This is a genomic window from Streptomyces syringium, from assembly GCF_017876625.1.
Lineage (GTDB): Bacteria > Actinomycetota > Actinomycetes > Streptomycetales > Streptomycetaceae > Streptomyces > Streptomyces syringius.
This window is the reverse complement of record NZ_JAGIOH010000001.1, coordinates 7398845-7454561: the sequence shown is the minus strand read 5'-3', so window position 1 is coordinate 7454561 and position 55717 is coordinate 7398845. Positions and strand designations below refer to the sequence as shown.

Annotated in this window: 54 protein-coding genes and 1 pseudogene (2 of these 55 cut by a window edge); 28 read left to right on the top strand and 27 right to left on the bottom strand. The window is 72.5% G+C overall.

What is annotated here, in order from left to right; genetic code table 11:
- The 4 genes from JO379_RS31835 to JO379_RS31820 all read left to right on the top strand — a co-directional run.
- Positions 1–593 carry the 3' portion of an ABC transporter ATP-binding protein gene (locus tag JO379_RS31835; RefSeq protein WP_209518216.1) on the top strand. 478 nt of this gene lie to the left of the window's left edge, so only the last 593 of its 1071 coding nucleotides appear in the window; the start codon falls outside the window, past its left edge; the stop codon is at positions 591–593.
- A gap of 249 nt (positions 594–842) precedes the next feature.
- Positions 843–1475 (top strand): DUF4956 domain-containing protein, encoded by a 633-nt coding sequence (locus JO379_RS31830; RefSeq protein ID WP_130880478.1) that lies wholly within the window; start codon positions 843–845, stop codon positions 1473–1475.
- Positions 1472–2293 (top strand): polyphosphate polymerase domain-containing protein, encoded by an 822-nt coding sequence (locus JO379_RS31825; protein ID WP_130880477.1) that lies wholly within the window; start codon positions 1472–1474, stop codon positions 2291–2293. The genes JO379_RS31830 and JO379_RS31825 overlap by 4 nt, the downstream gene beginning before the upstream one ends.
- Positions 2294–2380: 87 nt before the next feature.
- Positions 2381–3031, top strand: coding sequence for a LysE family translocator (locus JO379_RS31820; RefSeq protein WP_209518214.1), 651 nt, complete (start codon positions 2381–2383; stop codon positions 3029–3031).
- A 42-nt stretch (positions 3032–3073) separates the two neighbouring features.
- Here JO379_RS31820 and JO379_RS31815 read toward each other — a convergent pair whose 3' ends face one another.
- The 11 genes from JO379_RS31815 to JO379_RS31765 all read right to left on the bottom strand — a co-directional run bounded on the left by JO379_RS31815 (position 3074) and on the right by JO379_RS31765 (position 9237).
- Positions 3074–4126, bottom strand: a complete 1053-nt coding sequence (locus tag JO379_RS31815) for a questin oxidase family protein (RefSeq protein WP_209518212.1) — start codon at positions 4124–4126, stop codon at positions 3074–3076.
- A 72-nt stretch (positions 4127–4198) separates the two neighbouring features.
- A complete protein-coding gene (locus JO379_RS31810) occupies positions 4199–4474 on the bottom strand; it encodes a gas vesicle protein K (RefSeq protein ID WP_130880474.1) in 276 nt (91 codons plus the stop codon).
- On the bottom strand, positions 4471–4689 hold the full coding sequence (locus tag JO379_RS31805; RefSeq protein ID WP_130880473.1) for a gas vesicle protein: 219 nt from the start codon (positions 4687–4689) through the stop codon (positions 4471–4473). Before JO379_RS31805 ends, JO379_RS31810 begins: the two co-directional genes overlap by 4 nt.
- Positions 4686–5522: a GvpL/GvpF family gas vesicle protein gene (locus tag JO379_RS31800; protein ID WP_130880472.1), complete on the bottom strand. Its 837-nt coding sequence runs from the start codon at positions 5520–5522 to the stop codon at positions 4686–4688. Before JO379_RS31800 ends, JO379_RS31805 begins: the two co-directional genes overlap by 4 nt.
- Positions 5519–5863, bottom strand: a complete 345-nt coding sequence (locus tag JO379_RS31795) for a gas vesicle protein (protein WP_130880471.1) — start codon at positions 5861–5863, stop codon at positions 5519–5521. Before JO379_RS31795 ends, JO379_RS31800 begins: the two co-directional genes overlap by 4 nt.
- Entirely contained in the window at positions 5860–6897 is a 1038-nt protein-coding gene (locus JO379_RS31790; RefSeq protein WP_209518210.1) for an SRPBCC family protein, read from the bottom strand. The genes JO379_RS31795 and JO379_RS31790 overlap by 4 nt, the downstream gene beginning before the upstream one ends.
- The gene (locus tag JO379_RS31785) at positions 6890–7444 is read right to left on the bottom strand and encodes a DNA primase (protein WP_209518208.1); all 555 of its coding nucleotides are present in this window, start codon (positions 7442–7444) and stop codon (positions 6890–6892) included. The genes JO379_RS31790 and JO379_RS31785 overlap by 8 nt, the downstream gene beginning before the upstream one ends.
- The gene (locus tag JO379_RS31780) at positions 7441–7677 is read right to left on the bottom strand and encodes a gas vesicle protein GvpG (protein WP_130880468.1); all 237 of its coding nucleotides are present in this window, start codon (positions 7675–7677) and stop codon (positions 7441–7443) included. The genes JO379_RS31785 and JO379_RS31780 overlap by 4 nt, the downstream gene beginning before the upstream one ends.
- A gap of 6 nt (positions 7678–7683) precedes the next feature.
- Positions 7684–8400, bottom strand: coding sequence for a GvpL/GvpF family gas vesicle protein (locus tag JO379_RS31775; RefSeq protein ID WP_130880467.1), 717 nt, complete (start codon positions 8398–8400; stop codon positions 7684–7686).
- Positions 8397–8828 (bottom strand): gas vesicle structural protein GvpA, encoded by a 432-nt coding sequence (locus JO379_RS31770; protein ID WP_130880466.1) that lies wholly within the window; start codon positions 8826–8828, stop codon positions 8397–8399. The genes JO379_RS31775 and JO379_RS31770 overlap by 4 nt, the downstream gene beginning before the upstream one ends.
- A 76-nt stretch (positions 8829–8904) precedes the next feature.
- Positions 8905–9237 carry a gas vesicle protein GvpO gene (locus JO379_RS31765; protein WP_130880465.1) on the bottom strand — a complete coding sequence of 111 codons (333 nt, stop codon included), beginning with the start codon at positions 9235–9237 and terminating at the stop codon, positions 8905–8907.
- A 233-nt stretch (positions 9238–9470) separates the two neighbouring features.
- Between JO379_RS31765 and JO379_RS31760 the strand changes: the two genes are divergently transcribed.
- Together JO379_RS31760 and JO379_RS31755 are read left to right on the top strand one after the other, a co-directional pair.
- Positions 9471–10586, top strand: coding sequence for an alpha/beta hydrolase family protein (locus tag JO379_RS31760; protein ID WP_209518206.1), 1116 nt, complete (start codon positions 9471–9473; stop codon positions 10584–10586).
- 163 nt (positions 10587–10749) lie between these two features.
- On the top strand, positions 10750–12006 hold the full coding sequence (locus JO379_RS31755) for a glycosyltransferase (protein ID WP_209518205.1): 1257 nt from the start codon (positions 10750–10752) through the stop codon (positions 12004–12006).
- 50 nt (positions 12007–12056) lie between these two features.
- Here JO379_RS31755 and JO379_RS31750 read toward each other — a convergent pair whose 3' ends face one another.
- The gene (locus JO379_RS31750) at positions 12057–12380 is read right to left on the bottom strand and encodes a DUF6087 family protein (protein ID WP_130880462.1); all 324 of its coding nucleotides are present in this window, start codon (positions 12378–12380) and stop codon (positions 12057–12059) included.
- Between the two features lie 176 nt (positions 12381–12556).
- Between JO379_RS31750 and JO379_RS31745 the strand changes: the two genes are divergently transcribed.
- Positions 12557–12790, top strand: a complete 234-nt coding sequence (locus JO379_RS31745) for a DUF5988 family protein (RefSeq protein ID WP_209518203.1) — start codon at positions 12557–12559, stop codon at positions 12788–12790.
- Positions 12791–12995: 205 nt separating this feature from the next.
- Positions 12996–14657: pseudogene (locus JO379_RS33790) on the top strand (D-alanyl-D-alanine carboxypeptidase family protein); the annotation flags it as partial.
- Between the two features lie 229 nt (positions 14658–14886).
- On the opposite strand, the gene JO379_RS31735 reads toward JO379_RS33790, so the two are convergent.
- Complete coding sequence (locus tag JO379_RS31735) at positions 14887–16461, bottom strand: diacylglycerol/lipid kinase family protein (RefSeq protein ID WP_372449125.1); 1575 nt, start codon at positions 16459–16461, stop codon at positions 14887–14889.
- A gap of 140 nt (positions 16462–16601) precedes the next feature.
- Between JO379_RS31735 and JO379_RS31730 the strand changes: the two genes are divergently transcribed.
- A complete protein-coding gene (locus JO379_RS31730) occupies positions 16602–17618 on the top strand; it encodes a hypothetical protein (RefSeq protein WP_209518201.1) in 1017 nt (338 codons plus the stop codon).
- A 28-nt stretch (positions 17619–17646) separates the two neighbouring features.
- Here JO379_RS31730 and JO379_RS31725 read toward each other — a convergent pair whose 3' ends face one another.
- Positions 17647–18189 (bottom strand): TerD family protein, encoded by a 543-nt coding sequence (locus JO379_RS31725; RefSeq protein ID WP_209518199.1) that lies wholly within the window; start codon positions 18187–18189, stop codon positions 17647–17649.
- A gap of 150 nt (positions 18190–18339) precedes the next feature.
- On the opposite strand from JO379_RS31725, the gene JO379_RS31720 reads away from it, so the two are divergent.
- Both JO379_RS31720 and JO379_RS31715 read left to right on the top strand, forming a co-directional pair.
- Positions 18340–19125, top strand: a complete 786-nt coding sequence (locus JO379_RS31720; protein WP_130880458.1) for a polysaccharide deacetylase family protein — start codon at positions 18340–18342, stop codon at positions 19123–19125.
- Complete coding sequence (locus JO379_RS31715) at positions 19122–20945, top strand: cholesterol oxidase substrate-binding domain-containing protein (protein WP_209518197.1); 1824 nt, start codon at positions 19122–19124, stop codon at positions 20943–20945. The genes JO379_RS31720 and JO379_RS31715 overlap by 4 nt, the downstream gene beginning before the upstream one ends.
- Here JO379_RS31715 and JO379_RS31710 read toward each other — a convergent pair.
- On the bottom strand, positions 20893–21099 hold the full coding sequence (locus JO379_RS31710) for a cold-shock protein (protein WP_130880456.1): 207 nt from the start codon (positions 21097–21099) through the stop codon (positions 20893–20895). The two genes, JO379_RS31715 and JO379_RS31710, sit on opposite strands and share 53 nt — an antisense overlap.
- Before the next feature lie 226 nt (positions 21100–21325).
- Here JO379_RS31710 and JO379_RS31705 point away from each other — a divergent pair, with 226 nt between their 5' ends.
- Both JO379_RS31705 and JO379_RS31700 read left to right on the top strand, forming a co-directional pair.
- Positions 21326–21712 carry a hypothetical protein gene (locus JO379_RS31705; RefSeq protein WP_130880455.1) on the top strand — a complete coding sequence of 129 codons (387 nt, stop codon included), beginning with the start codon at positions 21326–21328 and terminating at the stop codon, positions 21710–21712.
- Between the two features lie 21 nt (positions 21713–21733).
- The gene (locus JO379_RS31700) at positions 21734–22411 is read left to right on the top strand and encodes a histone deacetylase (RefSeq protein WP_307842195.1); all 678 of its coding nucleotides are present in this window, start codon (positions 21734–21736) and stop codon (positions 22409–22411) included.
- A 36-nt stretch (positions 22412–22447) separates the two neighbouring features.
- Here the strand turns inward: JO379_RS31700 and JO379_RS31695 are convergent, their stop codons facing one another.
- Complete coding sequence (locus tag JO379_RS31695; RefSeq protein ID WP_209518195.1) at positions 22448–24226, bottom strand: protein-arginine deiminase family protein; 1779 nt, start codon at positions 24224–24226, stop codon at positions 22448–22450.
- 205 nt (positions 24227–24431) lie between these two features.
- Here JO379_RS31695 and JO379_RS31690 point away from each other — a divergent pair, with 205 nt between their 5' ends.
- From JO379_RS31690 to JO379_RS31660, 7 genes are all read left to right on the top strand, one after another.
- The gene (locus JO379_RS31690; protein ID WP_130880453.1) at positions 24432–25655 is read left to right on the top strand and encodes an aromatic acid exporter family protein; all 1224 of its coding nucleotides are present in this window, start codon (positions 24432–24434) and stop codon (positions 25653–25655) included.
- Between the two features lie 118 nt (positions 25656–25773).
- Positions 25774–26700 (top strand): metal ABC transporter solute-binding protein, Zn/Mn family, encoded by a 927-nt coding sequence (locus tag JO379_RS31685; RefSeq protein ID WP_209518193.1) that lies wholly within the window; start codon positions 25774–25776, stop codon positions 26698–26700.
- Positions 26700–27638 (top strand): metal ABC transporter ATP-binding protein, encoded by a 939-nt coding sequence (locus tag JO379_RS31680; RefSeq protein WP_209518995.1) that lies wholly within the window; start codon positions 26700–26702, stop codon positions 27636–27638. The genes JO379_RS31685 and JO379_RS31680 overlap by 1 nt, the downstream gene beginning before the upstream one ends.
- Positions 27635–28525 carry a metal ABC transporter permease gene (locus JO379_RS31675; RefSeq protein ID WP_209518191.1) on the top strand — a complete coding sequence of 297 codons (891 nt, stop codon included), beginning with the start codon at positions 27635–27637 and terminating at the stop codon, positions 28523–28525. The genes JO379_RS31680 and JO379_RS31675 overlap by 4 nt, the downstream gene beginning before the upstream one ends.
- Before the next feature lie 112 nt (positions 28526–28637).
- Positions 28638–28949, top strand: a complete 312-nt coding sequence (locus JO379_RS31670; RefSeq protein ID WP_130880449.1) for a DUF1490 family protein — start codon at positions 28638–28640, stop codon at positions 28947–28949.
- Positions 28950–28951: 2 nt separating this feature from the next.
- Positions 28952–31135, top strand: coding sequence for a heavy metal translocating P-type ATPase (locus JO379_RS31665; RefSeq protein ID WP_209518190.1), 2184 nt, complete (start codon positions 28952–28954; stop codon positions 31133–31135).
- 105 nt (positions 31136–31240) lie between these two features.
- Positions 31241–31732, top strand: a complete 492-nt coding sequence (locus tag JO379_RS31660) for a hypothetical protein (protein ID WP_130880447.1) — start codon at positions 31241–31243, stop codon at positions 31730–31732.
- On the opposite strand, the gene JO379_RS31655 is transcribed toward JO379_RS31660, so the two are convergent.
- The 4 genes from JO379_RS31655 to JO379_RS31640 form a co-directional block, all read right to left on the bottom strand.
- Positions 31710–33983 carry a DUF5005 domain-containing protein gene (locus tag JO379_RS31655; protein ID WP_209518188.1) on the bottom strand — a complete coding sequence of 758 codons (2274 nt, stop codon included), beginning with the start codon at positions 33981–33983 and terminating at the stop codon, positions 31710–31712. The two genes, JO379_RS31660 and JO379_RS31655, sit on opposite strands and share 23 nt — an antisense overlap.
- Before the next feature lie 296 nt (positions 33984–34279).
- Positions 34280–35521: a serine hydrolase domain-containing protein gene (locus JO379_RS31650; RefSeq protein WP_209518185.1), complete on the bottom strand. Its 1242-nt coding sequence runs from the start codon at positions 35519–35521 to the stop codon at positions 34280–34282.
- 167 nt (positions 35522–35688) lie between these two features.
- A complete protein-coding gene (locus tag JO379_RS31645) occupies positions 35689–37464 on the bottom strand; it encodes an MFS transporter (RefSeq protein WP_245381604.1) in 1776 nt (591 codons plus the stop codon).
- 119 nt (positions 37465–37583) lie between these two features.
- On the bottom strand, positions 37584–39101 hold the full coding sequence (locus JO379_RS31640; RefSeq protein WP_245381603.1) for a hypothetical protein: 1518 nt from the start codon (positions 39099–39101) through the stop codon (positions 37584–37586).
- Between the two features lie 177 nt (positions 39102–39278).
- Here JO379_RS31640 and JO379_RS31635 point away from each other — a divergent pair, with 177 nt between their 5' ends.
- A complete protein-coding gene (locus tag JO379_RS31635; protein ID WP_209518183.1) occupies positions 39279–39944 on the top strand; it encodes a hypothetical protein in 666 nt (221 codons plus the stop codon).
- Positions 39945–39994: 50 nt separating this feature from the next.
- On the opposite strand, the gene JO379_RS31630 is transcribed toward JO379_RS31635, so the two are convergent.
- A complete protein-coding gene (locus tag JO379_RS31630) occupies positions 39995–41191 on the bottom strand; it encodes a diaminopropionate ammonia-lyase (RefSeq protein ID WP_209518181.1) in 1197 nt (398 codons plus the stop codon).
- A 100-nt stretch (positions 41192–41291) separates the two neighbouring features.
- Here JO379_RS31630 and JO379_RS31625 point away from each other — a divergent pair, with 100 nt between their 5' ends.
- Positions 41292–42188 carry a LysR substrate-binding domain-containing protein gene (locus tag JO379_RS31625; RefSeq protein WP_130880442.1) on the top strand — a complete coding sequence of 299 codons (897 nt, stop codon included), beginning with the start codon at positions 41292–41294 and terminating at the stop codon, positions 42186–42188.
- Positions 42189–42197: 9 nt separating this feature from the next.
- Here the strand turns inward: JO379_RS31625 and JO379_RS31620 are convergent, their stop codons facing one another.
- The 3 genes from JO379_RS31620 to JO379_RS31610 all read right to left on the bottom strand — a co-directional run bounded on the left by JO379_RS31620 (position 42198) and on the right by JO379_RS31610 (position 46979).
- The gene (locus JO379_RS31620; RefSeq protein WP_209518179.1) at positions 42198–42944 is read right to left on the bottom strand and encodes a putative GNAT family N-acetyltransferase; all 747 of its coding nucleotides are present in this window, start codon (positions 42942–42944) and stop codon (positions 42198–42200) included.
- A 214-nt stretch (positions 42945–43158) separates the two neighbouring features.
- On the bottom strand, positions 43159–44094 hold the full coding sequence (locus JO379_RS31615) for a serine hydrolase (RefSeq protein ID WP_130880440.1): 936 nt from the start codon (positions 44092–44094) through the stop codon (positions 43159–43161).
- 110 nt (positions 44095–44204) lie between these two features.
- On the bottom strand, positions 44205–46979 hold the full coding sequence (locus JO379_RS31610; RefSeq protein WP_209518177.1) for a helix-turn-helix transcriptional regulator: 2775 nt from the start codon (positions 46977–46979) through the stop codon (positions 44205–44207).
- Positions 46980–47335: 356 nt separating this feature from the next.
- Between JO379_RS31610 and JO379_RS31605 the strand changes: the two genes are divergently transcribed.
- The 3 genes from JO379_RS31605 (at position 47336) to JO379_RS31595 (ending at position 51046) form a co-directional block, all read left to right on the top strand.
- Entirely contained in the window at positions 47336–48544 is a 1209-nt protein-coding gene (locus tag JO379_RS31605) for a Gfo/Idh/MocA family protein (protein ID WP_130880438.1), read from the top strand.
- A gap of 294 nt (positions 48545–48838) precedes the next feature.
- Positions 48839–49918 carry an alpha/beta hydrolase gene (locus JO379_RS31600; RefSeq protein ID WP_209518175.1) on the top strand — a complete coding sequence of 360 codons (1080 nt, stop codon included), beginning with the start codon at positions 48839–48841 and terminating at the stop codon, positions 49916–49918.
- Between the two features lie 282 nt (positions 49919–50200).
- Positions 50201–51046, top strand: a complete 846-nt coding sequence (locus JO379_RS31595; protein ID WP_245381602.1) for an ATP nucleotide 3'-pyrophosphokinase — start codon at positions 50201–50203, stop codon at positions 51044–51046.
- A 37-nt stretch (positions 51047–51083) separates the two neighbouring features.
- On the opposite strand, the gene JO379_RS31590 is transcribed toward JO379_RS31595, so the two are convergent.
- Entirely contained in the window at positions 51084–51575 is a 492-nt protein-coding gene (locus JO379_RS31590; protein ID WP_130880436.1) for a hypothetical protein, read from the bottom strand.
- A 99-nt stretch (positions 51576–51674) separates the two neighbouring features.
- Positions 51675–52439, bottom strand: coding sequence for a DUF72 domain-containing protein (locus JO379_RS31585; protein WP_209518173.1), 765 nt, complete (start codon positions 52437–52439; stop codon positions 51675–51677).
- Positions 52440–52510: 71 nt separating this feature from the next.
- Here JO379_RS31585 and JO379_RS31580 point away from each other — a divergent pair, with 71 nt between their 5' ends.
- The 3 genes from JO379_RS31580 (at position 52511) to JO379_RS31570 (ending at position 54761) form a co-directional block, all read left to right on the top strand.
- A complete protein-coding gene (locus tag JO379_RS31580) occupies positions 52511–52936 on the top strand; it encodes an HIT family protein (RefSeq protein WP_130880434.1) in 426 nt (141 codons plus the stop codon).
- Between the two features lie 133 nt (positions 52937–53069).
- Entirely contained in the window at positions 53070–54440 is a 1371-nt protein-coding gene (locus JO379_RS31575) for a phosphoribosyltransferase (protein WP_130880433.1), read from the top strand.
- A gap of 51 nt (positions 54441–54491) precedes the next feature.
- Positions 54492–54761, top strand: a complete 270-nt coding sequence (locus tag JO379_RS31570; RefSeq protein ID WP_184732241.1) for a dsRBD fold-containing protein — start codon at positions 54492–54494, stop codon at positions 54759–54761.
- Between the two features lie 39 nt (positions 54762–54800).
- Here JO379_RS31570 and JO379_RS31565 read toward each other — a convergent pair whose 3' ends face one another.
- Positions 54801–55717, bottom strand: partial view of a sensor histidine kinase gene (locus JO379_RS31565; RefSeq protein WP_209518171.1) — the 3' portion only. It continues 595 nt past the right edge of the window; 917 of the gene's 1512 nt are visible here — the last part of the coding sequence; its start codon lies beyond the right edge, outside the window; the stop codon is at positions 54801–54803.

The window sequence follows — 55717 nt, the reverse complement described above, 5'->3', positions numbered from 1 at the left end:
TCGACGAGCCGTTCAACGCCCTCGACAGCGCGTTGCGTTCCGGAGTGCGGGCCGATGTGCGCGCGGCTCTTCGGGCCACGGGCGCGACGGCCGTGCTGGTCACCCACGACCAGCAGGAGGCCCTTTCCGTCGCCGACCGCGTGGCGGTCGTGCGCGACGGGACGATCGCCCAGTGCGGCACCCCGCAGGAGGTGTACGGTCGCCCCGCCGACCCCTGGGTGGCCCGCTTCGTCGGCGATGCCGTCCTGCTCCCCGGCACGGCCGAGAACGGCGCGGCGGCCACCCCGCTGGGCCGGGTGCCGCTCGCCGCGTCCGCCGACGGCGGCACGGCCGGCGGTCCTCGCCGGGGCAGGGTGCTGCTGCGGCCCGAACAGCTGCGGCTCACCGACGTCCCGGCGGAGGCGGACGGGACGGCCGGGGCCGTCGGCGGCACGGTGACGTCCGTGTGTTTCTACGGGCACGACGCCATGGTCACCGTCGGCGTCGACGGGCTGGCGGACCCGGTGGAGATCCGGGTCAGCGGTCCGGTCACGGTCCGTCCCGGCGAGCGGACCGGTGTCCGGATCACCGGCGAGGCCACGTTGCACCCGTGACCGGTGTCCGACGGGCACCGTCTGTCCCTCCCCGCCCTGCGGGTCGTACGGGAGGGACAGAGCGGGGCCGGGGTGAGAGGTGGGACACCGCACCGCAAGAACGTCGAATGCGACAGGACGGGTGTCCTTCCGGACAGTCCTCATCCGGTTCCGTCAACGATCCGCAATGTCCACTCACATGTGTGCACTTGTTCACCCAGAGTTCTCTCTACGTCCGCATTCCTTCGAACGTCCAGAGAGAGCGAAGCCATGGACTCCCTACGACACCTCGCCGCGCATCTGGGGCTCGATCTCGCCGCAGTGTGCCTGCTGACCTTCGCCATCTACTATCCGCGACACCGGCGGCGCGACCTCGTACCGGCCTATCTGGCCCTGAACGTCGCCCTGTTCACCGTCGTCGCGGCCCTCGCGGAGGTGGGCGGCAACGGTGGCACCGCACTCGGCTTCGGGCTCTTCGGCGTGCTGTCGATCATCAGGCTCCGCTCCGACTCGGTCCAGCACGAGGAGGTCGCCTACTACTTCACCACGCTCGTCCTCGGCCTCATCTGCGGGCTGCCGCACCTGGCGTTCTCCCTCGCGGCCGCGCTGAGCGCCCTGCTGCTCCTCGTCATCTACGGCGCCGACCACCCCCGGCTGCTCGCCCGCTCGCGCCGCACGGTCGTCACGCTCGACGCCGTCCACAGCGACCCGGCCGCGCTGCGCGCCGATCTCGCCCGCCGCCTCGGCGAGCCCCTCCAGTGGACGGTCATGGAGGTCGACTTCGTCCGCGATCTGACGATCGTCGACGTCCGCTACCGCGAGCCCGAGCCGGGGGCGGACATCCGCCGGGCCGAGCCGTCGGAGACGGTGCGCACCACCGCCCCCGCCTGGGAGGCGGCATGACCACCATCGCGCAGGCACCGCCGGCGGCAGCGGCCGTGCGGGCCATCGGCGAGGCGGTCCACGGCACCGGAGCCATCTCCCTCGCCGAGGTCAACGAGCGGGCCGAACTGCTCGCCCGCTTCGACCGCAGCTATCTCGTACCCGTCGACATCTACCTGCGCATGGCCGAGCGGCTGACCGACCCCCGGCGGCCCGGCGGCCCGTTCCGCGCCCTGACCATCGACGACCGCCGTGCCTTCCGGTACCACTCGGTCTACTACGACACCCCCGGGCTCCGCTCCTTCCACGACCACCGGCAGGGCCGACGGCTCCGCTTCAAGATCCGCGAGCGGGTGTACCAGGACTCGGGAGAGCGGCAGTTCGAAATCAAGCTCAAGGGGCGGCGCGGTGACACCGTCAAACACCGCCGGCCGCTGACCGGCGAGGACACCCCGCTCGACGGCCGCTGCCGGGCCTTTCTCGCCGACACCCTCCACCGCGTCTACGGCATCGATTCCCCCGCCGCACTGCACCCGTCGCTGAGCACCGACTATCTCCGCGCGACCCTGGTGGCCGACGGCGAGCGCATCACCTGCGACGCCGGGCTGGTCTGCGAGGACCTGCGCGCGGGCCGGACGGTGCGCTGCGACCCGGAGCTCGTCCTGGTCGAGACGAAGACGGCGGGGCACCTCACCGAGGCGGACCTCCTGCTGCACTCCCACGGTGTGCGGCCGGCCGTCTTCACCAAGTACTGCGGCGCGTTCGCGGCCCTGCGCCCCGCCCTCCCCGCCAACCGCTGGCGCCGCGCCGCGCGTCGCGCGTTCGACGCCGGGACGTGACGGCCCCCAGGGGAAGCATTTCAATCGATCAAGCGTTTCCTCCCCCGTGTCGGCCTTATTCGACGTTCACACACTGAGGAGACGTGCATGGTCAGCATCAGCGCGATAGTGGGCATCGCGGTCGTGGCGTTCGGGATGGTGATCACCCCCGGGCCCAACATGATCTATCTGGTGTCCCGTTCGGTGTCCCAGGGGTACCGGGCGGGGCTGGTCTCTCTCGCCGGTGTCGGGGTGGGCTTCCTCGTCTATCTGGTGGCGGCGACCGCGGGCATCGCGACGGTGTTCTCGCTCGTCCCGGAGATCTACCTGGCGTTGAAGCTGGCCGGTGCGGCGTATCTGCTCTGGCTCGCCTGGAAGGCCGTACGGCCGGGCGGGTCGTCCGTCTTCTCGCCCCGCGAGCTGGAGGCCGACCGGCCCCGCAAGCTGTTCGGCATGGGGCTGCTGACCTGCCTGCTCAACCCGAAGATCGCCATCCTGTACGTCTCGCTGCTGCCGCAGTTCGTCGAGCCGGAGAAGGGTCATGTGGCCGCACAGAGCCTGGTGCTGGGCCTCACCCAGATCTTCGTGGGCGTCGTCATGAACGGCGTCTTCGTGCTGACGGCGGGTTCTGTCGCCTCGTTCTTCTCCGGGCGCCCGCTGTGGGCCCGGATCCACCGCTACGCGATGGGCACCGCGCTGGCCGCCTTCGCCGTGCGGATCGCCGCCGACCGCTCGCGCGCCGTGGTCGCCGCGCCCTGACGACCGGCTCCCGGGGCGGGCGGCGGCCGCCCCGACGTGGTGTCAGTCGTCCTTCTCGATCAGCCGGACGGCCTTGAGCGCGGCCGACAGGGCGCGGCTGTCACCCTCCTCGCTGGTGGCGGCCACGTCCAGGGCCGTGTCCACGAACTTGATCGCGTGCGCGTCGCCGCTGCGGGCGGCCTCCTCGAAGACCTCCTCGGGGGTCATCGAGGAGGCGTCGGGGGACGCCGGCCGCGGGGTGTCCGCGGCATAGACGGTGGTGATGGCCGCGCTCGCCGCCCACGCCACGGCGAACGAGGGGCCCCACAACTCGTGGGGAAGGACGGGCAGGGTCCGCAGAACGGCGCTCGGCGCCGTCGTCGCGTGGACCAGCATGACCGGGTCGCCGTGGCCGTACGCGCCGTAGTGGAACGTGGTGGCCCGCACGAGGGCGGTGAGTTCCTCGCGAATGGCCTCCGGGTCCGTGGGGACGTGCAGCGATTCGGCGGTCCGCAGCCAGCCCGGGGTACCGGGCAGCAGCTGGAACCGCTCCACCGGGGGGCCACTCGGATCGGTGGCCCGGGGAAGGGCGGCGAGGGCGTCGGCGGGTGCGGAGGTGCCCGAGGGGCGCACGGTCACCGGCAGCAGCGTGTGCCGGGCCGCCCAGTACCCGAGGGCGTGGGCCACTTCCGCGACGCGCGGTGCGTCCTCGCCCTCCACCAGCAGGGTGCGTACGGCATGGCCCACACGGATCACGGGATGGGCCGCGGCTCCGGCGATGCCGGGCAGCAGCCGCGGCCACCACTCGGTCAGTACCTCCCGCCAGGGGCGCACGGCCATCTGGCGGGAGAAGTACGCGATCCAGTCGCTGACCCGGCGCGGATCGCCCAGCGCCTCGTGCCAGTCGTCGTCCGATATCCGGGCCCGCGGGCTCGGGACGTCCTCCAGCCTGGCCTCGTAGGCGTCGAGCCAGCGGTGGACGGTGCCGGCCTGGCCCCGGCGGGCCAGGGCCTCCACGGCCATCGGTCCGTGGTTGCTGAGATACCCCCGGTACTCGGGGCCGCAGGCGTGCAGGCGTTGCAGGGCTTCGTCGAGTGTCCCGTTCGCTGTGTCCATGGCCCGAGGCTAGATCGACGGCCGCCCGGGCCGTAACGGGCTCGGGCCCTACACCGGTGGTCGTACGCCGCGTCAGTCCCGGGGCAGCAGCGGGCCCAGAGGACCGAGGTCGATGTTCAGGTCCTCGGGCCGCAGCCCGAACCGCTCCCGCAGAATCGCCATCCGGTCCTCGAGGAGCATCAGCGTGATACCGATGCGTTCCTCCTGGTCGGCGGCGAGGTCACCGGTTTCCACCCGGCGCAGCGCCTGGCGCTCCATGAGCTGCCGGAGCAGTTCGAGGACGGTGAGGACCAACTGCGCCAGGTCGCGTTCCACCGTGTCGGGGCCGAGTTCCACCCGCCGGCTCATGCCTCCTCCTCATCGTCCGCGTCGTCGTACACCTCGAAAGGGGAGGCGACTTGGGGGCCGATCGAGCTGATCAGCGCGTTCAGGTCGATGCGCACCAGGTCGACGTCCGCGATGCGCAGGGTCAGGTCCCCGGTGAGCACCACCCCACCCGCCAGTAACCGGTCGAGCAGGTCCACGAGGCTCACCTCGCGCTGTCCGTGCGGGGCGAGGCTCATCGTCCCTCGCTTCCTTCGCGGGCCGGGTCGGTCACGTCGGCGAACGAGTACGGCGCCCAAGGGCCCGTCAGCTCCACCCGGATCCCGGGGCTTCGCGCACCGAGCCGCCGCACCTCTTCGACGAACGCCCCGCTCTGCTCACGCGGCAGGAGATAGGCGGCGTTGAGGACGTTGCCGCGGGGCACACCGGGCAGCCGGGCGTCCTGGAGCCGGTGCACCCGGACGTCCTCCGCGAGCCGGGACAGCTCCTGGTGGAGCAGCCGGGACCCGGTGTCCGCCTCCGCCAGGATGCTCGACCGGGCATTGCGCTGCCGCAGCCGCTGCCGCAGATAGTCCCGGCCCGAGGGCGCCCCCGTCGGGCCCGCCGGGCCCGTCGGCCCTGTCGGCCCCTTCGGACCCGTCGACGTGGTGGCGTCGTCGCGTGGTGATTCCGGGGCTTCCCGCGCGTAGGCCTTCACGCCCCATTCGACGCGCCCGTCCAGGCGCTCCAGGCAGCGGGTGAACCGCTCGCGCCCGGAGTCGAGCAGGCGCCGCACTCCCCCGTCGTCGTTGCAGACCGTCGCGAGGCGGAGCGGCAGCGGGGAGGTGACCGCGGCCAGGGCCCCGATCACGGCCTCGTGGGCACGGGCCGTCGAGGTGAGCCAGTCGAGGTCCTCCAGCCGGGCGCGGAGCGGTTCCTCGGAGAAGTCATCGGCCGGTACGTCGCCGAGGACGGCCAGGAGCCCGTCGTGCGCCAGCAGACGAGGGGGTGTGCCGGCGACCCCTGCCAGGCCCTCGGGCAGGGTGCCGTCGAAGGGGCGGGTCACGGCGTACACATAACACAGCTCGGTCATCCCGGTTCCTCGCGTTCGGCCGGCCGGTCGGACGACCCCGCCTCCAGGGCCGCGATCCGCTGCTTCAACTGCTCGTTCTCCTCGGCGAGTTCACGCCGCCGGGCGCCGCTCGACAGGGCGGGGTCGGTCTCCCACCAGTCGATTCCCATCTCCTTCGCCTTGTCGACCGAGGCAACGACCAGGCGGAGCTTGATGGTGAGCAGTTCGATGTCGAGAAGGTTGATCCGGATGTCCCCGGCGATGACGACGCCCTTGTCCAGGACGCGTTCCAGGATGTCGGCGAGATTCGCACTCGTGCCGTCGGGGACGTAGGGGTCGGGGAGTCGGCTCGGCATCGTCATCGACGGCTCTTCCGGCCGCGCCCGCCGCGGTCTTCGTCCTCGGCGTCCTCGGCGTCCTCGGCGACGTCGTCTTCGGCGTCCGGATCGTCCTCGTACTCGTCGTCGTATTCCGCTTCCTCTGCCGCGCCGACTTCGTCGTCGGTGGCGTACGCCTCGTCGTCCTCCGCCTGGGTTTCGTCGTCCGACCGGACGACCTCTCCGTCGCGGATCTCGTCGCGGCGGCCCTCCTCGGCCTCGCCGCGCAGCGCGATATAGCGGGCGAAGTTCTTCAGGTCGAGTCGCGCCCGGCGGCCCTGCGCGCGCCAGATGTTGCCGGTCCGCTCGAAGAGCCCCTTGGGGGAGTACTCGATGACCAGCAGAATCCTGGTGAGGCTGTCGCCGAGCGGGTGGAAGGTGACGACGCCCTTGCCCGTGCCCTTCGCGCTGTGCGCCGTCCAGGCGATCCGCTCGTCGGGGATCTGCTCGGTGGTGTGTGCCGTCCAGTGACGGCTGGACCAGAAGACCTTGAGGTCCCATTCCGAGCCGGTGTCGTCCACCGCCCCGGCGTCCTCGACGCCTTCGGCGAAGGCCGGGAAGTCCTGGTAGCGGGTCCACTGGTCGTAGGCCTCACGCACCGGCACGCCGACGTCGACGGACTCCATGACGACGGTGGGTTTCCGCCCGCGTTCGCCCTTCCGGCCGCGTGCGCCGGCCTTCCCGATCCGCTGGGCCACCTGCTGGGCCAGCCCCTTGGCGCCGTCCTTCAGACGCGCGGCCCCGACTTCCACCCCGGCCCGCAGGGGACCCTTGCCCTCGGCGAGTTTGCGGCCGCCGTCGAGGGCCAGCCGGGCGAAGCCCGGACTGCGGCCCTCCGCGATGTCGTTGAGCTTGACGGTGCTCTCGCCGAGCTTCCGGCCGAGGCCCGCCAGCGCGCGTTCGGTCTGCGCGAGCGCGTAATGCGTCAGTTCCGACTTGAGGCGGTCGGCCTTCTTGGCGTCGACGGTGCCCAGCACGCCCTTCCCGGCGCTCTGCGTGCCGCTCTCGGTGTCAGCCACGGGACCGGCCTCCCTGCGACGGGGCCGCCCTCCGGGCCGCCGGCTTCTTCTTCGGATTCTTCGGGACCTGCTTCTTCGGCGTCTGCTGCTTCGCGGCCTTGCGGGCCGGCTTGCGGGCCGTCTTGCGCACCCGCTGCTCCGCGCCGTCTTCTTCGTCCTCGTCCTCGTCCACCGCGTCTTCCGGAGCGGTGTCCTCTGCCTCCTCCTCGTCGTCGAGGTCGGGGGCGACACCGGAGATCCGGTCCCGCACGTCGAGGGTGCTCTCGTGCAACCGGTCCGCGAGCGCGTCGATCCGGCGGTTGACGAGCGCGCCGGTGGCGGCCTTGCCCACACCGCGCAGGTCCTCGCGCAGCTGATCACCGAGCTCCTTGAACTGCGGGTTGTCCCGCAGCCGGTCGGTGACGAGGCCGGTGAGCGCGCCCGGACCGGCGTTCAGCCGTTTGCCCATCACCAACGTCCCGACGGCGAAAGCGAGCTTCGCCTTCTTGGTCCGTCCCAGCAGATAGCCCGCGCCCACGGCGAGCCCCAGTGCCGTCCTGTTGTTCATGTCGACGGTGTGCCTTTCTCCAGTCTGTCGAGGAGCTCGTCCTCGCGGCGGTCGAACTCGGCCTCGTCGATCTCGCCGGCCTCCAGTCGTTCCTCGAGGAGGGCGAGCTCACGTGTCACGGCCGACGGGTCGTAGTACTGCCGCTCGGCCTCGGCGGCCACCCGCCCGAGCACCCACAGGGTGCCGCGGACCGGTGCCGCCGGGAGCAGGAACAGTTCGCCCAGCAGGCCCATGGGACGTCACTCCACGAAGCTGTAGGGCGGGAGCGGATCGCTGAGCCGGATCTCGAGCTGGGGGTTGTCCTTGATCAGCGCGTCGACGGCGGCGAGGAACCGGGCCGTATCCGCGCGGGCGACCAGGCACGAGACGCTCACCAGCCAGCCGGTGGACGCGGGGCCGCGGCTGACGGCCGCGGCGATGCCCATGAGGGTGTCGTGGACCATTTCGGCGTCGCGTGTCTCGCGCTGCTGGACGGCGGCAACGATGCGCTCGCCGAGCTGGATCTTCTGCTCGTAGGTCCCGCCGCCCGCGGCCCGGTTGGCCTCGGTCAGGGCGCGCAGCTCGGCGTTGTCGGCGAGTACCTGGTGCAGGATGACGTCTTCGTTGTGCGAGGCCTTCACGTTGTACTCGACCTTGTCGTGGAGGGCCGTGAGCCGCTCCTCGAAGTGCTCCGCGCGGTCGGCCAGCACCGACTTCACGGCGGCGTCGTCGGGCGACACCCCGCCGAACCGCATCGGCAGGACCGGGCCCCCGGCGGCGGCGTGGGTGAGGACACGCTGATGGGCCAGCAGGTCCCGGCGCTTGGGCCGGAGGTCCTCGGGCGCGTCGCTGACCAGCGCGATGAGCTCCCCCTCGGCCAGGGTGCGGACCGGCCGTGGCGGGTCGCCGACACCGGCGAGCTCCGTGTCGGGGCGGGGGTGCGAGCGGTGGGCGATGCCGTAGACGTAGGTGCTCACTCCTGTTCCTCCTTCCTGCGGTTCGAAGCGGTGCGCCGGGCTCGCGGTTTGGCTTCCGACCGGCTCTCGCCCTCGTCACGGGCCTGCTGGAAGGCGTCCGAGACGGTCTGGGCGGCGCCGGACAGCGCGCCCTTGGTCTTGCCGCGGGCCCCGGACTCGGTCATCTCGCCCACCATCTCCGGCAGCCCCGGGCTGCGGTTCGGGCCGGCTTCCAGGTCGAGCCGGTTGCACGCCTCGGCGAACCGCAGATAGGTGTCGACGCTCGCGACGACGACCCGTATGTCGATCTTCAATATCTCGATGCCGACGAGCGAGACACGCACGAAGGCGTCGATCACGAGGCCTCGGTCGAGGACGAGTTCCAGGACGTCGTAGAGTCCACTGGTACCGCCGCCACCGCGGCCTTGCTGTGCCGGAACAACCGTCATGTCGTCCGGTCCTCCTTTGGCTGGTCGGTGTGCGCGGGGCGTGCGTGACGTCCCTAGCGGCCGAGGGACCGAGCCGCTAGGTGGGGTCCGCTTTCCCGCGCTCGTAGCGCCGGACGCGCTTGTACGTGGTGAGCTCGCCGTCCGGCCCGAGCATGACCTCATAGGTCGCGAGCAGGCTCATCGTGTCGGGCACCCGGGCGAGTTCGAGGACCTCGACCCGGACGACCCAGCCGTCCTCCGCGCGTTCGAAGGAGGAGACCGACTCCGGCTGGGTGCCGGTGAGTTCGGCGAACTGTGCGCGGGCGAGCCGCAGGATTTCCACGGCGGACGGCGGGCGTCCCTGCTCGGGGCTCCGCTTCTTCCCCGCGCCGTTCCCCGAAACGTCGGAGCCGTGCGCTGTGTTCGTCATATCGGCCTCGCCCACCGCGTTACCCGTCGGGGAGTGCTCAAACCTGACGCCCCGTGGGGCGGGGCGGGTGCGAGGGAAGGCTTTGCTTGCGTGTCCATACGCGCCGCGTACCCGCGCTCGTCGGCGGTACGCCGCTCCTCCCGGCCGCCGCTCCTCCCGCGCCGAAGCGGGGTCCCGCCGCGCCTCCGTGGACCGGTTGCTGCATACACTCAGGTCCGTCGTAACGTGTGATCATGTCACGTCATCCCTTGCGGTCGGCTGCTGCCGCTTGCTTCGCCCTCTTGTTGGCCGTTCTCGGCGGCATACCGTCCGCCGCCGCGGCGTCCCCGCCGACCGCGCCGGAGTTGCCTTCCCCCACCGGGAAACAGCTGATCGGCACCAAGTCCCTGCATCTGGTGGACACCACCCGGACCGACCCGTGGAAGCCGGAAGCGGGCCACCGTCAGCTGATGGCGTCGCTGTGGTACCCGGCGCTGCGACCCTCCGCCCGGCCTGCCCCGTACGCGTCCGCCGCGCTGTCCACGGCCATATTCGGCACGGACGCGCTCGCCGCCGTACGCACCCATGCCACCGTGAACGCCCCCGCAGCGCCCGCTGCCCGCCCGCTGGTGGTCCTGTCCCCGGGGTTCGGGATGAGCCGCCTCACGCTGACCACCCTGGCCGAGGAACTGGCCGGCCGCGGCTACGTGGTGGCCGCGCTGGACCACACCTACGAGGCCCCGGTGGAGTTCCCCGGCGGCCGGATCGAACCGTGCCTGATCTGTGAGCGCCCGGACTTCGGCCGCGTCGTGCCCAACCGGGTCAAGGACATCGGCTTCCTGCTCGACCGGCTGACCCGCCCGGGCACCGGCGTCCGCGTCGACGCCACCCGCATCGCCGTGGCGGGGCACTCCATCGGCGGCGCGAGCGCCGTCGAACTCCTGGGCACCGACTCCCGTGTCGACGCCGCGGCCAATCTGGACGGCGACTTCTTCACCGCCCCGCCGGCGCGTGCCCTCAAGCGTCCGGTGCTGCTGTTCGGTGCCCAGCGGACCAAGGACTCCGTGCCCAACGCCAACTGGAACGAGCGGCGGCGGCACTTCTCCGGCTGGCAGCGCTGGCTCGACGTGCCCACGGGCGGCCACATGACCTTCACCGACGTCCCCTGGATCGGCAGCCGGTTCGACCTCGGCAATCGGATCCCCGCGGACCAGCGGGACATGGCCTTCGGCACCCTCCCCGGGGACCGGGCGACCCCCGTCGTCCGGGCGTACGTGGCCGCCTTCATGGACCGGCATCTGCGCGGCCGGCCGAGCCCCCTCCTGGACCGGCCCTCGGCCGCCTACCCCGAGGTCCGTTTCGTCAAGTAGCCCATCGGGACGGCACGACGGCCGTCCCGTCGGGCGGGGCCGCACCCGGCCCCGCCCGACGCCGGCTCACCGGCCGGTGGGCCCGCGCACGTCCCGCGCGACGCCGGCCACCGACCGTTCGCCGCGGTACCCATCCCACCCCGGCTCCGCGATACTGCCTGCCATGCGTGTTCTGATCGCGACCGTCGGGTCCCGCGGCGACGTGGCCCCTTACACCGGGCTCGGAGTGCGCCTGCGGCAGGCCGGTCACGAGGTGACGATCGCCACGCACGACGGCTTCGCCGGCCTCGTCGGACAGGCCGGTCTCGGCTTCCGCTCCCTGCCCCTCGATCCCCGCGCCCAGCTCGCCTCTGCCGCCGGGCAGCGCATCCTCCGCGCCGGGACCGGTGCGACGGCCGTCATGGAACTGCTGCGGATGGGCCGCACCATCATGCCCGCCCTGGGGCGGGGCCTGCTCGACGCGGCACGGCAGGGCACCGATCTGCTGCTGTTGTCGGCCACCACGGCGCCCCTGGGCCAGGTCGTCGCCGAAGCGCTCGACGTGCCCACGACGGGTCTCTTCCTCCAGCCGCTCGCCCCCACCGGGGAGTTCCCGCCCGTGCTCACCGGGACCCGCTCCCTGGGCCGCCGGGGCAATCTGCTCATGGGCCACGCCCTCCAGTCGGCCGTCGACCGGCTCATCACACCCCCCGTCCGCGAGCTGCGCGAACAGCTCGGGCTGCCCCGCCGCAGCGCCGGGGCCGAACGGCGGCGGGCCATCCGGCAGGGCATGCCCCTCCTGCACGGCTTCTCCCCGTGCGTGGTGCCCCGGCCGTCCGACTGGCCGCCGTGCATGGAGGTGACCGGCTACTGGTGGCCCTCGCCCCCGCCGGACTGGCGGCCACCGCCCCGGCTGGCCGACTTCCTCGCCTCGGGACCGCCGCCGGTGTACGTGGGGTTCGGCAGCCTGGTCGTCGCGGACGCCGAACGGCTCGGCGCCGTCATCGGGTCCGCCCTGCGGACGGCCAGGGTCCGCGCGGTCGTCCAGACCGGCTGGTCGGATCTGTCGGTCACCGGCGACGACGTCCTGGCCGTCGACGAGATCCCGCACCACTGGCTCTTCCCGCGGATGGCGGCGGTCGTCCACCACGCGGGCGCCGGCACCACCGCGGCCGGGCTGCGGGCCGGTGTACCCGCGGTCCCCGTACCGGCCCAGTTGGACGCCTCGTTCTGGGCGCGGCGGCTGACCGCCCTGGGGGTGAGCCCCGGGCCCGTTCCCCTGGCCGAGCTGTCCTCCGGCCGGCTGGCGGCGGCACTGCGGCAGGCCGTGGAGGAGCCCGCCCACCGCCACCGGGCCCAGGCGCTCGCCGCCCGGATCAACGCCGAGGACGGCGCGGCGGGAGTCGTGGCAGCCGTGGAGCGGCTGCCGGTCCGTTCATGACCCACCCGGCCGCCGCGCCGGGCCCGGCCGCCGAACGACCGGCCGCGCCCTCACGTCTCCCGGCGGTCCGTGCGCTCCGGCTTGCGGTGTTTCCCGGGAGGCTTCCCCGGGGCCGGGCGGTCCCACTCCCCCGCCGGGTCTCCGGCGGGATCGGTCGGGTGGAGGAGGTCCTGCGCCGCGGCCAGATCGTCCGCGACGGTCACCGGCGTCCACTCGTAGCCGTCCCACTGCTCGATGACGCGCGGAGCCTGCGGATGCACATGGAATCCGCGGTGCCGCCCCGGCCCGAGCGGCACCGCGCGCAGCCGGCCCTTCTTGCGTTCCCGGTCCGCCTCGCGCCGCTGCGCCCAGTCCTTCAGGGGTTCCTCGTCCATCGCGCCAGCATGGCGTAGCCGCCCTCGCTCCCGCCAGCGTTTGCCCGACGTCGCGGGTGCCGTTCGCGAGGGGCCGCCGGCCGGTGGGCGGGCGTCAGGAACCGTGTCCCGCGCATCTGTTGATCGTTGACATCAGCGCCCGATTCATCCAGTTTTCATCGAGTGGAGGAGACACCGTGCCCACCGACGAGCCTCAGACAGCCGGAACGGAAATCTTCCTGGTCGGAGGGCCGGCGGAGCTGCCCCCGACCTGGCGGCTGCCTCCGGGCCAGGGGGATTCGACCGAGGTGACGGTGCCGCACCTCAACAAGAACGAGCACTTCGCCCGCACGACGCGGACCCAAGCCGTGGGGGGCGGCCGCGAGCTCGCGGTCTTCGCGTGGTCCCACTCGACCGCCATCGCCGAATAGGCCGCCCGCCCCTCGCCGCCTCGCCCCGGGTGCCCCGCGTCCGAGGAATACCCCCTTCATGATCAGATAGGTGTTTTCCACGGGGAACCAGAAGGTATGTCCTCCCGTCTTGTACGCCGACGGGGCGTGCGCGGGACTCCACCAGCACCGCCATGGCCCCGGGACGCGGATCCTCATCAACAACACAGGCAAGGCAGTGCGGCGTATGAAAGAGCTGTCGGTGACGGGCGAGTCCCCCGACGAGTCGAAGCAGGTCCAGTCCTCGACCGGACCCACGCAGGCACCGCCCGAGACCGAGGAAGCGTCCGAGGTGAAGGCGCCGTCGGAGACCGAGGAACCGACCCGGCCGAAGGCACCGCAGGCACCGGAGGCGCCGTCCGCGCCCAAGGCAAAGGCCAAGGCCGGGGCCGGGGCATCACCCGCCTGGGCCGCATCGCCGCGCCCGTCGACGGCCGACGACGCCCGTGCCGACGACGGCATACCCGCCGACCCCAGGCGCTCGCTGTCGGCGGGCACCACGGGGCGGAAGCCCGCGTCGGACGGTGCGAAGGCACCCGCCGAGTCCGAGTCCCGGCAGACGCCCCGCTGGGCGGCGGGCGGGACCGATTCCGCCGCGGAGGCGACAGCGGTACTGCCGGCCCTCGGCGCGGCAGCGGACGCGGGAGCGGACACCGCCCGAACACCGTCGACCGCGGAAAGGCACCCGGCGCCCGCCACCGCCCCGAGCGGGGACGGCCCCCGGCCGGCCGCGAGGAAGCCCGACCGGCAGGCGGCCGTGAAGCCGGCCCAGGCACCGACACCGGCGCGGGAGACCGCGCCGGTCCCGCCGGTCGCCCCGCCCCGGCCTCCGGCGGCCGGCAGCTCCGGCCCGAAGGCAGCCGAGCGGCCGACCGCCGTACCCCGCCCCGCCATCACCGCACGACCGGGCACGGCGCCGGGCACACAGCCCGGTGCCGGGCAGCCGGAGCAGCGGCCCGGACCCCCGATCGACCTGCTGGCGCAGCTGACGAACACCCCGGCCCCGCCGCAGACACCGATGCGCTCGGCCGCACGGCGCTTCAAGATCTGGGGCCCCGTGGCGGGGGTGCTCGCGGTCGGGGTCGTGACCGCGCAGATGGTGCGCCCGCTGCCGCAGCCGACGCTCGCGCTCGAGGGTTCGGCGTCCTACACGTTCCAGGGTGGCTTCTCCGTGCCGTGGCCGGACCACGGGCAGTCCGCGGCGAAGGTCGTGGGCGCGGGCAGCCTGGGCACCTCCGGTGAGCAGAAGCCCGTACCGACCGCGAGCGTCGCCAAGGTGATGACGGCGTACGTGATCCTCAAGGGACACCCCCTCAAGAAGGGCGAGAGCGGGGAGCAGATCACGCTCGACGCCCAGGCGGAGGCGGATTCGGCGAAGAAGGACGAGTCGAGGGTGCCGCTCAAGGCGGGTCAGCGGTTCACACAGGAGCAGATGCTCCAGATGCTGATGATCCCCTCCGGTAACAACGTCGCCCGGCAGTTGGCGCGCTGGGACGCGGGGTCGGAGGACGCCTTCGCCGAGAAGATGAACAAGGTCGCCCGGGAACTGGGCATGAAGGACACGGTCTACACCGACCCCAGCGGCTTCCTGGAGTCGACCAGGAGCACCGCCGCCGACCAGCTCAAGCTGGCCGAGGCAGTGATGCAGAACGATGTCTTCCGGCAGGTCGTCCGGATGCCCAGCGCCACGATCCCCGGCCTGGAGAAGCCGATCTACAACAACAACGCGCTCCTGACGACGCAGCCGGGCACGGCCGGCATCAAGACCGGTTCGACCACGCCGGCCGGTGGTGCGCTGATGTGGGCCGCCTACCGGACGGTCGACGGCAAGGACCAGTTGATCCTCGGCGTGACGATGGATCAGCGCTCACCCGGCGGGGACTCCAACGCCCATCTCAAGCGGGCGCTGGACAACACCCAGAAGGTGATCGCGGGGATCCGGGACGGTCTCGTCTCGGCGACCGTGGTGAAGAAGGGCCAGGTCGTCGGCTATGTCGATGACGGTCTGGACGGCAGGACCCCGCTGGTGGCCACCGCCGACCTCAAGAGCGCCGGCTGGCCGGGGCTGAAGCCCACCTTCACGCTCGCCGACGGCGGCCGGGCCGTTCCGCACGAGGCCAAGGCCGGTACCGAGGTCGGTGTGCTGACGGTGGGCGACGGTCCGGGCGCGGCGAAGGTGCCGGTGGCGCTGCAGAAGGACCTGAGCGAACCGGGCTTCGGCTCGAAGCTCGTCCGGCTCGGGTAGTCCCCCGGTACTCCGGCCGTCCCCGGTGGCTCCGATCGTGATCGGAGCCACCGGAGCGGGCGTTTCGGACCCGCTCGGCGGCCGGCGGACCGTCGGCGCGGCCCGGCGTGAAGGCGAGCGTCCACAGGCGCCGCCAGTCCAGGCGCGGTCGCGCCGGCGGGACGCCCGGGCGGTTCCGGGGAACGCGTACGCGCAGCGCACCGGGCTCCGACACGCAGTGCACGGGAGTCGGCAGAGTCAGCGCCTCACCGTCGACGCCGGCTCGCACCTCCGGCTGATCGGCATCGACGACGACCTCGCCGGCGGTCAGGGAGACCAGGCCGGGCGCGCGCCGGCCACGCAGCAGGTCGGCCGCCTCCACCGCGCTGTCGGCCCGGACGCTCACCATGCCCAGTACCCCGCCGTCGAGCCGGTCGCGCCTGCCCAGCCCCGCACGGTCACCGACCCGGTAGGGGTTGTTGCTGACCAGAACGGCCTGCGGGCCGTCGACAGTGACGGCACCCGCGCCGACCGCCAGCCGGGGACCGTGCCGGTGGGTCAGCACACCGGGAAGCAGCCGCAGGACGGTGCCGACCTTGTCCTCACGGTACGCGGGGCTCTGCACGACCTCCGCGTACGCACCGAAGGACGCGTTGTTGACGAAGACCCGCCCGCCGACCCGTCCGAGGTCCACCCGGAACTCCATCCCGTCGGTGAGCGCCTCGAGGCTCCGTGCCGGGTCGTCCCGGTCGAGCCCGAGATCCAGGGCGAAATGATTGCGCGTGCCGGCCGGTATCACCACGAACGGCACCCCGTGCTCCGCCGCCACGGCCGCCACCAGCGCCTGTGTCCCGTCACCACCTGCCACGCCGAGCAGGTCCGCGCCGCGGGCGAGGGCGTCGCGCGCGAGAGCGGCGATGTCCGCATGCCGGGCGGCGTCGAGCAGCAGCACTTCCGCGCCCAGTGCCTGCGCCTTCTCCTTCAGGCCGAAGCGCACCGCCTTCCCGCCGCCCGAGCGCGGATTCATCAGCAGGAAGGCGCGCTCGGGCGGTGGGACGGGACGCCCGGGCGCCGTGCTGGGCAGGACGTCCGCCCTCAGCGCGGCCCAGCCCGCGGCGGCGGCCAGAGCCCACAGTCCCAGGGAGACCAGGACGAGCCAGAGCAGCCTCGCCGCCACGTACGACGCGAGCACGGCCACCGGCGCCGCCACCGCCACGATCAGCGCGACGCCTCGCACCGCACCCCGGCGCGTCAGCGCCCACCACCCGGCCGCCGCCGAGACGGCCAGGCCCCCGAGCCCCACGGCAACCAGCCCCACGCTCCGGAGCCCCGCCACGGACAGCAGGAGCACCCCCGCGCCGCCGGCCGCCACGACCGCCAGCCGCGCCGTCCAGCGCTGCCCCGCCCCACGCGCGATGACGGATCCCATGGCACCTCCCGGCTTCGCGGCCTGCGCTCTGGTCCCATGTTCACCGTCGGCAGGGGCATCATCCTCACCCGGAACGGGTGAGGCAGGCCCGGGTACGCCGGGCCCACAGTGGAAGGCCACCGGTACGGGCCGGACGACCGGTGCAGGAGGACCGTTCCGAGAAGGGCGACCGGATGAACGGCAGCGGACGTACCACCGGTGGGCCGCCCCCGGGCCGCCCGGAGGAGCGGGCGACGGTGGAGGCCCGGGCGCTGCTGCCGAGGATCTGGGCCGATCCGCAGCACATGCCGGAGCAACTGTCCTTCTTCGCGGTGCAGAGGTTCGGACCACAGGCGGCTGCCTCGGTTTCCCGCCGGAAGGAGCGCGAGCCGTCGGCCGGGGACGACGAACTCCGCAGGGAGGTCATCGCCCACGGGACGCGCATGACGATGGCCGACGGCGCCGTGCTGGGCGGCCCGTTCGTGTTCCTCGTGCCCCTGAGCTTCGTGGCAGCCCTGCTCTCCCAGGCCCGCATGATGCTGGAACTGGCCGTCCTCGCCGGGCGCGACGCCCGGAGCGAAGGACGGGTGGCGGACCTGCTGGTCCTCCAGGACGTGTACCCGACGACCGAGGACGCCGCCCGTGCCCTGCGCGACGTGAGCCGTCATCCCTCCGGAGGACGGGGCCGGATCCCCCGCCGGACACGCTGGTCGCTGATCGTCAGGATGGCGGCGCTCCTCGGCATCGTGGGCGGGGGCGAGAAGCGCGGCCGGCTCCAGCAGGTGATCTCGACGGTCCCGATCGTGGCCCTCTTCCTCGTGGGCATGGTGCTGCCGTTGATCTGGGTGCCCGCACTCGCGGTGATCTACCGGAGGAACACACTGCGGCTCGGAGCGAAAGCCGTGCGGTTCTACACCCCGGGCGCCGCGGACAAGCCGCTCGGACAGCGTGGACGCCGTCCCCGCGTCCCCCGGGCGGCCGGCCTCGCCGCTGTTCTGCGGTTCACCGCCCTCGCCGTCGTGCCCTTCGCCACCGCCGCCGCGCTCGCCGCGGCGGACGTCCGGCTCGCCGGCGGGTTCTGGGGCACCAGCCTGATCGTCCTCGTCACGGTCTCCCTCCTCGCGGCGGGCGTCTGGCACGTGCGCCGCCGGTCGCGAGCACGGCGCCCGCCCCGCTGAGCAGGACGGTCGCTCCCCCGACGGCCGCTCAGAAATCCGGCAGGCTCGGGTTCCGGCCCATCAGCGCGGCGAAGGACGCCGGGTCGGTGTCGAATCCGCGGACGGCCTTGCGGAACACCCACTCTCCCGAGGCGCCCCGGGTGAATTCCGCGACGGTCGCCGCCGTGGCGTCGAAGACACCGACGAAGTCGTCGTTCACCAGCTCCGTACGGTCCTCACGGACCCGGACAGCGGTGTTCGGCACCTCGCCGAAGGTCTTCCGTCCGTCGCCCTGCTGAATGACGACGCCCACCACGACCCGGGTGTACCGGGAGGACAATCGGTCCAGCTCCAGCGTCATGGCCTCGTCGGTACCGAAGCCCTGGCCGGTACGGCTGTCCCTGTTGAGGGTGATGGTGCCGTCGGGTGACCGGCTGTCGAAGTGCACGACGTACTCGGGCTTGCCGTGCGGATCGTCCGCGGAGTAGGTCGCGGCGACGATGTCGAGGTCGTTGGCCGGTGTGCCCGAGGGACTCGGGTCCCACTTGAGCGTCACCTCGACCTTCTTGAGCCCCTTGTTCAGACCACTCACGGACTTGCCTTCCTCGTACCGGAACTGACGGGAGATGTGTCCGGGCTCAATTGTATCGCCCAGGGTAGGAGTTGAGGTCGGCCTCGCGTGGACGCATCACGGCCCGCGGTCGGCCCGTGTCGTGTCCGGGGGCCGACGCGTTGGGTGGGTATGAACCGATTGACCACCGCCGCGGCGCGGATCCTGACCGCCCTGTCGGCCACCGTGGCCCTGGTCGTGGGGCCGGTGGGGGCGCCGAGGGGCGATGTGCCCCCACCGCACGCGGACCGTGCCGATCCCCGGCCGGTGCGGAGTCTGTTCGGCAAGGAGATCCGGCGGATTCCCACCACACGGCCGGTGGTCGCACTGACGTTCAACGCCGCGTGGGACGGGGCCGGGGTGGACACCGTGCTGGAGGTGCTCCGCCGTCGGCACGCCCCGGCCACGTTCTTCCTGACGGGGCAGTTCGCCGAGCGCCACCCCACGGCGGCGCGGGCGATGGCGGCCGAGCACGGAATCGGCAACCACTCCTACAGCCACCCGCAGTTCGGCGGACTCACCCACCGCGAGGTGGTGGAGGAGGTGTCAGGGGCCGACCGGGCCATTCGTCAGGCGACCGGCGCGGTGCCGCTGCCGTTCTTCCGCTTCCCCTACAGTGCCACCTCGGTGAGGGGGATCACGGAGGTCAACGCCCTGGGGTTCGCGGACATCGAATTTACCGCCGACACCAACGGCTACCTCGGTACGGCCGGCGGTATGACGGTCCGAAAGGCCGTCGACCGGGCCCTGGCGGCCCTGACGCCCGGGGAGATCGTGCAGCTGCACGTCGGCAGCGCGGACGGTCACGAGCCCGTCCTCGACGCCCGGGCCCTGCCCCGGATCATCGACGCCGTCCGCGCCCGCGGCTTCGAGATCGTCGATCTGCGGACCCTCCTCGTCGGGCGAGGAGCCCGGTGACGCGGGAGCGGCACCCGGCCGGGGGGCTGTCGCGCCGTAGCGTGCTCGGCGCCCCCGTCGCGCTGGCCGGCGGATGGACGGTGATCGGCCGGGAGCCCCGGGCCGCCGCCGCGTCCGCCGCCCCGCCCGGCTTCCCCGCGTCCGTCGAGCTGTACCGCGAGATCTACGAGAACTGGGACGGCGAGGTCCGTACGGACGCGCTGTGGACGTGCGCCCCGCGGGACTCCGCCGAGGTGGTCGCGGTGGCCGACTGGGCCCGCTCCCGGGGCTTCGCCGTGCGGGCCCGCGGCGCCCGGCACGGCTGGGCGCCGCTGACCGTGGCCGACGGAACCCCGGCGTCGGCGAAGGTCGTCCTGGTCGACACCACCCGGTATCTGACGGCCATGCGCATGGAGTCCGCCTCGCCCGCCGCCGTACGGGTACAGCCCGGGGCGACCATGGACGCCCTGCTCGCCTTCCTGGAGCGGCACGGCTTCGGGCTCACCGCGGTGCCCGTCGTCGGTGCCCTGACGGTGGGGGGCGTGCTGGCGGTGGACGGGCACGGCAGCGCGGTACCGGCGCGCGGCGAGCAGCGGAGGCCGGGGCACGGTTACGGCTCGCTGAGCAATCTGGTCGTCTCGCTCAAGGCCGTGGTGTGGGACGGCGCCAGGCGTTCCTACGTCGAGCGCCTCTTCGAGCGCTCGCACCCCGACTGCAAGGCGTTCCTCACCCACCTCGGCCGGTCCTTCGTCACCGAAGTCACCCTGCGGGTGGGGGAGAACTACCGGCTGCGCTGCGTCAACCACCTCGACGTGCCGGCCACCGAACTGTTCGCACCGCCGGGCCGGGGCACCGGGGCCCGTAGTCTGGCCGGCTATCTGGACCGCGCCGGGCGGGTGGTCGTCTCCTGGTTCCCCTTCACCACGCACCCGTGGGTGCAGGTCTGGAGTGTCACCCCGCAGCGGCCCCCGCTGTCCCGCCCGGTGACGTCTCCGTACAACTACCCTTTTCTGAACGCCGTCCCCCGTGCGGTCTCCGACCTGGCCGAGCGGGTCGTCAAGGGCGCGCCCGCGCTGACCCCGGCTCTGGGACAGCTCCAGTACACCGTCACCGCGGCGGGTCTGACGGCGGGCCTGGCCTGGGACATGTGGGGCTGGTCGAAGAACGTCCTGCTGTTCGTGAAACCGACCGCCGTGCGCGGCACCTTGGGCAGCCACGCGATCCTGACCGGCCGCGGATCGGTGCAGCGTGTGGTGTCCGAGTTCGCCGCGTTCTACCGGCGGCTGCTGGAGGACTACCGCGCGCGGGGCCTGTTCCCGGTCAACATCGGCGTCGAGATGAGGATCAGCGGCCTCGACGACCCGGCGGAGGCAGGTGTGCCGCACGCGGAGCCTCCCGCGCTCTCCGCGGTCCGCCCTCGCGAAGAGCACCCCGACTGGGACACGGCGGTCTGGTTCGACGTCGCGACCTTCGCGGGGACTCCCGGCTCGCACTCCTTCTACCGGGATCTCGAGGACTTCTACCACCGCACGTACGACGGCTCCTACGCGGCACCCCGGGTGGAGTGGTCCAAGCGATGGGCACACACCGACGAGGGCGCCTGGCGCGATCCGGCGGTGCTGGGCGGGCGGATCCCCGAGTCCTTCCTCCAGGGGCCGCACCCCACGTGGAACTGGGCGGTCGGCACCCTCGACGGCTACGACCCGCACCGTGTCTTCACCACCCCCCTGCTGGACACCCTGCTGAGGGCGGGCCCGCCGGGCGGCTCCCGGCGGACCCGCCCCGGGCTCAGGACTGCGGCACGACATTCTCCGCCTGCGGGCCCTTCGGGCCCTGGGTGACGTCGTACTCCACCTTGGTGCCTTCCAGCAGCTCCTTGTACCCGGTGGTCTGGATGGCTGAGAAGTGGACGAAAACGTCGGGACCGCCGTCGTCTTGAGTGATGAACCCGAATCCCTTGTCGGCGTTGAACCACTTCACCGTGCCTGTTGCCATGCCTCTTGCCTCTCATCCGAATCCGCGCGTGAACGACGCGCGCCGGGGCGGCCTGTCGCTGCCGGCCCCGGTCGTTCCCGACCTTTCCCCGCATAACGGCGAAATACGCCCCGGCATCACGGCAGGGCCACGGATGGCCCTGCCGTGGTGCCGAGGCGCCTCCCGCCCCGTACCGTGGGAGTGGATTTCCGGCCCGGCAGTCCCCGACGGCTAAGGAGCACGGGTGATGAGCGCCCCCGAGAGTGCGGATCACGTCAGTGTTCATCTGACCGACTGCGGGCACGAGGACGCGAATGTGGTGTTCGGCGCCCTGGAGACCGCGTTCCCCGAAGGCACCGGTCCGGCGCGCAGCGAGACCCGCGCGTCGCGGTCCACGGCGGACAACCCCGTGATCTGGTGCACCATCGTCGACGCCCGGACCCGCAGCGACGCGGTGTCCGCCCCCGCGCCCCTGTCCGGCGCGGTCACCGTGGACCTCTTCGGCCCCGCCCACCCCGTGCGCCAGGTCCAGCAGAAGCTGGCCGCGGTCTTCGACGTCGAGGAGCACGGCACGGTGTCGGGTGAGCACGAAGTGGAGATCCGGCTCAAGCTGACGCCCCTGTCCACGCCCTAGGCCGGGACCGGTCGACCGGCCGTGAACGCTGTCGTCCCCCGACGGCTCGACCCCTTGGGCGTGCCCGCCGGGCCCATCGACCGCGTCTGGTACGCCGCCTACGGTTCCAACATGGATCCGCGGCGTCTGACGTACTACCTCGCCGGGGGCCGGCATCCCGGCGGGACACGTACGTACCCGGGTTGCGCGGACCGCCGGCAGCCCGAGCGCTCCTGCGCCGTGCTGCTGCCGGGGCTCGTGTACTTCGCCACCGAGTCGCCCGTCTGGGGCGGGGGCCGGGCCTTCTACGAACCCGACGCCGAGGGCGAGGCACCGGCGCGCGCCTATCTCCTCTCGGTGGCGCAGTTCTCCGGCATCGCGGCTCAGGAGATGTACGAGAGCCCCGGACGGGAGGTGGATCTGCGGGAGGTGATCGCGCACGGCCGGGCGCGCCTCGGGCCGGGACGGTACGAGACCCTGGTGTGCCCGGGGTTTCTGGACGGTCTTCCCGTCGTCACCTTCACCGCCCCCTGGGCCGTCGGCGAGGTGGCCGGCCGTCCCCCGTCCCCCGGTTATCTGCGGCATCTCGCCTCGGGTCTCATGGAGGCGCACGGCTGGACCGCCGGGCAGGCGGCCGGTTATCTGGCCGGGTGTCCCGGAGCCGAGGGGCATTGGACGCCCGCGGAGGTCGCGGCCGTACTCCGACGGCCCGTCCTCTGAGCCGCCGAGGGGCCCGTCCCCCTGCGTCCGTCGACGTCACCGGTGGATCTCGCGCAGGGCGTTGGTGGCGCAGTGCACCTCGCCGCCGTTGAGGTGGGCCCAGGAGATGTTCTCGACCCAGTGCACCCGCACACCGTTCGCGGTCAGCCGCCTCTCGGCCTCGTCGCGGAAGAGGTCCCGTCCGGCGACGCGCGGCCCGTGCGGCACGGGCGCGGCGAAGTCCCGTGCGGTGAGGGACAGTCCGTTGGCGAGGGCGGGGGTGACGGCCACGGAGCGGCGCGGCAGTCCGCCGCCGGGGTCGATACCGACGTACAGCACCGGCAGCCGCACGAGTTCCTCCGCCTTCAGGCCGGTGGCCCTCAGCAGGACGTCGAGTTGTCGGTCGATGTGCCGCGCGGCCTCCTCGTTGCCGCCGCTCACGCGTTCGTGGTGCAGGAACTCGTCGATGGTCGGCCGGTCCGTGGCGACGGTATCGGCGAGCAGTCGCTGCCCTCCCTCGCCGGCGCGCTGTGCCTGCTTCAGCAGGCTCATCGCCGTGCGCGGGTCGGAGACGGCGAGGGTCCAGCCGCGCGCGTTGTCGGCGCGTACGACGTGGACGGTCTCGTCCACGTGCCCGACGAGCAGCCATGAGGTGTCGATGACGACGGGTGGCTGCTGTCCCTGGGCGCGCAGCATCCGGATGAACGAGGGGTCGGGGCGGCGGTGCTCGGAGCTGCCGTAGAGGATCCGGCCCCGTGGATAGCCGGCGTAGGGCGGCAGCGATTCGAGGTTGCCGGTGAAGTTCAGCAGTTCGTCGACGTTCTTGTCGCGGTGCGGGGTGTACTGCTGGACGACGGCCACGTCCGGGCCGCGCAGATCACGGTGGAGCAGCCGCCCGGAGCGGCGCAGACTGGCCGAGCGGCCGTCCTCGGAGGCCCAGTAGTTGGGGGACCGCAGCAGGACACGCATGGTGTGCGGGCCGTCGGGGGTGGGTTTGGTGACGTATCCGGGTTCGGCGATGTCCTGGCGCCAGACGTCCCGCCACCACGGGGCGGTGCCGCGCTGGAAGCGGAGTTCGCCCTCGGGCAGGCCGGCCTTCCGGGCCGCCGAGCGGAGCGAGTCGGCGAAGGCCCGCCACTGGCCGGGGCGGCGGGTGGCGGCCGGGATCTCGACGGGCTGTCCCGTGCCCGGGCCGGGTGCGGCGGCGAAGACGTGCTCGGCCCGTTGGAGGTCGTGCTGCAGGAGGACCGGTGCCGTGCGCAGGGTCACCCGGGCACGGCGGGTGGTGTCGTGCTCGGTGACGGTGAGGGTCACGGTGATCCGGCCGTCCCACCGGGCCGGGTCGCGCACGATGTCACGCCCCTCGACGGCCAGCCGCGCGCCCCGTCGCAGCTCCTCGGCACCGATGCGGCCGTCGGTGCCCAGGGATACGTACCGCCCGTCGCGCTCGATGAAGATCCGTGCGTACGGGCGCTGGGCGGCGGGTACCGCGACGCGCCCGGTCGCCCGTTTCCCCACGCTCATCGGCCGTACGCGCACCGGGGTGAGGTCCTTGGCGTCCTCGGGGCCGTTGACCTGGTCGTCGGCGGCGTCGTGGCAGGCGGCGAGGCGCTCGTCCACGGCCACGTCCAGCCGGTCCAGGTCACCGGGGCGTACGGTGCAGCGCCGGGCGTCGTCGTCGAGGTTGGGCAGCAGCACGGTGCCCTGCGGGGCCCGCAGCTCGGGAGCGGCGGGTGTGCCGGCCCGCGCGGCGGTGGGGGACAGTGCCGCGGCCACCACGGCCGCGCAGGCGAGGACGCGGACGCGGGTCCGCCGGGTGCTCGGTGGTTGGTCCATGACTTCACTGTGTCGGCGGGGGCGGCCGTGCGCCTCGTCCACCGGGTGGAGCGGGGGTGGGCCCTTCGGTGCAGTCGGCGGCGAGGACGCCTCCGCTCAGGGTGGGAGAACGGGGTTCCGGGCCGTGTGTCGCACGCGTGGAGCCACCCGGGTGGCACGGCGTCGGACGGTGTCTGTGGTGCGGCTGAGAGGGAACAGGCACTAAGTGCCTGACCTCCCCGATCCCCTGACGACCCTCGTCCGGCGCGGCAAAGAACCCGCGGTCGCGCAGACCCTGCGTTCGACCACCGCCGCGGTGATCTCCTACGTGGTGGCACTGTCGCTGAGCAGCGAGCCCGTGCCGCTGACGGCACCCCTGACCGCCCTGCTCGTCGTCCAGGTCACCCTCTACTCCACCCTCACCACCAGCATCCGCCGAGTGAACTCCGTGGTGGTGGGGGTGTTCATCGCCATCGGCTTCTCCACCATGGTGGGCCTCACCTGGTGGAGCCTGGGGCTGATCATCCTCGCCTCCCTGGTCATCGGGCGTTTCGCGCGGGCGGGGGAATTCGTTCCCGAGGTGGCGATCAGCGCCATGCTCGTCCTCGGCGTCACCCGGGTGGCGGAGAGCGCGTGGGACCGGGTGCTGGAGACGCTGATCGGCGCGATCGTGGGGCTGTTGTTCAATGTCTTCTTCGCCCCTCCGGTGTGGGTGCAGCCGGCCAGTGAGGCCATCGAGCACCTGTCGCGCCGGATGGGACGTCTGCTGCGGCGCATCGGCGAGGAGGTCGAGGGCCGCACGACGGTCGAGGAGGCCGCGGCCAGGCTCTACGAGGCCCGTCGGCTGGACCACGACATCGTGGAGGTGGACGCCGAACTCCGGCAGGCCGAGGACAGTCTGCGGCTCAATCCCCGCGTCAAGGAGGGAGAGCTCTTCCGGGTGGTGCTGCGGACCGGTCTCGACGCCCTGGAGATCGCCGCGGTCGTCCTGCGGGTGACGTGCCGGACCCTGACCGACCTCGCCAAGGAGCGGACGGACGAGCCCTTGTTCGAGGAGGAGGTGGCGAGGGCGTTGCAGGAGGTGTTCACCCATCTCGCCCTCGCTGTCGAGAGCTTCGCCGTGCTGATCACCACGCAGGTGAGCTCCAATGCCGAGGACGCGGAGGACAGGCTGGTCAGTGAGCTCGCCGCGGGCCGCGCCAGCCGTGACCGGGCCGCCGACCTGCTGCTGGTGCGCGTCCTGGAACACCCCCGGCAATGGCAGTTGCACGGTGCGATCCTGACCGAGATCGACCGGATCCTGGACGAGCTGGACGTGGAGGAGCGGTCCCGGCGGCTGGTGGACGAGCTCGACCGCCGCTCCCGCGAGCAGCAGGACAGGCACCCGCTGCTCGCCGGCCTCCGGCGCCGGGTGCGCAGGAGCCGGTACGGCTGGCGGAGCACCGCGTGAACGCCCTTCGCCGGCCCGCCGCGGCACGCCGCTCCGGTGGAGGAGCCCGGCCCCCGGAGCGACAATTACGTGACAACCGTTTCCGTTTCGCTTCGATCGTCCGATCGGGAGGCCGCGTATGAAGGCGTCCTCGGCCCGTGGCCCGGCGCTGCTCGTGGCCACGTGCACGGCGCTGGCCCTCGGCTGCGAGAGCGGTTCGTCCGGCGCCGGATCCTCCGCCACCGGCCGGCCGGGCGCCGTCCCCGTGGTCGCCTCGACGAATGTGTACGGGGACATCGTGCGGCAGATCGGTGGCGACCGGGTCGAGGTCTCCTCGATCATCGGCGACCCGTCGCAGGACCCGCATTCGTACGAGGCGGGAACCCAGAACCAGCTGGCGCTCTCCCGGGCGCGGGTCGTCGTCGAGAACGGCGGCGGCTACGACGACTTCGTCGGCAGGATGCTGCGCGGCACGAAGAATTCCTCGGCCCAGGTCGTGAACGCCGTGCGGGTCTCGGGGAAGACACCGGCGGCGGGCCAGGAGCTCAATGAGCACCTGTGGTACGACGTTCCGGCCATGGGGAAGGTGGCCGACCGGATCGCGGACGCATTGGCCAAGGCCGCCCCGGGCGACGCCTCGGCCTTCCGCCGCAACGCCGAGGAGTTCCGGGGGAAGCTGACCGCCCTCCAGGCCGAGGAGGCGCGGATCAAGGCGGATCACGGAGGCGCCGCGGTAGCGGTCACCGAGCCGTTGCCGCTGTATCTGACGGAGGCGAGCGGTCTGCGGAACATGACACCGGCGGACTTCAGCGAAGCCGTCGAGGAAGGCACCGAGGTCTCCCCCGGCAGCCTGCGGGAGACCCTCGACCTGCTCACGGGAAAGCGGGTGAAGGCCCTGGTGTACAACGAGCAGACCACCGGTCCGCAGACGGAGAAGGTGAAGCGGGCCGCCGAGGACCACGGGATCCCGGTGGTCCCCGTGACCGAGACGCTCCCCGCGGGCAAGGACTACGTCGGCTGGATGACGGCCAACGTCCACGCGCTGCGACGGGCACTGGGGACGTGATGGACCGCTCGGAGACGACCGCACCGCATTCCCCGCACCCTCGCCGGGCGACACCCCCCGGCGAGGGCGCGGGGACGGCCGCACCGGTGATCAGCCTGCGGGGCGCGGCGCTGTCCTACGGCGACCGGGTGCTGTGGCGTGATCTGGACCTGGAGGTGCGGCCCGGGGAGTTCCTGGCGGTGCTGGGCCCGAACGGCTCCGGCAAGACGAGTCTGCTGCGGGTGCTGCTGGGCCGGCAGCGGCTCACCGCGGGGACGCTGTCGGTGCTCGGTCACGCCCCCGATCGCGGCAGCAGCGACATCGGTTACGTTCCCCAGCAGAAGCCGCTGCCCGTGCACACCGTCCTGCGGGCACGCGACCTGGTACGGCTCGGCCTCGACGGCCACCGCTGGGGGCCGTCGCGGGCGCGCGCCGCGGGTCGCCGCCGGGTGGACGAGGCCCTGGCGGTGGTCGGGGCCACCGCGTACGCGGACGTGCCGGTCAGCAGGCTCTCGGGCGGCGAGCAGCAGCGTGTCCGGATCGCGCAGGCACTCGTCACGGACCCGCGGATCCTGCTCTGCGACGAACCGTTGCTCTCCCTCGATCCGCACCACCAGCGCTCGGTCACCGAGCTCGTGGACCGGCGGCGCCGCTCCGCGGACACCGCCGTCGTCTTCGTGACGCACGAGATCAACCCGGTGCTGGGGATGGTGGACCGGGTGCTGTACCTGGCGGGCGGCGGGTTCCGGATCGGGCCGCCGGAGGAGGTGATGACCTCGGCCTCCCTGTCGCGGCTGTACGGCACGCGGGTCGACGTCGTCCGGGTCAGGGGCCGCGTCGTCGTGGTCGGGGCGCCTGACGAGGGCGCCGACGGTCCCGCGCACCCCCACTCCGGCGGGCAGCCCGACGGTCCCGCGGCGGAGCACCCGGGCGGTCCGCACGGCGACGGGCCGCCGTGAGCGGGCCGGGCGGTCCGGCCGTCGGCGGGGCGAGCGGCACGGTCCCGCGGCAGGTCTTCGACTTCGACGACTACGGCGAGCTGCTGGGTCTGGTCCACGACACGCTGATCGCCGGGGCTCTCCTCGGCCTGGTCGGCGGGCTGGTCGGAGTGTTCGTGATCATGCGTGATCTGCCGTTCGCCGTGCACGGGATCAGCGAGCTGTCCTTCGCCGGGGCTTCGGTGGCGCTGTTCCTCGGGCTGAACATCGTGGCGGGGGCGATCGCCGGTTCCCTGCTGGCGGCGGGGGCGATCGGGGTGCTGGGCGTCCGCGCCCGCGACCGCAACTCCGTCATCGGCATCATCATGCCGTTCGGCCTGGGGCTGGGCGTGCTCTTCCTCTCCCTCTACAAGGGCCGGACGGCGAACAAGTTCGGCATCCTCACCGGCCAGATCATCGCCGTCGACACCCCGCGGATGTCGTGGCTCCTCGGCACCTCGGCCGTGGCGCTCGCCGCCCTCGCGATCATGTGGAAGCCGCTGACGTTCGCAAGCGTCGACCCGGAGGTGGCGGCGGCCCGGGGCGTCCCCGTGCGGGCCCTGTCCCCCGCGTTCATGCTGGTCCTCGGGCTCGCGGTCGCGTTGTGCGTACAGATCGTGGGGGCGCTGCTGGTGCTGGCGCTGCTCGTCACCCCCGCGGCCGCCGCCGCGCGGGTCACGGCCTCGCCCGTGCTGTTGCCCGTACTGAGCGTCGTCTTCGCGCTGGTGTCGATGGAGGGAGGGATCCTGCTCGCCGTCGGCAGCACGGTCCCCATCAGTCCGTACGTCACGACGCTCTCCTTCGTGATCTATCTCGTCTGCCGCCTCCTGGGCGCGCGGCAAGGCGGCAGGGTCACGGAACCGGCCTGAGGCGGGCGGGGCGGTCGGCGTGGGCTCCGCTCGCTCCGGTCGCCCGAACGGGCGCACACTGAAAAGGAGACTCCGTCGAGCCGTTTTCGGGCACGGACGGAAGGAGATCTTCATGCATCCCGTCGCGATCGCCGGTGCCGCAGCCGGCCGTCTCGCGCATTACGCGGTCTCCGGCGTGGTGGGCGGTCTGATCATCCGGGGAGCCGCCAAGAAGCTCCCCGAGGCGAAACCGGCCGCGCGCAAGGCGCTCGTGGGAGGCATCGCGGGCGGCATCGTCGCCGGCCGGTGGCTCGCGGGGGCGGCGGAAGAGGCCCGGCTGAAGGCCGGGGACGTACTGGCCGAGGCCCGGACCACCCTGGGCGAGGAGGCGCCCCCGCCCTCCGCGGTCGGCGTCGAGGACCACGACCACGGACACGAGCACTGATCATGTCCGCGGTGGTCGTACGCTCCGTCGCCGGCGGCCGTGCCCGGCTGACCGTTCCCTGGCTGCGGGCCCGGCCCGGCAGTGCCGGACAGGTGGACGAGCGGCTGACCGGGATCAGCGGATTCCGCGCTCTGCGGGTCTTCCCCCGTACCGGCAGCGTCGTGATCTGGGTGGCCCCCGACGACCTGGACGTGGACCGGCTGGTCGCCGCGCTCGAGGAGGCGCCGCCCGCGTCCGCGCCCGCCAGGCCCACGCGTTCGATGCCCGACTCCTCCACCGGCGAGGTCGCCCGGCTGGTGGTGGGCGGGGCCGTGCTCACGTTCATCGCGCTGCGCCGGCTGCTGCGCCGGCCACGGGTGGCCTTCGGCTCCTCCGGATTCGCCGGGGTGGTCACCGTCTTCACGGGGCTGCCGTTCTTCCGGGGCGCCTTGCGGGCGCTGCGCGGTCACCGCTCCCCGGGCACGGACACCTTGGTCACGGCCGCCACGATCATCTCGCTGGTGCTGCGGGAGAACGTCGTGGCCCTGACCGTGCTGTGGCTGCTGAACATCGGTGAGTTCCTCCAGACCTTGACGCTGCGCCGCACCCGGCGGGCCATCGAGGAGCTGCTCACCGTCGGCGAGGAGCGCGTCTGGCTCGTACGGGAGGGCACCGAGGTCGAGACGGCGCTGGAGGACGTCGAGCCGGGCGACGTGGTGGCCGTGTACGAACACCACAGGATCCCCGTCGACGGGCACGCCGTGACCGGTGAGGCGCTGGTGGACCAGGCGGCGATCACGGGCGAGGCGCTGCCCGTCTACATCCGGGCCGGATCCCCCGTCTACGCGGGCACCATCCTCACGTCCGGTTCGCTCACCGTCCGTGCCACGTCGGTGGGGCGGGACACCACGGTGGGCCGGATCATCAGCCGGGTCGAGGAGGCCCAGGCGGACCGGGCGCCGATCCAGACCGTGGCCACCCGCTTCACCCAGCGGTTCGTGCCCGTCTCCTTCGCTCTGGCGGGACTCACCTATCTCGTCACCCGTGACGCGCGCCGCGCGATGACCATGCTGCTGATCGCGTGTCCGTGCGCGGCGGGCCTGGCCACGCCGACCGCGATCAGCGCCGCCATCGGCAACGGCGCCCGCCGCGGCACCCTCATCAAGGGCGGCACCCACCTGGAGGGCATCGGCCGGGTCACGGCGGTGGTCTTCGACAAGACGGGCACGCTCACCTTCGGGCGGCCGCTGGTCACCAGCGTGGTCACCCTCAGCGAGCGGTTCACCGCCGACGACGTCCTGAGCCTGGCCGCCTCCGGTGAACTGCACGCCCGGCACCCGCTGGCCCAGGCCATCGTCGCGCACACCGAGGAGCAGCACCTCCAGGTCCCCATTCACCAGGCCTGCGAGGTCGTGCTCGGCATGGGCATGCGGGCGGAACTGGACGGCACCCGGCTGCTGATCGGCAGCCCGGCCCTGCTGCGCCGGCACGGCGTGGAGCTGACCGAGAACGCCCGGGGCTGGACCGATCGGCTGCGCGGTGGCGGCGAGACCGTCATCTGCCTGGCCCATGACGAGGATCTCATCGGCATTCTCGGGGTGTCGGACGCGGTGCGCGCCGGGGCCGATACCGTCATCCGCCAGCTGCGGGACCTCGGTGTCGCGCGTCTGGTGCTGCTGACCGGTGACGCGCCGGAGACCGCGCAGGTCGTCGCGGACACCCTCGGCATCACGGAGGTGCACGCGCACGCTCTCCCGGAGGGCAAGCTGCAGCTGATCCGGGACCTGCAGGCCGAAGGCCACACGGTGGCGATGGTGGGCGACGGCACGAACGACGCCCCGGCCCTCGCGCTGGCCGATGTCGGCATCACCATGGGCGAGCACTCCTCGCACGTGGCGCTGGAGACCGCCGACATCGCCCTGGCGGGCAACGATCTGCGCCAGGTCGCCGCCGTCGTCGAACTCAGCCGCCACACGCTGCGCGTGGTACGGCAGAACTACGGTCTCGCGATCGGCGTCAACCTCGTCGGTCTGCTCGCCGGAGCCGGTGGCTCGATGAACCCGGTGCTCGCCGCCCTGTTGCACAACACCAGCAGCATCGCCGTGGTCGGCAACTCCGCCCGGCTGGTCAACCACACCCCGCACCTGCCCCGGGAGCCCCACGGCCCGCTGACGGCGGCGCCCCTGGAGGACCACCGGGTGCACTGACGCCGGCGTGGCGGCCACAGTGGCCGGCCCACCCTGTCAGCGTCAAGTCGGTCTTGTATCCGCCGGCTTGAGGTGCGGTCGTGCCGCTTGGGCCATACTTGTTCGGTGCATATAGCAACGGAGATCCCAGCGCCCGCACCTCGCCCGAAGCGCCGCAAGGCGCCGTGGCTCATCGCCCTGGCCGCGGCTGCGGCCTTGGGCGGCCTGACGTACGCCTTCACCGGGGGCGAGGACACCGTTGAGGGCTTTCAGGAACGCCCGATGGCCTGCTCGGAGGCCATGTATGCCATGGGCTGGGTGCTTCCCGACCCTGCGAGCGACCAACGGTGCACCGAGCTCAGCGGCGGCCTTGCGGGCCACACCCAGTCGGGCACCTTCCGCATGGCACGCGCCGATGCCCGCCCCTGGCTCGCTTCGCTGGACGGAGAGCGGTATCCGCCGGACGGGGCGGGATCCGGCAGCGTGGTGGAACGGAAGGAAGGGCTCGCCCTGGAAATCCTCAGGCCGACGGGCAGCCTTCAGGCCAGCAGGGTGAAGGTGGACGTCCGCTGGGAAGGGGAAGACACCGCAGTCGTCACCTTCGAGACGTTCGACTAGGTTTCCCTACCGCCTGCGGTGCGGACCGCAATGCGGCGCTCGGTGCGAGGGTGAAGGAGACGAACCTCGGCTTGTAGATGCTGGGGTCCTTGTAGTGCGCGCCGGAGGCTCCGACGGTCGTATCGAAGCTGTTGACGTTGTAGGACAGCGTCCAGCGGTCCCCCGAGGCCAGGGTCGGATGCACATGGGCGTTGTAGGCGAAGACGTTCTTGTCCCCGTAACTCCCCCAGAGGCCGACCTCGGGCATCCGGTAGATCACGTCCTTCCCGTCGGTGAAGCTGAAGGATCCTTGCGGCTGGCAGCTGCTCCAGAGTCGGATCTTCGAGCTGAACGCCTCGGTGCTGTCCTGGCTGACCAGCACGTACTCGTCGTTCCATTTGGTGACGCTGAATTCGTTGGCGACACCGCCCATGATGTTGTCGCCTTCGGCTTCCTTGGTCATCCAAGCCTGCCGGTCGTTGTTGAGGAACATCCACCGGTCCACCTTGGACAGGTCGCTGCCCTTGACGCGCGCGACTCGCAGCTGCTTGTTGGTGGGTGCGTCCTCGATCCCGTAGATGTACGTGTAATCGTCGCCGCTCTTTGATGCGGGAAGTACGGCAGCACCCCACTGCACGCCGGAATTGGCGGACGGAACTTCTTGCACCGATACCGGGGACTTGAGATTGCCGAGCTCGAAGGTGGCCACGACCATGCGCTCGAGCCTGAAGTCCCACGCGCCGCTGCCGTATCGGTGCCATTGATGGAAGATGACCTGCAGGCGGTCCTTGCCGTCGACGTCGGCGATCATCCCGTCACCCAGCCAGTACCAGCGGGAGGTATCGCCGCCAGGAGGCGGCATGATCGCGCGCGGAATGCCGGCGGTCCCGCCGGTCACGGTCTGCAGTTGGCTTCCGTTCTGGATCACGAAGGAACTGTTCACCAACGGTGCGCTGGTCGGCCGTGTGCCGTCGGAGTTCAGTGGCCCGAGGAACGTATCGGAGAACATCCACAGGATCCGGCCGTCCGGCATTCTCACCGAATACGTCGAGTCACCCCCGGTCCATCCGTTGGGAGTCGTCTTCGCGTAGTCGAGAAAAGTTTTCTCCGGAGCCGCCTTGGCCTCGACCTGCTTCGCCACGGGGAACTGGCGGTTTTCGCATGTCTTGAGGACTACCTTGGAGTACTGGGCGATCTTGCTGGCATGGCCGGGAACGTCGTCCTTGCCGCACAGCCAGTTCGCCCCTGCCGTCATGCTGTACATGATCTCGGACTTGGTCGACCACTCCCGTTTCACGCTGAGGTCGATCCCGATGTCCAGGGCGTCCTTGGATCCCACCCCGTGCTCGCCTTCCCAGGCGAGTCCTACCGATCCACCCGCTTCGTCGAACCTGCTCCAGTTCGGCGAGCTCACCTGGGTGCAGTGGTCCATGTCGCTGCCGATCCACGCGGGGCGCGTCACGGACTCGTCGCGGTTGCCGCCGGTGTGCCGGACCGGGTCCCACCCCTGGTAGAGCTCCAGGCCTCCCGAGTTCTGACAGGAATAGAGCATGTATTCCAGCTCGACCTGGTACTTTCTCGGTTTTCCGGCGTTGGCACCGGCCCCGATCCCGGACGCCGGCCATTCCATGGTTCTGCCGCTGGAGAAGGTCTTGGATCCGGAGGCGGTCCAATCGCCGATTTTCACTGCGGCTTCGTAGGTCGCTTTCGCCTCGTCGTTGAACTTCATTCCCCCGCCACCGTCGTCCACGGGGTAGGTTTCGCCGATGTCCGCCCAGGCTTTCGCCTGCTTCAGGAACTGCTTCAGGTAGCAGGGCGGTGGAACGTCTGCCGCGCCCGACCGCATTCCCGATGGAGCTTCCGCGAAGCGCACATCGAGCAGTACGGGAGTCGGCTTCGCCGCGGAACGCGAGCGAGAGGCGCCGGATGGCGCCTGAAGGGGATCCGCCCAGGGGATGCCGGTTTCGCCTGCTCCGCGCGAGCGGACAGAGCCCCCCGTCACGGCCAGCCGATCGCGCTTCGGGTCGTAGATCTCGACCTCGAGTTGGACGATGTCGCCGTCCGAGACGTATTCCTTCTTCAGGTCGCTGCGCCGCAGCACGACGGCGAACTCATCGCCCTCCATCGTCACCGCGCTCCGGGGAAGCTTGAACCGGGGGACCGCGTCACCCGGCTTCAGCGCTCCGAGTACGTCCTGGTTCGCTCCCGCCCATACGCTGAACCGCGCGCCCTCCAGCGATGTGCCATCACTGGACCGTCCGGTCAATGCCACCGGGCCGTCGACATCAAGCGAAACGGGCGGAGGGGAGGGCGAAGCTTTCGCCGCCGGACTCGCACCTGGGGAATCACTCGTTGTTCGGGCATTCGGAGCCGGTGCGTTGCCCAAAGACAGGGGCAACACTGCCATGCACACGATGCCACCGACCACGCGTTTCCAACGCGCTCCCCTTGCGACACGCCTCACTGCGCCTCCTGGCCTGGGTGACCACGGGGGATATTCCGGGAAGGCAACCTAACAGGGCCGCACACCACCCGCTAGATCATGAGCATGATCGAATGAGGTCCGCCCTACCCGTTCGAGCCGAACGCGGCGGCCGCCAGACGGCCCGAGATCCTGGGGGCCGCGCCGTCGCCGAAGGAGTCGGTGCCCACGGCGTAGACGGCGCGGCGGCTCAGGTCGGCGGAGGCGAAGACACCGCTGGCGTAACCGGGGTCGTGGCCGGTCTTGCCCCACAGGAGCGTGCCGTCGGGCAGCGGGAAGGACATCAGCGCGACACTGAAGCAGGCGGAGCCCTTGTCCGGTCCGGTGTTGCAGTTGGAACCGTTTGCGTACGGCAGGAGCTTGCCGTCCGCGTCGCGGGGAAGGGCACGCAGCTCGGCCGTCTGGGCGGGGCGCAGCAGCCGGCCCGTGAAGAGGGCCGTCATGAAACGGTCGAGGTCCGCCGTCGTGGAGATCATCTGCGAGGGGTTGCCGCCCTGCTCGTTGACGTCGACGAACTCGCCCTTGCTGGTGGGCAGATAGCCGGGCAGATAGGGGCGGGGCAGCGTCGCGTTGCCCGCCGGGACCGAGGTGTGCCGCATGCGCAGCGGGGTCAGGACCCGGTCGGTGATCTCGCGCTTCAGGGAGTGGCCGGTGAGGTGTTCGATGAGTTTTCCGGCGACGCGGTAGCCGAAGGAGTTGTACTCCTGCTGGGTGCCGGGCGCGAAGTGCGGACCGGGCCAGGCCCTGCCCTTGGGGCGCAGGGTGCCCTGGATGACCTGGTCGAAGGTGAAGTAGTCGAAGCGGGTGGCGATCTGCTCGTCGCCGGTCGGTGCCGGTGCGCCCTCGAAGTCGCTCGGCAGACCGCTGGTGTGATCGAGCAGTTGGCGGACGGTGACCGGCTGGAAGGTGTCCGGCAGCAGGCCCGGGAGGTAGTGCTGCACCGTCCCGTCGAGGTCCACCCGGCCCTCGGCGGAGAGCTGCAGCAGCACCACCGCTTCGAAGGTCTTGGAGATGCTGCCGATCCTGAAGTGGGCGCGGTCGGATATCCGCTTGCCCGTGTGCGTGTCCCCTGACGCACCGCTCCACTCGTGCCCGGATCGGTGGACCCGGGCCATGGCGCCGGCCGCCTGGTCGCCGGGGCGGATGGTGATCGCCTCACGCAGGGCCCTGGTGTCCAGGGGCGCTCGCACGGCGGGTGCGGAAGCCGGCGGGCCCGCCGGCGACGCGGCGTGGGCGGGGCCGGTGGCCCCGCCCACGGTGGCCGTGACCGCGAGGACGGACAGGGCGAGGGCGGACCACCGCGTCGTGCGGGGCGTGGAACTGCTCATGCTGCTCTCCAGGGAGGGTCGATCGGAGCGAGCCGCGCCGCTGACGCCGACTCACCCGGCCGAGTCTCCCCGTTCATGATCGTCCCGCCATCGGGGAACGGCCCTGACCCGACCCCGAGAGACCCCTGACGGATCCCCGGGCGGAGAAATCCACCCGGGGTGCGCGGTCAGGACGACCCGGCGTGACGCGCCTGGGTCTTCTTGCGCTCCGCGTAGAGGACGGCGAGCAGGACAAGGGCCACGGTCACGACGGCGCCCGCCACGAGGTAACGCCGGGGACCGGACAGGGGGCTTGCGGGGCGTCGTCCCGGTTCCCTCGTGCCGGGCCGGGTGGCGGCACCGGAAGCAGTCGGCGCGGCCGGTTGTGCCGGGGCCGGTGCCGCCATCGCGGCGGGGCCGGAGTTGCCCTGCAGATTCTCCAGGTCCGACGGACGCACTTGGATGGCCAGCAGGGCGATCACCGCGGCGGCCACCGTGAACGCCGCCGCGACGATGAACGCGGCCGAGACACCCGAGGTGAGCACCTGGCTCCCCCAGGGCGGTGGGAGCTGGCCGGTCTCCTCGAAACGCGCGCGCTCCGCCGGGGTGGCCCGGGCGAGGAACCGCGGCAGTTGCTCCTTCGCCTCGTCGCGGCTGGCCGTGCCGAAGACGGTGACGAGGATGGACAGCCCCAGCGAACCGCCCACCTGCTGGGTGGCGTTGAGCAGACCCGACGCCGCGCCCGTCTCATGGGTCGCCACCCCGGAGACGGCCATCAGTGTCAGCGAGACGAACTCCATGCCCATGCCGAGGCCGAAGACGAGCATGGGGCCGAGGACGCTGCCCAGGTACGTGGAGTGGATGTCCGTCAGCGTCAGCCAGGACAGCCCGGCCGCGGCCAGGATCGCGCCGAGCACCATGAAGGGCTTCGGGCCGTACTTCGGCAGCAGTTGGGAGGCCGTTCCCGCGCCCACCGCGATCACCGCGCTGACGGGCAGGAAGGCCAGCCCGGCCTGGAGCGGACTGAAGCCCAGCACGTTCTGCACGAAGAGCGTGAGGAAGAAGAACATGCCGAAGATCGCGGCGGCGAGGCTCAGCATGATCCCGTAGGTGCCCGCGCGGTTGCGGTCGGCGAACATCTTCAGCGGGGTGATCGGCTGCTTCGAGCGCCGCTCGATCTGGATGAACACCACCAGCAGCACCACCGCCGCGCCGAACGACGCGAGCGTGATCGCATCCCGCCAACCGTCCTGTGCCGCCCGGATGAAGCCGTAGACGAGCAGGGCCATGCCGAGGGTGGAGGTCAGCGCCCCCACGAGGTCGAACCGGCCCGGGTGGCGCTCGGACTCCTTGATGTGCCGGGGCGTGGCGAGGGCGATGGCGAGCCCGATCGGCACATTCACGTAGAAGATCCAGCGCCAGTCCAGCCATTCGACGAGCAACCCGCCTGCCAGCAGACCGATCGCACCGCCTCCGGCGGAGACCGCGGCGAAGACACCGAACGCCCGGTTGCGGGCCGGGCCCTCGGTGAACGTGGTGGTGATCAGCGCGAGCGACGTCGGCGAGGCGATGGCGCCGCCCACCCCCTGCAGCGCACGGGCGGCGAGGAGCTGACCGGAGTTCTGTGCCAGGCCGCCGAGCAGTGAGGCGAGGACGAACAGCAGCACGCCGAAGATGAACACACGGCGGCGGCCGAGGATGTCACCGGCCCGGCCGCCGAGGAGCAGCAGACCGCCGAAGGTGAGCGTATAGGCGTTGATCACCCAGGAGAGGCTCGTGGTGGAGAAGTTCAGCGAGCTCTGGATGTGCGGCAGCGCAATGTTCACGATGGTGATGTCCAGGACCACCATCAGCTGACAGGAGGCGATGACGAGAAGAGCGATGCCGTTCCCGCCGCCCTGCTTCGAGGTCCCGGCCCGCGACCGGACCGGGGCGTTCGTTGCTCTCGGCTGAGAGGTCGTCATGGCGCATCGTGCCTTGCGACAGGGTCGGTGGACCTCGCGGCCCACTCCACCGAATGTAAGCCCGGTCCGGACCCGCTACCAGTCGATCTAGCCCGCGTCCGGACGGCCCCTCCGTCACATCAGCGCGACGCGCGCCCCGGCCCCACGGGCGTCGGGGACAGGTAGGCGCGGTAGCCCGCCAGCCCGGACAGCCGCGGCAGGGGCTGCACCCGCCAGTCACGGGCGTACGCGGGCACCGGCTGGCCGCCGCCCACCAGCAGCACCACCGGCCGGCTCTCGGCCGCGGCCAGGAGTTCCGGCAGGGTGATGCTGCCGTCGTGGCCCCCGATCTGGCGGGACTCGCACCCGGCCCGGAAGGCGACCCGTACCGCCTCGGCCCCGGTGACGACACACGGCGCGCGGACGCCCTGGCGGCGCAGTTGCGCCGCGACGCCGTCCACGGCCTCGCGGATGGCGTGGCCGCGGGAGACGGCCTGGTGCAGGACGACGTACTGGACGGCGAAGTGCGCGGACAGGGCGAGGGCGAGCGCCGCGGCGGCGAGCGCGCGCGGTCGGGCGGCGGTCACCACGCCGAGCAGGCCCAGGGCGACGGGCAGGGACAACAGCGCGTAGGACGGGAGCAGGAACCTGGGCGCGGCGTAGCCGATGAACTGGTACGGGACGGCGAGGGCCAGGCCGACGACGGCCGGCAGGAGGAAGACGGCCAGCCGGCGGGTGCGGGCGGCGGCGAGGAGGCCGCCCGCGGTGAGCGGCACGATGGCGAACCACCACAAGGCGGTCACCGGGTGGCGCCAGGGCACCTCGCACGGGCGGCACAGTGTGCGCCCCTCCAGGGCGCGCAGTTGGTCGCCGACGGCGAGGTGCGCGGTGATGCCGCCCTGGATCTCCCCCGCCCGGTGCACCCGTGCGGCGAGGCCGCCGTAGTGGAGGTATGCCTCGACGATCCATTGCGCGCTGCCGAGGGCGGCGCCGGCGACGAGCGCGAGCAGGACCGCCGGCCGTCGCCAGGACCGTACGCACAGGGCCGCCACGGCGAGCGGCGCCACCAGTGCCAGCGCGTCACCGGGCCGCATGAGCGCGGTGAAGGCGACCCCGGCGGCCAGGCCGAGGAGCGCGCGCCGGTCGGCCGTTCCGCCGGGTGCGCGGACGACGCGCAGGAAGCAGCCCGTGGCGAGGAGCGCGCCGTAGGCGACCCAGAGGTTGGGCATGACCTGCGGCCCGTAGAGGAGGGTGATCCACAGGCCGCTGAACACGGCCCCCGCCGACACGAGGACCGGCAGCGGGAGCAGCCGCCGCCAGACCCACAGCGACAGCAGCAGCCCGCCGCCCGAGGCGAGGGCCAGACAGACGCGGAGGACGGCGGTGGAGGTCGTCAGGGCGGCCACGGGCGCGACGAGGAAGGTGATGCCCCGGGCGCGGGGCGCGCTGAAGAAGGCGGCGGGAGCCTGCGGGCTGACCTGGCTGAGGTACACCGTCTCGTCCCACCCGAGGCCGAGGCCGGGCGTGACGAGGACCAGCTGGGCGAGGGTGTAGACGGCGGCGAGACCCGCGAGCCACGGCAGGGGTCTCGCGCCGGGTACGTGGTGCTCCGGCGCTGCCGTGGCCCGGGGGCCGGGGGTGAGGCGCGCTGACCGCATGGGCGCCACGTTCCGGCACGGGGGGCGGCGGCGCGCGCCGGGAGGGGCAGTCGGCGGAACGTCGCTCCCCGAACGGGCCGTTCCACCGCTGAGGCGCCACATCCCGGCACCCCTGCACCTCCCGCTCGAACAACCGATCACCGAAGGGGTGTCCGTGGCTGTTGGTACGGTCGCGTCATGTCGGAAACGCATGGTCACCCACGAGAGCCCGTCACCGCGGACGATGTGCGCCTGGCCGTCCGGTTGGCGGTGACCGCGCTGCGCGGTGCGCCCGCTGCGGACTGGAAGGCCAAGGCCGGCTCCCTGGACTGGGACTGCTGGGAGACGGTCGAGCACCTCAGCGACGATCTGTTCGCCTATGCCGCCCAGTTGGGGCCCGAGGAACCGGCGTTGGACGGCGAGGTGCCGTTCCTGTGGACGCGGCAGCGGCCGGGCGCCCCGGCCAATGTGATCGTCGCCGATCCGGCCGCCGGGCCCGCCGGGCTGCTGCGGGTGCTGGAGGCCTCCGGCGCCCTGCTGGTGGCCATGGTGCGGACGGCGTCCCCCGAGGTCCGCGCGTACCACGTCTTCGGGATCTCGGACCCGGAGGGCTTCGCCGCCATGGGCGTCGTGGAGACCTTGCTGCACACGCACGACGTCGCCGAGGGGCTGGGCGTCGGCTGGAACCCCCCGGCCGATCTGTGCGGCCGGGTGCTGGACCGGCTGTTCCCCGACGCTCCGGTGGACACCGATCGTTGGCGCACCCTGCTGTGGGCGAGCAGCCGCGCGGAGCTGCCGGGTCTGCCGCGCGTCACCCCGCCCTGGCAGTGGCATGGCGCTCCCCTGCCCGTCGAGGGGGCGTAGCCGCCCCGCGCGTCGGGAAAGGCGGCCGGGCGCTGCGGCCGTCCGCCCCGTCAGTGCTGGTTGGCGTCCTTGCCCTCGGTGCTCAGCAGGACGACCGTGCTGTCGCGGTCGGCGGCCAGGGCCGCCCGGCGGGCGCCCGCGCCGTCGCCGGTGAGGGCGGCGCGCAGCCCGGCCAGGGAGGCGGCCCCGCAGGGACCGGCCGGGACGCCCAGGCCGCCGAGGTCCGAGGCGGCGCGGGCGGTGGCGGCGTCGTCGACGGCGATCGCCGCGTCCACGCCGCGCAGCAGATACGGCCAGGCGAGGGAGGACGGCGTACCGCAGTTGAGCCCCGCCATGATCGTGGTGCCGGTCGGCACCGTGCGCAGGGCCCCTGCGGTGAGGCTCTCCAGCAGTCCGGCGGCGGTGTCGGGTTCGACCGTCAGCAGGGCCGGTGCCCGGCCGCCGGCCCCGGACCGGTGGTGGACGACGGCGGCCTGGGCGAGCGAGCCCACCCCGACGGGGACCGCCAGCACGCCGAGCGGCCCGGCGGACGCCGCGCGCAGTTGCTCGTCCACTTCGGCGAACAAGGTGGCGTACCCCTCGACCACCCAGCCGGGGATCCGCTCGTAGCCGGGCCATGCGGTGTCCTGGACGACGATGTCCGCCGGGCCCGTCGCGTTCTCGCGGGCGCGCAGCACGGCGGCGTCGTAGCCGCCGGGCACCCGGACCACCTCGGCGCCCTCGGCGGCGATGGCGGCCACGGCCGTGGGGTGCACCCCGTCGGGCACGAAGATCCGGGCCGCCAGTCCGAGCAGCCGCGCGAGGTACGCCACGGCGCGGCCGTGGTTCCCGTCGGTCGCGGTCAGCAGCCGTACCGGGGATCCGCCCGCGAGGTGGGCCCGCAGCGCGTCGAAGGTCGCGGGGGCCGGTCGGCCGAGGTACGCGGACACGGCCCGGTGGACCGCCCAGGAGGCGCCCAGCACCTTGAAGGCGGGCAGCCCCAGACGGGCCGACTCGTCCTTGACGAAGAGCCGGCCGACGCCGAGTTCCGCCGCGAGCGCGGGGACTTCGGTCAGCGGGGTCGGGGCGTACCCCGGGAGGGAGGCGTGGAAGCCGTGCACGGCGGGGCCGGCGTGAGCGGCGGGCGGGCAGGTCCACGAGCGGGCGGCGGGGTGCGCGTACCACGCGGCACCGTGCCGGGGCCCTGGACGGGTGGCCCGCGGGTCGGCCGGGTGCGGGGCAGGGCGGGAAGAAGTATCGCTGTGCATGATCACAACGGTGCCCCGGCCACCGCCCGTCGGTCGAGCGAAGCTTTTCGATCAATAATCATCGGAAAAGCCGAACGATAGCGAGAGGGTCCGATCGATCATGTTCGACCTGCACCGGCTCCGGCTGTTGCGTGAGCTCAAGCACCGGGGCACCCTGGCCGCCGTCGCCGCGGCACTCTCGTACAGCCCTTCGTCGGTCTCCCAGCAGCTGTCGGTCCTGGAGAAGGAGGTCGGCGTGCCGCTCCTGGAGCCCGTCGGCCGCCGGGTACGGCTCACCGAGCAGGGCGAGATCCTCGTCGCCCACACCGAGGCCGTGCTGGAACGGCTCGAACAGGCCCGGGCCGAGGTGGCCGGCTCGCTGACCGGCCTCACCGGCACGCTGCGCCTGGCGGCGTTCCAGACCGCGGCGCTGACCCTGATCCCGCCCACGCTGACTCTGCTGCGCACCGCGCACCCCGCCCTGCGGGTGCACGTCACCGAGGCCGAGCCGGAGGCGGCGCTGCCGGCGCTGCGCGCGCGGGACTTCGATCTGGTGATCGCGGAGGAGTACCCGGGGCACCCGCACCCGCGCCACCCCGAGCTGGAGGAGGTGGACCTGAGCCGGGACACCCTGCGCCTGGCACTGCCCGCAGGGGCCGGGGAGGGTCCGTCCGGCCGGCCCTGGGTCATGGAACCGGAGGGCACACCGGCCCGCCGGTGGGCGATGGCCCTGTGCCGCGACGCCGGCTGGGAACCCGATGTGCGCTATGAGTCCACGGACATGCTGCTGCATCTGCGGCTCGTCGAGCAGGGGCACGCCGCGGCCCTCCTCCCCGACCTCCTGTGGTGCGGGCGGAAGCCGACCGTACCCCTGCTGGAGCTCCCCGGCGGCCGCCGGTCGCGCAGGCTGTTCACGGTGGTGCGCTGCGGCAGCAGCCGGCACCCGGCCGTGCTCGCCTGCCGCGAGGCCCTCGCGCGGGCGGCGCGGGACCTCGACCGGGCGGCGTGCGACGGCTGACGGCCCGGGTCAGACCAGGCTGTGCCGTACCCAGACGTTGGGTTCGACGCTCACGGCGTAGTCGTGGTCGGGTTCGCAGTGCACGGGCGTGAGGGCGCCGGGCACGTCGACGGGCCCTCGGGTGTCGAAGGGCAGCCCGGTCCAGGTGCGCCACTGGGCGAGGGTGCCGGGGACGGTCATCGAGGTGGGGGCGATGGAGTCGATGGCGCCACCGGCGCGGACGTGGGTGCGCAGCCACGGGTCGACGGGAAGGCCGTCGGGACGGGTGAGCGCCGCGTACTCGGCCATCGGCAGCCGCGGGTGGGCGCTCTTGCCCGTGGGCCGTACGGGGGCGACGAGTTCGGCGAAGCCCGCGGCGCCGGCGTTGTCGCGGAGCGCGGCGAGCATCGTCGCCGACAGGCCTCGGCCGAGGTGGTCGGGCCGGACCGTGATGTCGATGGCGCTGACGGTGTCGGGACGTACGGACTTGCGGTGGTCGGAGAACGCCCACAGCAATATCTGGTCCCACCCGGCGGCCGGCAGACCGTGGCGGCCGCTCACGTTCAGGGCGAAGGGAACGCTGAAGGCACGGGCGACCACCTCGCCGCCGTCATCGGTGGCGATGAGCACGAAATCGGGGAAGACCGCGGGGATGCGGGCGAAGTGGGCCCAGCCGATGGGGTCGTTCTGGACGTACTCGGGCCAGGTGTCGGGCATCGCCCAGAGCGGCTCCAGGAGCTCGGGGCGCTGCGCGGCCGTGGTGATCTTCAGCGTCATGGTCGTGTCTTTCCGGGGTGCCTCGGCGGCGGCCTGACGGCCCGTCGGCCTGCCACCGCGCCATGACGCCGAAGCCAATCACGCGGGCTCGCGGTGATCAATACGTTTTCCCGGGCGTGGGCTGTCCTCAAACGCCGGACGGGCTTGAGTGGCTGAGCTCAGTCCAACCAGCCCGTCCGGCGATTGAGGACACAACGCAAAACCGCCGGGCAGGCTACCGCGGCAGCGGCGGCATGACCTCCTGCGGGTTGCCGGTCGGGGTGTAGAGGCCGGTCGCCTTGAGCGTGGCCGGGTTGAGGTTCTTGTGGACCGCCCTGGCGACGGCCTGGATCGTGGCGACGCCGTCGTCCATCGTGCGGTTGTCGTGCGTGAGCACCGTCATGGTGTAGTTGCGGCCGCCGCCGGTGAAGGCTCCGAGGCTGTGGACGCGCCAGCCGTGCGTCGCGCGGGACAGCCAGCCGTTCTTCACCTGGATCTTCACCGAACTCGGCGCTCCGGCCGAGGTGCCCCAGCGCTGGGACGGTATGACCTTCCCCATCAGCTTGAGGACGTACGCGCGTGCGGCCTCGCTCAGCACCGACTTCCCGCCGGGACGGGGCACCAGATGGTCCATCAGCTTCTGCTCGTCACCCGCGGTGATCTGGGTGAGACCCCAGTAGCCGCCGTCACCGGGCACGGTCCGGCTCATCCCCGCGGCCTTGAGGAACGCCTTGACCTTGGCCGCGCCGAGCTGCTTCCACAGCGCGCTCGTGGCGTCGTTGTCGGACTTGGTGATCATGGCGGTGGCGAGGTCGGACTCGCGCTCGGTCAGGCGTCGTTCCGTCTTCTTCGCGTCCCACAGCAGGGCGGCGAGGACGGTCACCTTCACCGTGCTCGCGGAGTCGAACCGGTCGGCCTCGCGCAGGGTGCAGACGGTGTTCGTGCCCTGGTCGCGCAGGGACACCGCGGTGGTGGCGGACCGGCCTTTCAGTGCCGCGGTGATGTCCTTGGAGAGCTTGGCGGCGAGCCCGGCCTTGTCCGAGACACAGCTCACCTGCCCGGTCGCGGCGGTGGCCGGTGCCGCGCCGACGACCGGCGGCACGAGCACGCCCACGGCCAGAGCGGCGGACAGGGCGCCACGGGCAGGCGTGGGTATTCGGTGTCGTGTCATGAACGTACGCAGTCCCCTCTATCGGTCGGAGCGCACCCCCCTGGTGCGCTCCGACCCACATGATCCACCGGCCGGGGCGACCGGGTGCGCGAGCGGGAACGCGGTGTTGGTCACAACGCCGGGCCGACGGACCGCCCGCCGGGGGGCACGCTCCGCCCGTGCAGCTGACTGCGCGAGGTCAGACCGAGCTTGGGGAAGACCTTGTAGAGGTGGTAGCCCACGGTGCGCGGGCTGAGGAACAGCTGTGCCGCGATATCGCTGTTGCTCATGCCCTGGGCGACGAGGCGGACGATCTGCCGCTCGCGGGGCGTCAGCGCGCTCCACGCCTCGCCCGTGTCGGTGCCGGGTTCCTCCAACAGCTCGCCCGCCGCGCGCAGTTCGTGCCGTGCCGAGTCCGCCCACGGCTCGGCCCCGACCAGGGAGAAGGAGGACACGGCCTGGTGCAGGTGCTCCCGGGCGTCCTTGATGCGGCGCACCCGGCGCAGCCACTCGCCGTACAGCAGGTGGGTGCGGCCGGTGTCGAAGGCCGACGCGGCGGGGGCGTCCAGGGCCGCGCCGAACAGGGCGTCCGCCTCGTCGTCCGCCGCGAGGAGGGCGCGGCACCGCAGCCACGTGCCCCGCAGTTCCGGCAGCCGCGCGGGGATCGCCCGGTACTCGAACTCCTTGAGCGCCCGGCGTGCCTCCTCCACCTGCCCGGCGCGCAGGGACGCCTCGACGAGGTCCGGCAGGACGAGCCAGCCCATCATGAAGTGTTCGGCGGGGGCGCCGGGGGTGACGACCTCGCGCAGCAGCCGGGCCGCGGTGGGGGCCTTGCGCTCGGCGAGCGCGTTGAGCCCGAGCGCCCAGTGCGAGACGGCGATCGAGGAGGCGATACGCCGCGGCACGGAGATCGCCAGGGATTCCGCGGCGAGCTCCCGGCAGCGCTCGCTGTCACCGCGGGCGGCGGCGATCCAGGCGAGCATGGCGCGCAGATGGGAAGCGGCCCCGAGCTGGCCGGTCTCGTCGGCGAGGAACAGCGCCTCCGCGCCGTTCGCGGCGGCCACGGTCCACTGGCCGGTGATGAGCTGCAGCGCGACGAGCGGGGCGACGGACATCGGCAGGGCGCCCACCGCGCCGTTCCTGCGCAACGTATCGACGGCACGTTGGTAGGCGTCGAGCGTGGTGGCGGTGTCGCCCGTCATGTGCGGCAGGAAGACCGGGGGCCACACCCAGGGTTTGGGGTCCGTGGAGGACAGCCACGCCGGGACCCGTGCGGCGGACGCCTGGGGGGTGTGGCTCCACGGGACGGCGGTCGGCGTCTCCTCCGGCGCGAGACTGCGCAGCCAGCGCAGCTGTGCCATGAAGTGGTCGCTCACCCCGCTGGTGGCGCGGTCGCTGCGGTCGAGGAGCGCGGCTATCTCGCCCAGTTGGCGCGGGGTGTTCGCCACCCACGCGGAGCGGGCGGCCATCACCAGCATCTCCCCGGCGAGCAGCGCGTCGCTCTCCAGGACGAGGCGGGCGCCGTCCATCAGCGTGCGGCAGGCGATGGCCGGGTCGCTGCTGGCATGGGTGATGGCACCGCGCACCTGGGCGGAGCGGGCCCGTAGCTCCGCCGTCGAGGTCAGGGATTCCGCTTCGTCGAGCAGCGCCGTGGCCTGCGAGGGTTCCGCGGCGGTCCAGGCGCACTCGGCGGCGTCGATCAGCCACCGGGCCCGGACCCGGGGTGAGGAGGCGAGAGCGGCGGCGCGGCGCAGCGCGCGGCTGGCGGTGGTCGCGCCGCCGGCCCGGCGGGAGCGGTCGGCGAGCGTGGCCATGAGGCCGGCGACCGTGTCGTCCGTACCGATGGTGGCGGCCGCCAGGTGCCAGACCCGTCGTTCGTCCTCCTCGTCCATGGCGTGGGCCAGCGCGAGGTGCGCGGCACGGCGTTCGGTGAGGGAGGCCGCCTGGTAGGTGGCGGAGCGGATCAGCGGATGGGTGAAGAGCACCCGCTGCTCGCCGAGGTCGATCAGTCCGGCCGCGGCCGCGGCGGACAGCCCGGCGATCGCGGCGTCCGGGTCGCCCCCGGCGCGGAGTATCGCGGCGAGGTCCCCGTCGTTCTCGACGGCCGCGAGCAGGAGCACCTCGCTGTAGCGGGCCGGGAGTTCCGCCCGGCGGCTGTGGTAGATCTGCTGCAGCCGGTCGTTGAGCGGGAGGCACTCGGGGAGCGCGGCGCTGCCGCTGAGCTGGTCGGGGTCCAGGGCGGCGGGCAGTTCGCGCAGGGCGAGGGGGTTGCCGCCCGCCTCGCTCAGCAGCCGCAGCCGCACCGAGCGGACCGCTTCCGGCGCCGAGCGCTCCAGCAGCCGTTCGGCCACTTCGGCGGGGAGCGGCCCGAGGTGCAGGTCGGGGACGCCGGGGGCGTCGAAGCGGCCGGCACCGGTGCGTACGGCGAAGACCATGGCCAGGCCCTCCGCCTCGAGCCGCCGGGCCACGAAGACCAGGGCCTCGGCGGACGCCGGGTCCAGCCAGTGCGCGTCGTCGACGAGCACCAGCGCCGGCGCCTCCTCGCAGGCGTCCGACAGCAGCGTCAGCACGGCCAGGGCCACCAGGAACCGGTCGGCCGAGGTGGTCTCCAGGCCGAACACCGCGCGCAGCGCCCCCGCCTGTGGCGCCGGGAGCCGCTCCAGACCGGGCAGCAGCGGCCGCAGCACCTGGTGCAGCCCGGCGAAGGGCAGCTCGACCTCGCTCTCGACGCCGACCGCGCGCAGCACCCGCACATCCGGCTGCGCGGCGCCCACCAGGTCGTCGAGAAGCGTGCTCTTGCCAATGCCGGCCGGGCCGCGCACCACCAGGGCACGGCTGCGCCCCTCGCGCGCGTCGTCGAGCAGGGCAGCCAGCTCGTTCCGTTCCCGCTCCCGCCCCAGGACCATGAGATCGGGGCTCCCTTCGTCAGTTCACCAGTCGCGCGACTGATGCCCGAGCGTCCGCGCTCGTGCACAATGCCCGCGTCACTGGTCATGACGATCATCGAGGGGTCCGCGTTCCCTGTCCGCCGCAGGTCATGTGTCAGATGCGGTCCGCCGGCTGGCCGGTCGATACTGCGGGCACGGCTCCTGCCGGGTTACCGCCGGTCCGACAGCGCATGTCGGACCGGCTGTCCGGAACCCCCCAACACACCCCCCGTCCGGACCCGGCGGGAGCCGTCCGGTACGTCCCCTCCCCCGGAGGGACGCGGGACCACGGCGCACCACAGGGCCGATAACAGGGCCATGACAGGAGAAGTCGCGTGAGCGAGCTGCGCTTCGGCATCATCGGATGCGGCGTCATGGGGCGTCTGCAGGCACGGGTCCTGACCTCTTATCCACCGCTGGCCGGACGCGCGCGGCTGGTGGCGATGGCCTCCTCGTCCCGGGACAGTGCCGGCGCCCGGCAGGCCGCGGCCGAGACCGGCTGCGTGTCGACGGACGTGGCGTCGCTGCTGGCGCGCGACGACATCGACGCGGTGTCGGTGTGCACCCCCAGCGGGCTGCACGCCGAGCTGGGCAGGGCGGCCCTCGCCGCGGGCAAGCACGTGATGGTGGAGAAGCCCATCGATGTGTCGGTGCGGGCCGCGGACCAGCTGATCGAGGCCGCCCGGCAGGCGGACCGGGTGCTCGCCGTCATGAGCCAGCGCCGGTTCGACCTCGCCTCGCGCATCGTGCGGGACGCCCTCGAAGCCGGTGAGCTCGGCACGCCGACCTCGGCATCGGTGGAGGTCCCGCTGTGGCACGGCCGCTCCTACTACGCGTCGGACGGCTGGCGCGGCACCCTGGCACTGGACGGTGGCGGAGCCCTGATCAACCAGGGGGTGCACTCCCTCGACCTCGTCCAGTGGCTGCTCGGCCCCGTCGTGGAGGTCAAGGCCCACACCGCGCTGCTCGGCCACACCGGCATCGGCGTCGAGGACGTGGTCACCGCCAGCCTGCGCCACGCGAGCGGCGCGCTGACGTCCCTGCTCACCACCACGGCCGCCTTCCCCGGCCGTACGACGCGGCTGGCGGTGCACGGCGACCGGGGCTCGGCCGTCATCGACAACGACGAGCTCGTCTACTTCCACGCCGCGGACGCGGAGACGGACACCCTCGGTGAGCCGGGCAGCCTCGCGGAAGGGGCGTACGGGGCGGGCAACCAGGCCGATCTCCGCCGCCCGGCCGGGGCCGCGGCCGGGCAGGAACGCGACAGCTGTGGTCTGCTGCGCGGCCCGCACGGGGAGCAACTGCTGGACTTCTGCGACGCGGTGGCCGACGGCCGGCCCCCGGCCGTCGACGGCCCGGCCGGTCGCGAGGCGCTGCGCACCGCGCTCGCCGTGTACGAGGCGGCCCGTACGGGTGCGACCGTGCGCGTCGACCGCGCGGCCGGCGAGAACCTGCGCTTGATGCGTACCGTCCCCTCCCCCGTGCCGCCACCGGCCGGCCGGTGGCGCGGGGAACTCTTCGCCGCGCCCGGACGTCGATGAGAGCGGCAGCATGGCGCCCCGGCGGGCCGGTCTGGAGCAAGGTGCGCCGGCGCCGGTGGCGCCGCTCCTGACACGCGTGGTCCCGGCCTGGTCATGGTGGGTTTCGGCATGAGGTGCCATACGGTGGTGTCCCCGTGCTTTTGACGGCATGATCCGGTTTCAGGAAGTGTTTTCAAAGATTTAGTGGCGATCGCCACGTGAAAAACTCGGAACCTCGGCGCGGGCTTGATCATCAACATGGGCGGAACACCCGCTCATGTCCTTCGGGGCAGCACCATCATCCGGAGTGATGTGATGACCCACTCGCCCGACGGCCCACAGCCGCCGCAGGGCCGCCGCCCGCGCTTCCGCGCCAGACGTTGGATCATCGCCGTGGCCTCCGTCGCCACCCTCGGGCTGGTCGCCTGGCCCGTGCTCGATCACTTCGACATCCCTCCGTTCACCGACAAGGGCGACCCGATCAGCTTCGCCCGGGGGCAGTCCCATGGGGACCCTGGAAAGGTGAACGCCGACACGCTGATGCCGACCGGGCCCGAGCGGACCTTCACGATCGACGACACCGTCGACGACGGCACGAAGATCGCAAGGACGACCCTGCGCGGCAAGAAGTCCGGTTTCACCGGCGACGTCTGGGTGTGGGCGCCCGATCAGTACCTGCACGACAAGAAGTACGCCCGGAGCGGCTTCCCCGTCATGATCGCCCTGCCCGGCGGCCCCGGCTACCCGACCAACTACTGGAAACAGACGAAACGCAAGCTCCAGTCCTCCATCGCCAAGTGGTCGAAGGAAGGCAAGAGCCTGCCCTTCATCCTCGTCATGCCGGTGCTGAACCCCGACGAGAAGCGCTACTACGACGGCAGTGACATCCCCGGCCAGGCGAAGATGGGCACCTGGCTGACCGAGGACGTCCCGGACCTGGTCAAGCAGAACTTCCGGACCCTGAAGTCACGCGACGGCTGGGCGTTCATGGGCTCCTCCTCCGGCGGCTTCGCGAGCCTGAAGTCGGTCCTGAAGTACCCGGACCGCTTCAAGGCCGTGATCGCGTCCGGCCCGGACATCGTGCCGGACTCCCCGCTGTGGGCCGGTCACGAGAAGGAGAAGCAGGAGAACAACCCGGAGAAGCTGGCCCAGAAGCTGATCGACAGGAAGGGCCCGGACGTCTACCTGGCCTTCCAGGTCGGCACCAAGGAACCGGTCAAGCGTCTGAAGGACATCAGGAAGTTCCAGGCCCGGTACGAAAAGGGCCCGGTCCACACCAGCCTCCGGGTGATCGAGGGCGGCAAGCACAGCGCCCGCAGCTACGTCCCGAGCCTGGGCCAGGGGCCGCTCCAGTACATCAGCGAGCACATGCAGGGCCCGACCCCTTCGCCGTAGCCGCCGGGCGCCGGGCGCGGGGTCAGCCGCCGAGCCCGGTGGGCGCAGGGAGTTCCGCCGCCGCGCCCGTCCTGGTGAACGTGTCCTGGGCGTTCCCCGTCCTCGTACGGCCGACGATTTCTCGCCCTGGACCGTCGTGATCGAGTCAAATAGCCCCTGGGGCGGGGGTCGTCCGCGAACCGATGGCCGCTCCCCCGCGTTGATCGTCTGCCCGGCCCGGCGCGCGGATTCCGTGCGCCGGGCCGGCACACGATCCGGACGCGGTACAGGAAGGAAGTCTCCATGGGGACGCTGGTCAGGGGACGTCGGGGTGCGGTGGCTGCCGCGCTGGCCGCGGCGCTGGGTGCGGGAATGGCGCCGACGGCCGCGTGGGCCGCGGCCGGCCCGGCGGACGGGGCGGGCAGGACGAGCAAGAGCGCCGCCCGCGACGACGGCTGGCGCGGGGACGGGCTGGAGCTGGGCGCCGCCGACAACAGCGCCGTGGACGCCTTCCTCAAGCAGGCCGAGCAGGCGGAGAAGGAGATCAGTCCGCGTGTGCGGGCGGCGGCCGTCCTGAGCGAGGCCGAGCTCATCGGCTTCGACCAGCGCCTGAAGTCGCCGGACTCGCTGAAGCGCAAGGTCGCCACCTCGATGAAGGAAACACCGGGGCAGACCGTCAACCAGGCCCTGGACACCATGAAGGACTCGGTGCGCTACACCCTGCAGTGGCCCGACGGGAAATACACCACCGGCGTCACCCTCGCCGCGTCCCTGCTGTCCGCGTGGGGCGACGACTCCGTGAAGTGGTCCAACACCTGGGACCGGCCCAAGGGCTACAAGGGCATCAACTCCGCCTGGCGCGAGCCGCGGTGGGGGCACGCGTACGAGGTGCAGTTCCACACCCCGGCCAGCAAGAAGGCCCAGCTGGACACGCACAGGATCTATGAGGAGCAGCGCCTGCCCGGGACCCCGCCGGAGCGGGTGAAGGAGCTCCAGGCGCAGCAGGACGCGATCTTCGCGGCCGTCCCCGTGCCGGCCGGCGCGGCGGGGCTCGCCGCCCCGGGCTCGCGGGTGCCCGCCGGCCTCTCCCAGCCGGTGCCCGTGCCGCCCCCGGGGGCGCCTGCCGCGACGAAGATGCCCGTCGGCTGACGGCCCGTCGTGCACGGCGGTGGGCGGCCGGTCCCGGTCAGTTGTCGCCCACCGCCGTGATCAGCACCGACCCGATGATGATCGTCTGATGCGTCAGCTCGTCCAGCTGCTTCCGCTCGGCGGCGGGCACGTGCCACTCCTCCCACCAGGCGACCGTCTCCTGCGTGAGCGGCTCGGGACGCTCGGCCTCCCACGACTCGTGCAACCGGGCCGCGAGCGGGAGGACGGGACGGATCCGGTCGGCGTAGGCGGCGAGCAGCGCCGTCATGTAACTGCCGGGCAGGTAGGCGTACCACTGGGCGACGAGCTGGTCGGCAAGGGCGGCCGCGTCCTGGAGCCACAGCACGTGCTGGGTCACCCACCCCTGCGGGTCCTGGCTCGCGGGCATGCCGGGCAGCAGGCGCTGCTCCAGCGCCGCGCGGTGGGAGAAGAACGCCTGGCCCAGGGCGCGCTCGTCGCCACTGGGGATCCAGGAGCCCTGGTGCAGGGCGATCGCGGCGGCTTCGACAACATCAACGGCGTGGGTCATCCGATCACCGTACGGTGCCCGCCGGACCGCCGTGCACACACCCCCGGGTAACTCCGGGCGCACCCGTGCGAGGGCCCGCTCGGGGCGCCTGACGCCCGTTCAGCCGTGCGCGGTCGGCGTGCGGCTGACCGTGCGCTCCTGCCCGGCGGCCACCCGCGCGAAGACCGCGGCGTCGTGGACGGCGGCGCCGCCGGGGTCGTTGTTGAAGTAGCAGTACACATCGGCACCGTCGGGCCAGCTCTCGGTGACGCGCCGCACCCAGCTCGTCAGGGCGTGGCGCCCGTAGCGGGGCCACGGTTCGGCCCGGCCGCAGTGGAATCGCACGTATCCCCAGTCCGCCGTGCGCCACAGCGGGGTCACCGGGCGGGAGTCGTGGTCCGCCCAGCAGAGCGCGGCCCCGCGGTGCTCCAGGACGGCCCGCACCTCGTCGGTCCACCATGACGCGTGCCGGGGTTCGACGGCCACCCGGACCCCGGCGGGGAAACAGGCGAGGGCGGTGTCCAGCGTGGCGGGGTCGGCTCGGAGGGTGGGCGGCAGCTGCAGGAGGACGGGCCCGAGCCGGTCCCCCAGCCCGGCGGCGTGCCGCATCAGCCGCGCCACCGGTTCCTCGGGGTCGCGCAGCCGCTTGATGTGGGTCAGGTAGCGGCTCGCCTTGACCGCCATGACGAACCCCTCCGGGGTACGGTCACGCCAGGCGGCGAAGGTCTCCGGGGTGGGGAGCCGGTAGAAGGCGTTGTTGTTCTCCACGGTCGCGAAGCGCCGGGCGTACTCCTCGAGCCACAGCCGTTGCGGCAGATCGGCGGGGTAGAGGCCGCCGCGCCAGTCCTTGTACTGCCATCCCGAGGTACCGACGAGAAGGGGCATGAGTGATCCCTGCCCCCTCCGGCCACGGGTGTCACGGATAATTTCGCCACGGATCGACCGACGGGGAGTTGATGGGTGTCGTGAACTGCGTCTTCTGCGCGATCATGGCGGGCGAGCAGCCCGGTCACCGGGTGTTCGAGGACGAGACGGCGGTGGCGTTCCTGGACGCGCGGCCGCTCTTTCCCGGCCATGTCCTGGTGGTGCCGAGACGGCACGTGGAGACGCTCACCGATGTGCCGGCGGAGGACGTGGGGCCGTTCTTCACCCGGGTGCGGCTGATCGCCGGGGCGGTGGAGCGCGGCATGGACGCCGCCGGGTCGTTCGTGGCCGCGAACAACCGGATCAGCCAGTCCGTGCCGCACTTTCATGTACACGTCGTGCCGCGCAACCCCAAGGACGGTCTGCGCGGTTTCTTCTGGCCGCGGAGCCGGTACGCCTCGGACGAGGAGGCGGCGGACACGGCGGCGCGGGTGCGGGCGGCGCTGGAGCCCCGTTGAGGGGCCGAGCCACCGCACCTCCGCCATCGCATGGACTATCGGGCCGAATGTGAGGATATTGGACGTATAGCGACTCTCGTCCCGATTCCCCTCGTCTGCCGGGGCCGGACCGGACCCGGGCCGGAGGTGCGTGATGCGATTCGACGACCGTGAGGATGCCGGGCGGCAACTGGCGGAGCGGCTGGAGTATCTGCGCGGGGACCATCCGGTCGTGCTCGGCCTGCCGCGCGGCGGCGTCCCCGTGGCCTTCGAGGTCGCCCGGGCGCTGCACGCGCCGCTCGATGTGATCCTCGTCCGCAAGCTCGGCGTGCCGTACCACCGGGAGCTCGGCTTCGGCGCCATCGGCGAGGGGGGCGTGCGCGTCGTACGTGACGACATCGTCCGGATGAGCCGGGTCGACGAGGAGGATCTCGCCGAGGTCCAGCGGAGCGAGGAGGCGGAGCTCGTCCGGCGCGCGGAACGCTTCCGTGGCGGACGGCCGCGCATCCCGCTGGACGGCCGTACGGCGGTCGTGGTCGACGACGGCATCGCCACCGGCTCGACGGCGTCGGCCGCGTGCCAGGTGGCGCGGGCCCACGGCGCCGCCCGGGTGGTGCTGGCCGTGCCCGTCGCGCCCCCGGACGCGGTGACGGCGCTCGGTGCGGAAGTGGACGAGCTGGTCTGTCTCTCGACACCGGCGGGCTTCTCCGCGGTCGGCGAGTGGTACCGGGACTTCGACCAGACCTCGGACGACGAAGTCGTCGAACTGCTGCGGCGCAGCACGGCGGAGCGGCCCGGCAACCCCGGGCCGGGCGGCGCCCGGGCGGTGCCGGGCCCGCTGGAGATCCCGGTGGACGGCGGCCGTGTCACGCTCGCCGGTGATCTGGACCTGCCGGCCGGCGCCCCCGGTCTCGTGGTCTTCGCGCACGGCAGCGGCAGCAGCCGGCTGAGCCCCCGCAACCGCGCGGTGGCGGGCGTCCTCACCGAGGCGGGGCTGGGCACGCTCCTCTTCGACCTCCTCACCCCCGCCGAGGAGCAGGACCGGGCGAACGTGTTCGCTGTGGAGCCCCTGGCCCGGCGGCTGACGGAGGTGACACGGTGGCTGCGCCGCGAGTCGCCCGGCCCGGCGCCCCCGCCCGTCTGCTACTTCGGTGCGAGTACCGGCGCGGCGGCGGCCCTGTGGGCGGCGGCCGACGCGGCGGCCTCCGGGACGGACATCGCCGCGGTGGTCTCCCGGGGCGGTCGCCCCGACCTCGCCGGGCCGCGGCTGCCCGAGGTCACGGCGCCGACCCTGCTCGTGGTCGGCGGCCACGACGAGACCGTGCTCGACCTCAACCGGCAGGCTGCGGACCGGTTGACGTGCGAGAGGCAACTGGCGGTCGTGCCGGGTGCCACCCACCTCTTCGAGGAGCCGGGAACGCTCGACGCCGTCGCGGAACTCGCCCGCGACTGGTTCACCGGGCACCTCGGCGGAGGTTCCGGCGGCCACCGGGCCCCGCCCGCACCCACCGCGTCGGGCCCCTGAGGGGACCCGCGAGAAGCGCACAACTCAACGCACACACGGGAAGTGATCGCCATGGAGACGATCGTCGACTGCGCCATCGACATGGAGTTCCGTGAGGTCGATGCCATGACCCAGGCCGCCGTGCGGCTGCGCCTGCACGACGGGACGGAGCTGATGGCCCAGGGAATCGCCCACCGGCACCCCGACGACCCCGGACAGCAGCGGGTCGGCGAGGAGGTCGCCGCGGCCCGCGCGCTGAACAACCTCGCCCACCAGTTGCTCGACAAGGCGGGTGTCGACATCGAGGAGGTCACGCATCTGGAAGCGCATCTGACGCACTGATCCGCAACGGGTCCGCATTCCCGGTCCGGCCGACCACCGCTAGCGGGGGAGCCGGAGGAGGAAGGCCGCGCCGTGACCGGTCGCCGTGGCGGCGAGGGTGCCCCGGTGGTGGTGGGCGATGTCCCGGGCGATGGCGAGACCGAGGCCGCTGCCGCCGGTGTCGCGGGCACGCGCTTCGTCGAGACGGGTGAAGCGCTCGAAGATGCGTTCACGGTCTGCCGCGGGGACGGGATCGCCGTCGTTGTGGACGGTGCATTCCACCCATCCGGGCCGGGCGTCGAGGGTGACGGTGACCTGGGTGTCGGCGTGGCGGGCCGCGTTGTCGAGGAGGTTGCGCAGCAGGCGGCGCAGTTGGTCACGGTCGCCCGGGACGGTGACGGGGTCGTCGGGGGCATGGAGGGTGAGACGTGGGGTGGCCCCGGGGTGGGTGTGAGGAAGTTCGACGAGGAGTTCTTGCGTGAGGTCGGTGAGGTCGACCCGGGTCCCGGCCGCCGGTGAGGTGGGGGCGTTGTCGAGGCGGGCGAGGGTGAGGAGGTCGTCGACGAGGTGCTGCAGTCCGGTCGTGGCCTGGAGGGCGTTGGTGAGGGCGCCGGGCCGTTGGGGGTGGGTGAGGGCGACTTCGAGGGTGGCGCGCAGGCCGGTGACGGGGCTGCGCAGTTCGTGGGCGGCATCGGCGATGAATTGGCGTTGGCGTCGGGCGTGGGCGTCGAGGACGTCGAGGGTGTGGTTGGTGGTGCGGGCCAGGCGGGTGATCTCGTCCTCGGCCGCGGGGACGGGGACGCGGGTGCCCGCGCCCGGCTGGTCGACGGTGGCCAGGCGGGTGCGGATGGCTTCGACGGGGCGCAGGGCGCGGGCGGTTGCCGCCCAGGCGCTGAGGGCGACGATCACAGCGGCCAGCGGGACCGCGCCGGCCAGGGCCGGGATGAGCGCGTCGGCTGCTTCGGCCGCCGCGGTCC

Bases quoted from the DNA above. Each gene is read 5' to 3' on its own strand.
- JO379_RS31710 (WP_130880456.1), bottom strand. From the start codon at position 21,099: ATGGCAACAGGCACGGTGAAGTGGTTCAACGCCGACAAGGGATTCGGG.
- JO379_RS31825 (WP_130880477.1), top strand. From the start codon at position 1,472: ATGACCACCATCGCGCAGGCACCGCCGGCGGCAGCGGCCGTGCGGGCC.
- JO379_RS31680 (WP_209518995.1), top strand. From the start codon at position 26,700: ATGGACCGCTCGGAGACGACCGCACCGCATTCCCCGCACCCTCGCCGG.
- JO379_RS31765 (WP_130880465.1), bottom strand. From the start codon at position 9,237: ATGACGAACACAGCGCACGGCTCCGACGTTTCGGGGAACGGCGCGGGG.
- JO379_RS31735 (WP_372449125.1), bottom strand. From the start codon at position 16,461: ATGGGATCCGTCATCGCGCGTGGGGCGGGGCAGCGCTGGACGGCGCGG.
- JO379_RS31575 (WP_130880433.1), top strand. From the start codon at position 53,070: ATGCGATTCGACGACCGTGAGGATGCCGGGCGGCAACTGGCGGAGCGG.
- JO379_RS31620 (WP_209518179.1), bottom strand. From the start codon at position 42,944: ATGACGCTGAAGATCACCACGGCCGCGCAGCGCCCCGAGCTCCTGGAG.
- JO379_RS31585 (WP_209518173.1), bottom strand. From the start codon at position 52,439: ATGCCCCTTCTCGTCGGTACCTCGGGATGGCAGTACAAGGACTGGCGC.
- JO379_RS31685 (WP_209518193.1), top strand. From the start codon at position 25,774: ATGAAGGCGTCCTCGGCCCGTGGCCCGGCGCTGCTCGTGGCCACGTGC.
- JO379_RS31785 (WP_209518208.1), bottom strand. From the start codon at position 7,444: ATGAACAACAGGACGGCACTGGGGCTCGCCGTGGGCGCGGGCTATCTG.
- JO379_RS31600 (WP_209518175.1), top strand. From the start codon at position 48,839: ATGACCCACTCGCCCGACGGCCCACAGCCGCCGCAGGGCCGCCGCCCG.
- JO379_RS31750 (WP_130880462.1), bottom strand. From the start codon at position 12,380: ATGGACGAGGAACCCCTGAAGGACTGGGCGCAGCGGCGCGAGGCGGAC.
- JO379_RS31810 (WP_130880474.1), bottom strand. From the start codon at position 4,474: ATGAGCCGGCGGGTGGAACTCGGCCCCGACACGGTGGAACGCGACCTG.
- JO379_RS31705 (WP_130880455.1), top strand. From the start codon at position 21,326: ATGAGCGCCCCCGAGAGTGCGGATCACGTCAGTGTTCATCTGACCGAC.
- JO379_RS31720 (WP_130880458.1), top strand. From the start codon at position 18,340: ATGAACCGATTGACCACCGCCGCGGCGCGGATCCTGACCGCCCTGTCG.
- JO379_RS31800 (WP_130880472.1), bottom strand. From the start codon at position 5,522: ATGACCGAGCTGTGTTATGTGTACGCCGTGACCCGCCCCTTCGACGGC.
- JO379_RS31580 (WP_130880434.1), top strand. From the start codon at position 52,511: ATGGGTGTCGTGAACTGCGTCTTCTGCGCGATCATGGCGGGCGAGCAG.
- JO379_RS31590 (WP_130880436.1), bottom strand. From the start codon at position 51,575: ATGACCCACGCCGTTGATGTTGTCGAAGCCGCCGCGATCGCCCTGCAC.
- JO379_RS31630 (WP_209518181.1), bottom strand. From the start codon at position 41,191: ATGCACAGCGATACTTCTTCCCGCCCTGCCCCGCACCCGGCCGACCCG.
- JO379_RS31770 (WP_130880466.1), bottom strand. From the start codon at position 8,828: ATGACGGTTGTTCCGGCACAGCAAGGCCGCGGTGGCGGCGGTACCAGT.
- JO379_RS31635 (WP_209518183.1), top strand. From the start codon at position 39,279: ATGTCGGAAACGCATGGTCACCCACGAGAGCCCGTCACCGCGGACGAT.
- JO379_RS31570 (WP_184732241.1), top strand. From the start codon at position 54,492: ATGGAGACGATCGTCGACTGCGCCATCGACATGGAGTTCCGTGAGGTC.
- JO379_RS31820 (WP_209518214.1), top strand. From the start codon at position 2,381: ATGGTCAGCATCAGCGCGATAGTGGGCATCGCGGTCGTGGCGTTCGGG.
- JO379_RS31760 (WP_209518206.1), top strand. From the start codon at position 9,471: ATGTCACGTCATCCCTTGCGGTCGGCTGCTGCCGCTTGCTTCGCCCTC.
- JO379_RS31755 (WP_209518205.1), top strand. From the start codon at position 10,750: ATGCGTGTTCTGATCGCGACCGTCGGGTCCCGCGGCGACGTGGCCCCT.
- JO379_RS31595 (WP_245381602.1), top strand. From the start codon at position 50,201: ATGGGGACGCTGGTCAGGGGACGTCGGGGTGCGGTGGCTGCCGCGCTG.
- JO379_RS31670 (WP_130880449.1), top strand. From the start codon at position 28,638: ATGCATCCCGTCGCGATCGCCGGTGCCGCAGCCGGCCGTCTCGCGCAT.
- JO379_RS31650 (WP_209518185.1), bottom strand. From the start codon at position 35,521: ATGAGCAGTTCCACGCCCCGCACGACGCGGTGGTCCGCCCTCGCCCTG.
- JO379_RS31640 (WP_245381603.1), bottom strand. From the start codon at position 39,101: ATGCGGTCAGCGCGCCTCACCCCCGGCCCCCGGGCCACGGCAGCGCCG.
- JO379_RS31780 (WP_130880468.1), bottom strand. From the start codon at position 7,677: ATGGGCCTGCTGGGCGAACTGTTCCTGCTCCCGGCGGCACCGGTCCGC.
- JO379_RS31830 (WP_130880478.1), top strand. From the start codon at position 843: ATGGACTCCCTACGACACCTCGCCGCGCATCTGGGGCTCGATCTCGCC.
- JO379_RS31645 (WP_245381604.1), bottom strand. From the start codon at position 37,464: ATGACGACCTCTCAGCCGAGAGCAACGAACGCCCCGGTCCGGTCGCGG.
- JO379_RS31610 (WP_209518177.1), bottom strand. From the start codon at position 46,979: ATGGTCCTGGGGCGGGAGCGGGAACGGAACGAGCTGGCTGCCCTGCTC.
- JO379_RS31625 (WP_130880442.1), top strand. From the start codon at position 41,292: ATGTTCGACCTGCACCGGCTCCGGCTGTTGCGTGAGCTCAAGCACCGG.
- JO379_RS31795 (WP_130880471.1), bottom strand. From the start codon at position 5,863: ATGACGATGCCGAGCCGACTCCCCGACCCCTACGTCCCCGACGGCACG.
- JO379_RS31805 (WP_130880473.1), bottom strand. From the start codon at position 4,689: ATGAGCCTCGCCCCGCACGGACAGCGCGAGGTGAGCCTCGTGGACCTG.
- JO379_RS31665 (WP_209518190.1), top strand. From the start codon at position 28,952: ATGTCCGCGGTGGTCGTACGCTCCGTCGCCGGCGGCCGTGCCCGGCTG.
- JO379_RS31695 (WP_209518195.1), bottom strand. From the start codon at position 24,226: ATGGACCAACCACCGAGCACCCGGCGGACCCGCGTCCGCGTCCTCGCC.
- JO379_RS31815 (WP_209518212.1), bottom strand. From the start codon at position 4,126: ATGGACACAGCGAACGGGACACTCGACGAAGCCCTGCAACGCCTGCAC.
- JO379_RS31615 (WP_130880440.1), bottom strand. From the start codon at position 44,094: ATGACACGACACCGAATACCCACGCCTGCCCGTGGCGCCCTGTCCGCC.